Origin of the sequence: Citrobacter sp. Marseille-Q5395 (assembly GCF_947057495.1) — a bacterium.
GTDB classification, from domain to species: Bacteria; Pseudomonadota; Gammaproteobacteria; order Enterobacterales; family Enterobacteriaceae; genus Citrobacter; species Citrobacter murliniae.
The window spans coordinates 57672-115342 of sequence record NZ_CAMSEL010000018.1; the positions used below are offsets into that span (position 1 = coordinate 57672).

58 protein-coding genes (2 of these 58 cut by a window edge) are annotated in these 57671 nt (G+C 52.2%); 29 read left to right on the forward strand and 29 right to left on the reverse strand.

The genetic code is table 11. The annotated features are described in order from the left end of the window. The 4 genes from OH663_RS19185 to fpr form a co-directional block, all read left to right on the forward strand. Window positions 1-219: the 3' portion of an MIP/aquaporin family protein gene (locus OH663_RS19185; protein ID WP_045449313.1), read on the forward strand. The gene continues 627 nt to the left of window position 1, outside the view; only the last 219 of its 846 coding nucleotides appear in the window; its start codon lies beyond the left edge, outside the window; the stop codon is at window positions 217-219. A gap of 22 nt (window positions 220-241) precedes the next feature. Beyond that, window positions 242-1750, forward strand: a complete 1509-nt coding sequence (gene glpK / locus OH663_RS19190) for a glycerol kinase GlpK (protein WP_045449312.1) — start codon at window positions 242-244, stop codon at window positions 1748-1750. 133 nt (window positions 1751-1883) lie between these two features. Next, entirely contained in the window at window positions 1884-2894 is a 1011-nt protein-coding gene (gene glpX, locus OH663_RS19195; protein WP_045449305.1) for a class II fructose-bisphosphatase, read from the forward strand. A gap of 95 nt (window positions 2895-2989) precedes the next feature. After that, window positions 2990-3736, forward strand: a complete 747-nt coding sequence (gene fpr / locus OH663_RS19200; protein WP_048223389.1) for a ferredoxin--NADP(+) reductase — start codon at window positions 2990-2992, stop codon at window positions 3734-3736. A gap of 96 nt (window positions 3737-3832) precedes the next feature. Here the strand turns inward: fpr and OH663_RS19205 are convergent, their stop codons facing one another. Next, a complete protein-coding gene (locus tag OH663_RS19205) occupies window positions 3833-4255 on the reverse strand; it encodes a DUF805 domain-containing protein (RefSeq protein WP_045449302.1) in 423 nt (140 codons plus the stop codon). A gap of 100 nt (window positions 4256-4355) precedes the next feature. Here OH663_RS19205 and OH663_RS19210 point away from each other — a divergent pair, with 100 nt between their 5' ends. Both OH663_RS19210 and tpiA read left to right on the forward strand, forming a co-directional pair. Then, complete coding sequence (locus OH663_RS19210; protein WP_045449300.1) at window positions 4356-4955, forward strand: YiiQ family protein; 600 nt, start codon at window positions 4356-4358, stop codon at window positions 4953-4955. Window positions 4956-5064: 109 nt separating this feature from the next. Next, on the forward strand, window positions 5065-5832 hold the full coding sequence (tpiA, locus tag OH663_RS19215; RefSeq protein ID WP_003028783.1) for a triose-phosphate isomerase: 768 nt from the start codon (window positions 5065-5067) through the stop codon (window positions 5830-5832). Window positions 5833-5882: 50 nt separating this feature from the next. Here the strand turns inward: tpiA and OH663_RS19220 are convergent, their stop codons facing one another. From OH663_RS19220 to cpxP, 7 genes are all read right to left on the reverse strand, one after another. Continuing rightward, a complete protein-coding gene (locus OH663_RS19220) occupies window positions 5883-7355 on the reverse strand; it encodes a DASS family sodium-coupled anion symporter (RefSeq protein ID WP_048223382.1) in 1473 nt (490 codons plus the stop codon). Window positions 7356-7468: 113 nt separating this feature from the next. Continuing rightward, a complete protein-coding gene (locus OH663_RS19225; protein WP_045449292.1) occupies window positions 7469-8773 on the reverse strand; it encodes an SLC13 family permease in 1305 nt (434 codons plus the stop codon). A gap of 73 nt (window positions 8774-8846) precedes the next feature. Continuing rightward, window positions 8847-9596, reverse strand: a complete 750-nt coding sequence (locus tag OH663_RS19230) for a CDP-diacylglycerol diphosphatase (protein WP_045449291.1) — start codon at window positions 9594-9596, stop codon at window positions 8847-8849. A gap of 105 nt (window positions 9597-9701) precedes the next feature. Continuing rightward, on the reverse strand, window positions 9702-10691 hold the full coding sequence (gene sbp / locus OH663_RS19235) for a sulfate/thiosulfate ABC transporter substrate-binding protein Sbp (protein WP_045449289.1): 990 nt from the start codon (window positions 10689-10691) through the stop codon (window positions 9702-9704). A 206-nt stretch (window positions 10692-10897) separates the two neighbouring features. Beyond that, window positions 10898-11860 (reverse strand): 6-phosphofructokinase, encoded by a 963-nt coding sequence (pfkA, locus tag OH663_RS19240; RefSeq protein WP_045449287.1) that lies wholly within the window; start codon window positions 11858-11860, stop codon window positions 10898-10900. Window positions 11861-12033: 173 nt separating this feature from the next. Continuing rightward, window positions 12034-12936: a CDF family cation-efflux transporter FieF gene (gene fieF, locus OH663_RS19245; protein WP_045449286.1), complete on the reverse strand. Its 903-nt coding sequence runs from the start codon at window positions 12934-12936 to the stop codon at window positions 12034-12036. Between the two features lie 147 nt (window positions 12937-13083). Then, window positions 13084-13584 carry a cell-envelope stress modulator CpxP gene (gene cpxP, locus OH663_RS19250; RefSeq protein ID WP_045449284.1) on the reverse strand — a complete coding sequence of 167 codons (501 nt, stop codon included), beginning with the start codon at window positions 13582-13584 and terminating at the stop codon, window positions 13084-13086. 150 nt (window positions 13585-13734) lie between these two features. Between cpxP and cpxR the strand changes: the two genes are divergently transcribed. Then, window positions 13735-14433 (forward strand): envelope stress response regulator transcription factor CpxR, encoded by a 699-nt coding sequence (gene cpxR / locus OH663_RS19255; RefSeq protein ID WP_005121756.1) that lies wholly within the window; start codon window positions 13735-13737, stop codon window positions 14431-14433. Beyond that, a complete protein-coding gene (gene cpxA, locus OH663_RS19260) occupies window positions 14430-15803 on the forward strand; it encodes an envelope stress sensor histidine kinase CpxA (RefSeq protein ID WP_045449282.1) in 1374 nt (457 codons plus the stop codon). Before cpxR ends, cpxA begins: the two co-directional genes overlap by 4 nt. Window positions 15804-15865: 62 nt before the next feature. Here cpxA and yiiM read toward each other — a convergent pair whose 3' ends face one another. After that, window positions 15866-16540, reverse strand: coding sequence for a 6-hydroxyaminopurine reductase (gene yiiM, locus OH663_RS19265; protein WP_200012969.1), 675 nt, complete (start codon window positions 16538-16540; stop codon window positions 15866-15868). Window positions 16541-16692: 152 nt separating this feature from the next. Between yiiM and OH663_RS19270 the strand changes: the two genes are divergently transcribed. Continuing rightward, entirely contained in the window at window positions 16693-17583 is an 891-nt protein-coding gene (locus OH663_RS19270; RefSeq protein WP_045449278.1) for a dihydrodipicolinate synthase family protein, read from the forward strand. 83 nt (window positions 17584-17666) lie between these two features. Here the strand turns inward: OH663_RS19270 and kdgT are convergent, their stop codons facing one another. Further along, window positions 17667-18650: a 2-keto-3-deoxygluconate transporter gene (kdgT, locus tag OH663_RS19275; RefSeq protein ID WP_045449276.1), complete on the reverse strand. Its 984-nt coding sequence runs from the start codon at window positions 18648-18650 to the stop codon at window positions 17667-17669. A 282-nt stretch (window positions 18651-18932) separates the two neighbouring features. Then, complete coding sequence (gene sodA / locus OH663_RS19280) at window positions 18933-19553, reverse strand: superoxide dismutase [Mn] (RefSeq protein WP_045449275.1); 621 nt, start codon at window positions 19551-19553, stop codon at window positions 18933-18935. Window positions 19554-19808: 255 nt separating this feature from the next. On the opposite strand from sodA, the gene OH663_RS19285 reads away from it, so the two are divergent. Further along, the gene (locus tag OH663_RS19285; RefSeq protein ID WP_200012967.1) at window positions 19809-21230 is read left to right on the forward strand and encodes an L-fucose/L-arabinose isomerase family protein; all 1422 of its coding nucleotides are present in this window, start codon (window positions 19809-19811) and stop codon (window positions 21228-21230) included. Window positions 21231-21433: 203 nt separating this feature from the next. Beyond that, complete coding sequence (gene rhaT / locus OH663_RS19290; protein WP_045449272.1) at window positions 21434-22468, forward strand: L-rhamnose/proton symporter RhaT; 1035 nt, start codon at window positions 21434-21436, stop codon at window positions 22466-22468. Here the strand turns inward: rhaT and rhaR are convergent. Both rhaR and rhaS read right to left on the reverse strand, forming a co-directional pair. Next, window positions 22465-23313 (reverse strand): HTH-type transcriptional activator RhaR, encoded by an 849-nt coding sequence (gene rhaR, locus OH663_RS19295; protein WP_045449271.1) that lies wholly within the window; start codon window positions 23311-23313, stop codon window positions 22465-22467. The genes rhaT and rhaR overlap by 4 nt on opposite strands. 151 nt (window positions 23314-23464) lie before the next feature. After that, entirely contained in the window at window positions 23465-24313 is an 849-nt protein-coding gene (rhaS, locus tag OH663_RS19300; protein ID WP_045449270.1) for an HTH-type transcriptional activator RhaS, read from the reverse strand. Between the two features lie 303 nt (window positions 24314-24616). Here rhaS and rhaB point away from each other — a divergent pair, with 303 nt between their 5' ends. From rhaB to rhaM, 5 genes are all read left to right on the forward strand, one after another. After that, window positions 24617-26086 (forward strand): rhamnulokinase, encoded by a 1470-nt coding sequence (rhaB, locus tag OH663_RS19305; protein ID WP_045449269.1) that lies wholly within the window; start codon window positions 24617-24619, stop codon window positions 26084-26086. Next, entirely contained in the window at window positions 26083-27342 is a 1260-nt protein-coding gene (rhaA, locus tag OH663_RS19310; protein ID WP_200012965.1) for an L-rhamnose isomerase, read from the forward strand. The genes rhaB and rhaA overlap by 4 nt, the downstream gene beginning before the upstream one ends. A 112-nt stretch (window positions 27343-27454) precedes the next feature. Then, complete coding sequence (gene rhaD / locus OH663_RS19315) at window positions 27455-28282, forward strand: rhamnulose-1-phosphate aldolase (RefSeq protein WP_045449266.1); 828 nt, start codon at window positions 27455-27457, stop codon at window positions 28280-28282. Between the two features lie 117 nt (window positions 28283-28399). Next, the gene (gene fucO / locus OH663_RS19320; protein ID WP_200012961.1) at window positions 28400-29548 is read left to right on the forward strand and encodes a lactaldehyde reductase; all 1149 of its coding nucleotides are present in this window, start codon (window positions 28400-28402) and stop codon (window positions 29546-29548) included. Next, window positions 29545-29859 carry an L-rhamnose mutarotase gene (rhaM, locus tag OH663_RS19325; RefSeq protein WP_045449257.1) on the forward strand — a complete coding sequence of 105 codons (315 nt, stop codon included), beginning with the start codon at window positions 29545-29547 and terminating at the stop codon, window positions 29857-29859. Before fucO ends, rhaM begins: the two co-directional genes overlap by 4 nt. A gap of 105 nt (window positions 29860-29964) precedes the next feature. On the opposite strand, the gene OH663_RS19330 is transcribed toward rhaM, so the two are convergent. Then, window positions 29965-30513 carry a helix-turn-helix domain-containing protein gene (locus OH663_RS19330; protein WP_045449256.1) on the reverse strand — a complete coding sequence of 183 codons (549 nt, stop codon included), beginning with the start codon at window positions 30511-30513 and terminating at the stop codon, window positions 29965-29967. A 101-nt stretch (window positions 30514-30614) separates the two neighbouring features. On the opposite strand from OH663_RS19330, the gene OH663_RS19335 reads away from it, so the two are divergent. The 6 genes from OH663_RS19335 to OH663_RS19360 all read left to right on the forward strand — a co-directional run bounded on the left by OH663_RS19335 (window position 30615) and on the right by OH663_RS19360 (window position 36621). Beyond that, window positions 30615-31274, forward strand: coding sequence for an AzlC family ABC transporter permease (locus tag OH663_RS19335; RefSeq protein ID WP_045449254.1), 660 nt, complete (start codon window positions 30615-30617; stop codon window positions 31272-31274). Next, window positions 31274-31597, forward strand: coding sequence for an AzlD domain-containing protein (locus OH663_RS19340; protein ID WP_045449252.1), 324 nt, complete (start codon window positions 31274-31276; stop codon window positions 31595-31597). The genes OH663_RS19335 and OH663_RS19340 overlap by 1 nt, the downstream gene beginning before the upstream one ends. A 185-nt stretch (window positions 31598-31782) precedes the next feature. Beyond that, complete coding sequence (locus tag OH663_RS19345) at window positions 31783-32229, forward strand: PTS fructose transporter subunit IIA (protein ID WP_045449250.1); 447 nt, start codon at window positions 31783-31785, stop codon at window positions 32227-32229. A 10-nt stretch (window positions 32230-32239) separates the two neighbouring features. Beyond that, window positions 32240-33691: a PTS fructose-like transporter subunit IIBC gene (locus OH663_RS19350; protein WP_045449249.1), complete on the forward strand. Its 1452-nt coding sequence runs from the start codon at window positions 32240-32242 to the stop codon at window positions 33689-33691. Further along, a complete protein-coding gene (locus tag OH663_RS19355) occupies window positions 33681-34793 on the forward strand; it encodes an aminopeptidase (RefSeq protein ID WP_200012960.1) in 1113 nt (370 codons plus the stop codon). The genes OH663_RS19350 and OH663_RS19355 overlap by 11 nt, the downstream gene beginning before the upstream one ends. Before the next feature lie 82 nt (window positions 34794-34875). Further along, window positions 34876-36621 carry a putative frv operon regulatory protein gene (locus OH663_RS19360; protein WP_045449245.1) on the forward strand — a complete coding sequence of 582 codons (1746 nt, stop codon included), beginning with the start codon at window positions 34876-34878 and terminating at the stop codon, window positions 36619-36621. 54 nt (window positions 36622-36675) lie between these two features. Here the strand turns inward: OH663_RS19360 and OH663_RS19365 are convergent, their stop codons facing one another. Next, on the reverse strand, window positions 36676-36888 hold the full coding sequence (locus tag OH663_RS19365) for a YdgH/BhsA/McbA-like domain containing protein (RefSeq protein ID WP_045449244.1): 213 nt from the start codon (window positions 36886-36888) through the stop codon (window positions 36676-36678). A gap of 128 nt (window positions 36889-37016) precedes the next feature. Further along, window positions 37017-37853, reverse strand: coding sequence for a formate dehydrogenase accessory sulfurtransferase FdhD (gene fdhD / locus OH663_RS19370; RefSeq protein ID WP_200012959.1), 837 nt, complete (start codon window positions 37851-37853; stop codon window positions 37017-37019). A 193-nt stretch (window positions 37854-38046) separates the two neighbouring features. On the opposite strand from fdhD, the gene fdnG reads away from it, so the two are divergent. Genes fdnG through fdhE form a run of 4 tightly spaced genes read left to right on the forward strand, consistent with a single transcriptional unit; the run spans window position 38047 to window position 43570 of the window. After that, on the forward strand, window positions 38047-41097 hold the full coding sequence (gene fdnG, locus OH663_RS19375) for a formate dehydrogenase-N subunit alpha (RefSeq protein WP_144243092.1): 3051 nt from the start codon (window positions 38047-38049) through the stop codon (window positions 41095-41097). Window positions 41098-41109: 12 nt separating this feature from the next. Then, on the forward strand, window positions 41110-42012 hold the full coding sequence (gene fdoH, locus OH663_RS19380) for a formate dehydrogenase O subunit beta (RefSeq protein WP_045449238.1): 903 nt from the start codon (window positions 41110-41112) through the stop codon (window positions 42010-42012). Continuing rightward, window positions 42009-42644 (forward strand): formate dehydrogenase cytochrome b556 subunit, encoded by a 636-nt coding sequence (fdoI, locus tag OH663_RS19385; protein WP_045449236.1) that lies wholly within the window; start codon window positions 42009-42011, stop codon window positions 42642-42644. Before fdoH ends, fdoI begins: the two co-directional genes overlap by 4 nt. After that, the gene (gene fdhE / locus OH663_RS19390) at window positions 42641-43570 is read left to right on the forward strand and encodes a formate dehydrogenase accessory protein FdhE (RefSeq protein WP_200012958.1); all 930 of its coding nucleotides are present in this window, start codon (window positions 42641-42643) and stop codon (window positions 43568-43570) included. Before fdoI ends, fdhE begins: the two co-directional genes overlap by 4 nt. A gap of 36 nt (window positions 43571-43606) precedes the next feature. Here fdhE and OH663_RS19395 read toward each other — a convergent pair whose 3' ends face one another. Next, window positions 43607-43981: a type II toxin-antitoxin system VapC family toxin gene (locus OH663_RS19395; protein ID WP_045449233.1), complete on the reverse strand. Its 375-nt coding sequence runs from the start codon at window positions 43979-43981 to the stop codon at window positions 43607-43609. Then, window positions 43981-44229, reverse strand: a complete 249-nt coding sequence (locus tag OH663_RS19400) for a ribbon-helix-helix domain-containing protein (RefSeq protein ID WP_048223351.1) — start codon at window positions 44227-44229, stop codon at window positions 43981-43983. The genes OH663_RS19395 and OH663_RS19400 overlap by 1 nt, the downstream gene beginning before the upstream one ends. Before the next feature lie 199 nt (window positions 44230-44428). Here OH663_RS19400 and OH663_RS19405 point away from each other — a divergent pair, with 199 nt between their 5' ends. After that, on the forward strand, window positions 44429-45343 hold the full coding sequence (locus OH663_RS19405) for an alpha/beta hydrolase (protein WP_200012957.1): 915 nt from the start codon (window positions 44429-44431) through the stop codon (window positions 45341-45343). Window positions 45344-45467: 124 nt separating this feature from the next. On the opposite strand, the gene fabY is transcribed toward OH663_RS19405, so the two are convergent. The 10 genes from fabY to yihU all read right to left on the reverse strand — a co-directional run bounded on the left by fabY (window position 45468) and on the right by yihU (window position 55143). Beyond that, window positions 45468-46409 carry a fatty acid biosynthesis protein FabY gene (gene fabY, locus OH663_RS19410; RefSeq protein WP_045449228.1) on the reverse strand — a complete coding sequence of 314 codons (942 nt, stop codon included), beginning with the start codon at window positions 46407-46409 and terminating at the stop codon, window positions 45468-45470. 44 nt (window positions 46410-46453) lie between these two features. Next, window positions 46454-46891, reverse strand: a complete 438-nt coding sequence (gene dtd, locus OH663_RS19415) for a D-aminoacyl-tRNA deacylase (RefSeq protein WP_045449226.1) — start codon at window positions 46889-46891, stop codon at window positions 46454-46456. Then, window positions 46888-47760, reverse strand: a complete 873-nt coding sequence (locus OH663_RS19420) for a virulence factor BrkB family protein (protein ID WP_048223346.1) — start codon at window positions 47758-47760, stop codon at window positions 46888-46890. Before OH663_RS19420 ends, dtd begins: the two co-directional genes overlap by 4 nt. Further along, window positions 47754-48353 (reverse strand): glucose-1-phosphatase, encoded by a 600-nt coding sequence (yihX, locus tag OH663_RS19425; protein WP_048223344.1) that lies wholly within the window; start codon window positions 48351-48353, stop codon window positions 47754-47756. Before yihX ends, OH663_RS19420 begins: the two co-directional genes overlap by 7 nt. Before the next feature lie 91 nt (window positions 48354-48444). Further along, entirely contained in the window at window positions 48445-49335 is an 891-nt protein-coding gene (locus OH663_RS19430) for an aldose epimerase family protein (RefSeq protein WP_200012955.1), read from the reverse strand. A gap of 30 nt (window positions 49336-49365) precedes the next feature. Next, window positions 49366-50691, reverse strand: a complete 1326-nt coding sequence (locus OH663_RS19435; protein ID WP_048223340.1) for an MFS transporter — start codon at window positions 50689-50691, stop codon at window positions 49366-49368. Between the two features lie 102 nt (window positions 50692-50793). Next, window positions 50794-52227, reverse strand: coding sequence for an MFS transporter (locus OH663_RS19440; RefSeq protein WP_045449214.1), 1434 nt, complete (start codon window positions 52225-52227; stop codon window positions 50794-50796). A 69-nt stretch (window positions 52228-52296) separates the two neighbouring features. Then, on the reverse strand, window positions 52297-53307 hold the full coding sequence (locus tag OH663_RS19445; protein ID WP_045449212.1) for a zinc-dependent alcohol dehydrogenase: 1011 nt from the start codon (window positions 53305-53307) through the stop codon (window positions 52297-52299). A 32-nt stretch (window positions 53308-53339) separates the two neighbouring features. Next, complete coding sequence (locus OH663_RS19450) at window positions 53340-54227, reverse strand: aldolase (RefSeq protein WP_045449211.1); 888 nt, start codon at window positions 54225-54227, stop codon at window positions 53340-53342. 25 nt (window positions 54228-54252) lie between these two features. After that, window positions 54253-55143 (reverse strand): sulfolactaldehyde 3-reductase, encoded by an 891-nt coding sequence (yihU, locus tag OH663_RS19455; protein ID WP_048223338.1) that lies wholly within the window; start codon window positions 55141-55143, stop codon window positions 54253-54255. Window positions 55144-55315: 172 nt separating this feature from the next. On the opposite strand from yihU, the gene OH663_RS19460 reads away from it, so the two are divergent. Together OH663_RS19460 and OH663_RS19465 are read left to right on the forward strand one after the other, a co-directional pair. Continuing rightward, a complete protein-coding gene (locus OH663_RS19460) occupies window positions 55316-56212 on the forward strand; it encodes a sugar kinase (RefSeq protein WP_045449207.1) in 897 nt (298 codons plus the stop codon). Window positions 56213-56251: 39 nt separating this feature from the next. Next, window positions 56252-57040, forward strand: a complete 789-nt coding sequence (locus tag OH663_RS19465) for a DeoR/GlpR family DNA-binding transcription regulator (RefSeq protein WP_045449205.1) — start codon at window positions 56252-56254, stop codon at window positions 57038-57040. A gap of 64 nt (window positions 57041-57104) precedes the next feature. Here OH663_RS19465 and OH663_RS19470 read toward each other — a convergent pair whose 3' ends face one another. Continuing rightward, window positions 57105-57671, reverse strand: partial view of an MFS transporter gene (locus tag OH663_RS19470; protein WP_045449204.1) — the 3' end only. Its footprint extends 699 nt past the window's final position; the window shows 567 of its 1266 coding nt (coding positions 700-1266); the start codon falls outside the window, past its right edge; it ends in the stop codon at window positions 57105-57107.

A 57671-nucleotide genomic window follows, 5' to 3' on the forward strand; every position in this document is an offset into this window, starting at 1 on the left:
CCGAAACTATTCGCCGGGCTCGCAGGATGGGGAGAGATTGCCTTTACGGGTGGTCGCGATATTCCTTACTTCCTGGTACCGGTGTTTGGCCCGATTACCGGCGCGATTTTGGGCGCATGGGCATATCGCAAACTGATTGGTCGCCATTTACCGTGCGATGTCTGCGCGATTGAAGAGAAAGACATTGCGGCCAACACTCAACAAAAAGCTTCGCAGTAATGTGACTACGGGACAAAAAATTATGACTGAGAAAAAATATATCGTTGCGCTCGACCAGGGCACCACCAGCTCCCGCGCGGTCGTGATGGACCACGATGCAAATATCGTTAGCGTTTCACAACGCGAATTCGAGCAAATCTACCCGAAAGCAGGCTGGGTAGAACACGACCCAATGGAAATTTGGGCGACCCAAAGCTCCACGCTGGTAGAAGTGCTGGCGAAAGCCGATATCAGTTCCGATGAAATTGCAGCGATTGGTATTACTAACCAGCGTGAAACCACTATCGTCTGGGAGCGTGAGACCGGTAAACCTATCTATAACGCCATTGTGTGGCAGTGTCGTCGTACCGCTGATATTTGCGAGAAACTCAAGCGCGACGGGATGGAAGATTACATCCGTAACAACACCGGCCTGGTAATTGACCCGTATTTCTCCGGCACCAAAGTAAAGTGGATCCTTGACCACGTAGAAGGTTCTCGTGAGCGCGCTCGTCGCGGTGAACTGCTGTTCGGTACAGTGGATACCTGGCTTATCTGGAAAATGACTCAGGGACGTGTACACGTAACGGATTACACCAACGCCTCACGTACCATGCTGTTCAACATCCACTCCCTGGACTGGGACGACAAGATGCTGGATGCGTTGGACATCCCGCGCGCAATGCTGCCGGAAGTTCGTCGTTCCTCCGAAGTCTACGGTCAGACCAACATCGGTGGTAAAGGTGGCACACGTATTCCAATCTCCGGTATCGCAGGCGACCAGCAGGCTGCGCTGTTCGGCCAACTGTGCGTTAAGGAAGGGATGGCGAAAAACACCTACGGCACCGGCTGCTTCATGCTGATGAACACCGGTGAGAAAGCGGTTAAGTCCGAAAACGGACTGCTGACCACCATCGCCTGTGGCCCAACCGGAGAAGTGAACTACGCGCTGGAAGGTGCGGTGTTTATGGCTGGCGCATCCATCCAGTGGCTGCGTGATGAAATGAAACTCATCAGCGATGCTTTCGACTCCGAATATTTTGCCACCAAAGTGAAAGACACCAACGGCGTGTACGTTGTTCCGGCATTCACTGGCCTGGGTGCACCGTACTGGGACCCGTATGCCCGTGGCGCGATTTTCGGTCTGACCCGTGGCGTAAACTCTAACCACATCATCCGTGCAACGCTCGAGTCTATCGCTTACCAGACCCGTGATGTTCTGGAAGCGATGCAGGCCGATTCCGGTATTCGTCTGCACGCACTGCGTGTTGATGGCGGTGCGGTTGCCAACAACTTCCTGATGCAGTTCCAGTCAGACATTCTCGGCACTCGCGTTGAGCGCCCGGAAGTCCGCGAAGTTACCGCACTGGGTGCCGCATACCTGGCAGGCCTGGCCGTAGGTTTCTGGCAGAATCTGGATGAGTTGCAGGAAAAAGCTGTTATTGAACGTGAATTCCGCCCTGGTATTGAAACCACAGAGCGTAACTTCCGTTACAGCGGCTGGAAAAAAGCGGTCAAACGCGCCCTTGCGTGGGAAGACCACGAAGAGTAATGCTGAAATGCCGGATGGGGCTAACGCCTTATCCGGCAAAACCTTCTCAACCCTGCACACGCACACACATCAATAATCCAGCCCCTTACCCTGTGCTACACTTCGCGCCATTCCTTTCTGCTACGAGTTTGCAATGAGACGAGAACTTGCCATTGAATTTTCACGCGTGACCGAAGCAGCCGCACTGGCTGGCTATAAATGGCTGGGTCGCGGCGATAAAAACATCGCTGACGGCGCGGCGGTGAACGCCATGCGTATTATGCTCAACCAGGTCAACATCGACGGCACTATTGTTATTGGTGAGGGCGAAATCGATGAAGCGCCAATGTTGTTTATCGGTGAGAAGGTTGGGACCGGTCTCGGCGATGCCGTGGACATAGCTGTCGATCCAATCGAAGGCACGCGCATGACAGCAATGGGCCAGGCGAATGCCCTGGCAGTACTGGCTGTCGGTGATAAAGGCTGCTTCCTGAACGCGCCGGATATGTATATGGAAAAGCTGATTGTCGGCCCTGGTGCGAAAGGATCAATCGACCTGAATCTGCCGCTGGAAGCTAACCTGCGTAACATTGCTGCCGCACTCGGTAAACCACTTGGTGAGCTGACCGTCACCATCCTTGCAAAGCCTCGTCATGATGAAGTTATCGCTGAGATGGCGAAGCTGGGCGTACGCGTGTTTGCCATTCCTGACGGCGATGTCGCCGCCTCAATTCTGACCTGCATGCCAGACAGCGAAGTCGACGTACTGTACGGTATCGGCGGTGCACCGGAAGGCGTAGTTTCCGCTGCCGTAATCCGCGCACTGGATGGCGACATGCAGGGCCGCCTGCTGGCACGTCACGACGTCAAGGGCGACAGCGAAGAGAATCGTCGCATTGGCGAACAGGAACTGGCTCGTTGCCAGGCAATGGGCATTGAAGCAGGCAAAGCGCTGCGTCTGGACGAAATGGCGCGCAGCGACAATGTGATTTTCTCAGCGACCGGGATCACCAAAGGCGACCTGCTGGAAGGGATTAGCCGTAAAGGCAATATCGCAACCACTGAAACACTGCTGATCCGCGGGAAATCGCGCACGATCCGCCGCATTCAATCCATTCACTACCTGGATCGCAAAGATCCTGATGTGCAGGCGCACATCCTGTAACAGATTTGTTTGATTGAGCTTTCCAGTCCTCCGGGACTGGAATTTTTTTGTTCAGCGAACGAAGATAAGGCAAGCAAATCAGACAGGAGAAAACCATGGCAGATTGGGTAACAGGTAAAGTCACGAAGGTACATAACTGGACCGATGCCCTGTTTAGTTTGACCGTGCGAGCTCCAGTTCATCCTTTCACTGCTGGTCAGTTTACTAAGCTTGGCCTTGAGATCGACGGTGAGCGCGTCCAGCGCGCCTATTCCTATGTGAACGCGCCTGATAATCCTGATTTAGAGTTTTATCTGGTGACCGTTCCCGACGGTAAACTCAGTCCACGTCTGGCTGCGCTGAAACCTGGCGATGAAGTGCAGGTCGTAAGCGAAGCCGCAGGATTTTTCGTGCTGGATGAAGTTCCCGATTGTGACACGCTGTGGATGCTGGCAACCGGCACGGCTATCGGCCCATATTTGTCGATTCTGCAGTTGGGTAAAGATCTTGATCGCTTTAAAAATCTGGTGCTGGTCCATGCTGCCCGATATGCCGCCGATTTAAGCTACCTGCCGCTGATGCAGAGGCTGGAAAAACGCTACGAAGGTAAATTACGTATCCAGACGGTCGTCAGCCGTGAAACGGCTACAGGCTCGCTTACTGGACGGGTTCCCGCGCTGATTGAAAACGGCGAGCTGGAAAAAGCAGTTGGGCTGGCAATGGATACCACCACCAGCCATGTGATGCTTTGTGGAAATCCACAGATGGTACGCGATACCCAGCAGTTACTGAAAGAGACCCGGCAGATGACCAAACACCTTCGCCGCCGACCGGGCCATATGACTGCTGAGCACTACTGGTAAGACATTACCGTGGGTTTATTGATTTTGTAGGTCCGATAAGCGTAGCGCTAGCGGGCGATCTGCCGGATGGCGGCAACGCCTCATCCGGCCTACGCTTTACCCTTTATACTTCACATCCAGCGTATCTACGCCAAATTTGTTTTCACCCTGAGTGCCAACAAACGCGCCCAGATCGATAATCATACCGACCAGAATCAGCGTAGGAATAAAGCGACCTACCACCCACTGCCAGATGCCTGGCAATATCGCCCAGTTTCCGGCCAGCAGCATCCACGCCAGAATCATCAATAGCGCCCACAATCCAGAGCGCCCCCGGTCATGCAGGCGTTTTACCGTCACTGCCGCCGTCGGCCAAAGCAGACAGACCAGGCAAAACGCAGCCGTCTGGATATCGAGTAATTTTTTACTCGCCAGTGAGAACAGAACCAGCATACCGACAATCCAGAGGCCGACCCAAATCCAAAAATCACGGCGTCCGATACGCCCTTTAAATGAGAATAACCACTGCTGTATGGTCATGTAGGTTCCTTTAAAATTGGCCTTCAGAACAGTTTACCCTTTTGACAAGCCCGACAGTTATCGTTTTAATCGTGGACAGTCATAACGAAAGGTACGATTGATGAAGCAAGGATTTACTCTGTTTTTATTATTGTTTTCAGCCCTGTCCGTAAACACTACGGCACTGGCGGAAGAGCACTCGACAGCAACCACAGCCCCCTACCTGCTGGCGGGTGCGCCGACGTTTGATCTGTCGATCAGCCAATTTCGTGAAAACTTTAATACGCAGAATCCAAAACTTGCATTGAATGAGTTCCGTGCCATCGACAGCAGCCGTGATAAGGCAAATCTCACCCGCGCCGCCAGTAAGATCAATGAAAACCTGTATGCGTCATCTGCTCTTGAGCGCGGTACGCTGAAAATCAAAAGCATGCAGGTAACCTGGCTGCCGATTCAGGGGCCGGAACAAAAGGCCGCCAAAGCGAAAGCGCTGGAATACATGAGCGCCATCATCCGCACCGTAGCCCCTTTACTGACCAAAGAACAAAGCCAGAAAAAGCTGCAAAAATTGCTCACCGCAGGCAAAGGTAAGCATTACTACGCAGAAACTGAGGGTGCAATTCGCTATGTTGTTGCAGATAACGGCGAAAAGGGGCTGACCTTCGCTGTTGAACCGATTAAGCTGGCATTATCTGAGAGTCTGGAGGAGTCGAATAAATGACAAAAAGCAAAGCCTTTCCAGGGATGAATCTCTATACTGTTTCACAGACCATGCTGCCCTGACGGGCGGCCATATTCCTTAATTCGCTGATAAAGCGTGGAGAAATGAAATGCGACATCCTTTAGTGATGGGTAACTGGAAACTGAACGGCAGCCGCCATATGGTAAACGAACTGGTTGCTAACCTGCGTAAAGAACTGGCTGGCGTAGCTGGCTGTGCAGTAGCAATCGCTCCACCGGAAATGTATATCGACCTGGCAAAACACGCTGCTGCCGGTAGCCACATCATCCTGGGCGCGCAGAACGTTGACCTGAACCTGTCTGGCGCATTCACTGGTGAAACTTCAGCTGAAATGCTGAAAGACATCGGCGCGCAGTACATCATTATCGGCCACTCCGAGCGTCGTACTTATCACAAAGAGTCTGACGAGCTGATCGCTAAAAAATTCGCTGTGCTGAAAGAACAGGGTCTGACCCCGGTTCTGTGCATTGGTGAAACCGAAGCAGAAAACGAAGCAGGCAAAACTGAAGAAGTTTGCGCACGTCAGATCGACGCCGTTCTGAAAACTCAGGGGGCTGCGGCATTCGAAGGCGTGGTTATCGCTTACGAACCTGTATGGGCTATCGGTACTGGCAAATCTGCAACTCCGGCACAAGCTCAGGCTGTTCACAAATTCATCCGTGACCACATTGCTAAAGCTGACGCGAAAATCGCTGAACAAGTTATCATCCAGTACGGCGGTTCCGTAAACGCAGCTAACGCAGCAGAACTGTTTGCCCAGCCGGACATCGACGGTGCGCTGGTTGGCGGTGCTTCGCTGAAAGCTGACGCCTTCGCGGTGATCGTTAAAGCAGCTGAAGCCGCTAAACAGGCTTAAGTCGTTGCGACGGGAGGCATGCTCCTCCCGTCACATCCGGCGATTCCGTTTTACCAGTATCCCAGCCAGTGCCACCAAAAGGCTCCGGTCACTCCCCAGATAGTCAGGTTGACCACGCTCATCACTAGCCCCGTTTTCCACCACTCCGCCAACGTGACATAGCCCGAGCCAAAGATGATGGGTGCAGTACCCGTACCATAATGCGTGAGCGACATCATCAGTGAGGAAGAGAAACCCAGCATCAGTCCAAGCAGTGCCGGGGGAGCGCCGAGACCTAATCCCGCAGCGAAGAACGCCGCGAACATGGCCGTAATATGCGCGGTGGTACTGGCGAAAAAGTAGTGTGAATAGACGTAAAGCAGGATCAGCAGCAGTGTCGCGATACTCCAGTGGACACCGAGATGATCAATTGCACTGCCCACGCTCGTCGCCAGCCAACCCACCAGACCCAGTTTGCTCAGGAAGTCCGCCATCATCACCAGAGCGGCAAACCAGACTATCGTATCCCATGCACCGCGGCATTTAAGAATATCGTCCCAGTTTAATACCCCCGTCACGAGCAGAATGGATAGGCCAATTAACGCCGCACTGGTGGGGTTAACAGCCCAGCCGTTGCCCATCAGCATCGCAGGAACACCCGCCCACAGGCAAAGCAACAAAACGAAAACTGCGAGGGTGATTTTTTCTGCCAGCGATAGCGGGCCAAGCGCGCCCAGCTTTTCCCGGGCAAACTGCGGCGCATTCGGCGTACGCGTAATGGCCGGTGGATAGAGCCACCAGATAACGATGGGCATCACGATCAATGAGACGACAGCAGGAAGGAGCGCCGCGATAGCCCACATCCCCCAGGTCATATTCAGCACCCCATCTGACCCTTTAGTCAAAAAGCTAACAATTAAGGGGTTAGGTGCAGTCGCTGTGATAAACATTGCTGAACTGATCGGGTTAATGTTGTAGTTCACCAGTGCAAGATATCGCCCCGTTGAACCATTTTCCTTGTCGCCGGGTTGAGACCCGAGACTTTCTGCAATCGCCCGCATCACCGGATGGATAATGCCGCCGCCGCGCGCGGTATTGCTCGGCGTTACGGGCGCGATCATCGTTTCCGCCAGCGTTAATGCCCAGGCGATACCCAGTGTTCTTTTGCCGAACAAGGCAATAAACCCATAGCCGATACGCGCACCCAGCCCCGTTTTCAACAGACTTTGCGACAGCATGATGGATAACCCAATCAGCCAGATCAGTTGGTTCGAGAAACCGCTTAGCGCGTCGTTCAACGCCGCTGAGGGTTTACCAGGGTTGGTAACGCCTGTCATAGCCACCAGCATAATCGCCACAATTGCGATAGCGCCGATGGGCATGGCCTTGCCAATAATCGCCGCGATCGTGCCGATAAACAGCGCCAACAGATGCCACGCCTCAGGAGTTACGTCAGGGGGGCAAGGAATAATAAACCAGATTGTCAGCGTAATAACGATCGAGATGATGGCAGGCCAACAGCGGATGGGGGTCAATCTGTCCATGAATCAATCCTTGAGTTTCCAGTGCGCAAGTACGCGCTCCGGTATTAACCGGTATCAGCACAAATAAAACAATTCATCATCTCACAAAACAAAAAATTAACACCACGATGAAACTATAATTTCCCTAATACGCTAAACCACACGTAATCCAGCGGCAACAGTACCAGATACGTCGCCACCGCCAGCGTAATACACAGCAACATCCCTGCTCTTGCGGGCACTTTCCCTAACGCCATCGCCACCACAATCGGTGATGCCTGATACGGCAACAACGGGGTGGAATAACCCAGAACCTGAATCATAATCACCGACAACAGCGGGAACCCGGTCGCATCGGAAAAGCTCTGGGCCAACGTGGTATACAGTGCCGGAACGCCATTAGCCGTCATAATAAAATTGAGCGCGGTGGTGATACCGGTCAACGCCAGGAAGCTGGTAAACGGTTTATTCGCATCCAACGGCATCACCTGTAACAGTGCTTCGCCCACCGCACTACCAATACCGGTCTGCGTCACAGTGATCGCCAGCCCCAGGATACCTGCCACATATATACAGGTGCGGATATTTACGCCACTGGAAAACTCCTCCCCATTAATAAAACCAACACGGGGCAACAGCGTAATGACCGCTGCCGTCAGGCCGGTCCAGGCTGGACCAATGCCGTGCCAGCTTTCACTCACCCACATAATCAGCACGACCGTCAACATCCAGGCCAGACGTTTCTCATCACCACTCATCGGTTCAGGTGGCGTCAGATCACGCGGTGCATGAGGCTTGCCGGGGAACAGCCAGCAAATAAGCACAATAAGTACCGCGCCTTTCAGCCAACCCAGCACAGGCGTATGTAACAGCAAATAGGGAAGGTAATTCAGATGGATACCGTAAGAGCCTTCCGCTGCACCACTCATTACCAGGTTAGGTACGTTCGCGGGTAGAATTGTGGCGGAAAGCTGGAAGGTGCCAAAACCAACGGCTAACGCCAGGCCGTACCAGGCGCGGGTACCATCGGCAATTCCGGCACGTTTCGCCATCGCCGCAACAATCGGCATCAACAACGCAATGCGCCCCATATTGGATGGCATTACAAACGCCAGCGCATAGCTAAGCAGCACTACGCTCGCAACCATTAACGGCCAGGAGTCGGTCAGCCGGGACGACAACGCACGCGCAGCCCGATCCGCCAGTCCCGTTTTACGAATCGCGATACCCAGTACGAAACCGCTAAAGACCAGCCAGAACGCTGACGATGCAAAGCCACCAAAGATCACATCCGGTGGAGCAATTTTGGCCACCATCGCCACAGAAAAGAACAGCAGAGCGGTTATAAACTCCGGTAACAACGACGTTGCCCAGAGCAGAATGGTGATGCCAACCACCAGAGAAGGAATAAACAGAGGGTGCGTAAGCCAGATCGACATGCCTGTCTCCTGTTGTTTTTTTCAACAAGAATACGGGGACAGGCAAAGAGAGTAAACGCCAGATTAGGTGGGGTTACTTCAGAATATCACATTGATGATCCTGAATTTCCTCGGCGGAGGCGAGATTCAATGACAGCAGATCGCGCTGCGTCGCCAACAGGACAAAGGAGTCATCGCTCTGGCGTGCCATCGCCAGCGCATAGCTGCCCATGTGCTCACGCGCATCAGGAACTTCTTCCGCCAGCATCATAAACGGGCTACGTTGTACCAGCTCGCTTTCCGTCACGCGGCGCGCCAGATACTGGTGTCCGCGTAGCCCACCGGGTAAAGGCAGCCAGCGAGTACCGATCTTCGCCAGATTGTCATCCAGTTGCGTTCTGACATCAGGACGCAGACAAGAGATATGAATATGAAAGTGGTTTTGCGTGCGACCAGTGACTGAGTTGATCGCCAGTGATACTGCCTTGTCGGGAATTTCCTGACCATATTTCTGACTCATAAAGCTACGCGCCTGCCAGGCGAGCCAGAAAAAGTTTGGCGTGCCCGATTTCAGCAACAGCGGGCTTTCCATCCCGTTAATACGGTAGCCAGGCATCAACAGATATTGCAGAGGGCCGTTACGGTCCTTGAACACCACGTATCCGGCATCCGGCTTAACTTCAGCGCACGGTGCAGGATTTTGGTGTTGTAACTGGTTCGGCAGACATTGCTCAAGCACAATCTGGCGTAACGCGTCCGGATTAGCGGTAAACTTCCAGTAGCCAATACCCGCCGTCGCAGCGATAACGATCACCACCAGTAAAAAATAGCCTGCTTTTTTCATTGCGCGTTCCCTGTATCTTATTGAAGTGGAAGAGTAACGCAAAATGATGACAAATAAAAAAGCCCGGTCGCATTATGCCACCGGGCCTGAAAACGACATCCGCACTTACCGTTTACTAATCTGATCGAACGTGCCGCCGTTAGAGAAGTGTTCTTTCTGCGCCTTTGTCCAGCCGCCAAACTCCTCGTCGATGGTGAACAGCTTCAGCTTCGGAAACGCATTTTCGTATTTCTTCGCAATTTCAGGATCGCGTGGACGATAGTAGTTTTTCGCTGCAATTTCCTGACCCTGCGGGGAATAGAGATACTTCAGATAAGCTTCTGCCACTGCTTTGGTATCTTTCTTTTCGACCACTTTGTCGACAACAGAAACGGTCGGTTCCGCCAGGATAGATTCGCTCGGAGTGACAATTTCGAACTTATCTTTACCCAGTTCATTCGTCGCCAGCAGCGCCTCATTTTCCCAGGCAATCAGCACATCACCGATCCCGCGCTCGACAAAAGTATTGGTTGAACCACGTGCGCCGGAATCCAGTACTTCAACGTTTTTAAACAGAGCCTTGACGAAGTCCTGTGCTTTGGCCTGATCGTTGTTGTTGTGGTGCAGCGCGTAGCCCCACGCGGCCAGATAGTTCCAGCGGGCGCCGCCTGAACTTTTCGGGTTTGGCGTAATGACCGACACGCCCGGTTTAACCAGATCGTTCCAGTCATGAATTTGCTTTGGATTTCCTTTGCGGACCAGGAAGACGATGGTGGAGGTGTAAGGCGCAGAGTTATCCGGCAAACGCTTAATCCAGTTTTTATCGATACGACCACGTTCAGCGATGGCATCAACATCATAGGCCAGCGCCAGGGTTACCACATCGGCTTCAATACCGTTAATAACGGAGGTTGCCTGTTTGCCGGAGCCACCGTGTGACTGGCGGATCACGACATTATCACCCGTTTCTTGTTTCCAGTGCGCGCTGAATGCTTTGTTGTACTGTTCGTACAGTTCACGCGTTGGATCGTACGATACGTTAAGTAACTGAATATCCTTTGCCAGAACGCTGGTCGATGCCAGCAATAATGTTAACCCCACGCTCCATTTGTTCATCGCCCAGCTCTCTTATGTTGTGTTGTGATGAGCAAAGCGTGCCAGAAAGCGATCCAAACATTAAAGAATAAAAAAAGATTTGCTATAACTTGGGGGAATAAAAGCGAGGGGATGTGCCGGATGGCGACTAACGCCCTATCCGGCCTACAAGTCTCTGCAACCTGTAGACCTGATAAGCGTAGCGCCATCAGGCGCGGAAAAAACAATCAGTACAGTTTTTTCGCGCAGTCGAGCCAGTCACCTTTGAACGGACGCTTCATGTTTTCAATTGCGTCAATGATGTCGTGGTGAACCAGTTGTTCGTTCTGAATGCCGACGCAACGACCGCCATGACCTTCCAGCAGCAGTTCAATGGCATACGCGCCCATACGGGAAGCCAGGATACGGTCGTAAGGCACCGGAGAACCACCACGCTGGATGTGGCCCAGTACGGTTGAACGCGTTTCACGGCCTGTTTCTTTCTCGATGTAATGCGCCAGTTCGTCAACGTCACACATGTGCTCAGTGATGGCGACGATGGCGTGTTTTTTACCTTTCGCGATCCCAGCTTTGATTTCAGCGACCAGATCGTCACGGCTGAATTCCACTTCCGGTACCACAACAAACTCACAGCCACCCGCGATTGCTGCCGCCAGGGTCAGATCGCCACAGTAACGGCCCATCACTTCAACGATGGAAATACGCTGGTGAGAAGAAGAGGTATCACGCAGGCGGTCAATCGCTTCTACCACGGTACCCAGTGCAGTGAAGTAGCCGATAGTGTAGTCAGTGCCTTTAATATCGTTGTCGATCGTGCCCGGCAGACCGATGCACGGGAAACCCATTTCAGTCAGGCGTTTTGCACCCAGGTAAGAACCGTCACCACCAATAACAACCAGTGCATCAATGCCACGTTTCTTCAGGTTTTCGATAGCCACTGCACGCACATTTTCGTCGCGGAATTCAGGGAAGCGAGCAGAACCGAGGAAAGTACCGCCACGGTTAATCATGTCGGATACGCTGTAGCGGTCAAGCTGGACCATACGGTCTTCATACAAACCCAGGTAGCCATCATGGATCCCCATGACTTCCAGTCCTTCCGACAACGCTGCACGTACAACACCACGGATTGCTGCGTTCATGCCCGGCGCATCACCGCCGCTTGTCAACACACCGATTTTCTTAATCATGACTACCTCTGAACTTTGGAATGCAAAATGAAATCTGCTGCCGGAAGTCGATTCCGCATATCGAAACGATCCAACGAATATGCAGATAGTATAACAATCACTTCCTGCTGAATTGATTCAGGTCAGGCCAAATGGTGGTAATTTATACACAAAATGCTGGCCTGGCACACTTTTTACAACGAATTAAACATCTTGCCTTCCCTGGGTACGACGGAACAGGGATCCTGGTGAATAATCACATCCGATCCCGGGAAACGCCGCAAAATTGCCTGCTCAACCTGTTCAGCCACTAAATGCGCCTGAACGAGCGGCAGATTATCTTCCATTTCCAAATGAATCTGAATAAAGCGGGTCGGCCCTGACTGCCGCGTGCGAAGATCGTGAGCGCCGCTGACTCCCGGCCATGACGTCACAATATCAATAATTTCCTGACGTTCCCCATCGGGTAAAGCGCGATCCAGTAAGGATTGCACCGCCTCATACCCCATACGTAATGCGCTATATAAAATATAGATGCCAATTCCGAGGGCAAACAAGGCATCCGCACGATGCCAGCCATACCAGGCAAGGCCAAGCGCAACGAGGATCGCTCCGTTCATCATAACATCAGACTGATAATGAAGCATATCTGCCCGGACAGCCTGACTTTGCGTACGTTTCACAACCCAGCGCTGAAACGTGACCAGTATGATAGTACAAATTAACGCAATGACGGTGACGATCACCCCTACGCCCGGATCTTTCATCGGCGTCGGCTGGACCAGATGCTGAATACCGGTCAAAAACAAAAACAGCGCCGAGCCTGAAATAAACATACTTTGTGCCAGCGCCGCCAGCGATTCTGCCTTCCCATGTCCGAAAGTGTGCTCATCATCAGCCGGTTGCAATGAATAACGCACCACCAAAAGATTGGTCAACGACGCGGCGATATCTACCAGAGAATCCACCAGAGCAGCCAGAATACTCACCGATCCGGTGTACCACCACGCAAAAATTTTGATCAAAAGTAACAGCGATGCCATCACTGTCGCGGCGATTGCCGCCCGGCTCACCAGCCGCCCATAGGTTTGATTCATAAACACTCCTGCCAGGATATGCCGCTAGTATAACGGATGAAGTAAAACAGTCAGGCAATAACAGAGTGTCAAATTTTGGGCAAAAAAAACCCCCACATCATGTGGGGGAAGACAGGGATGGTGTCTATGGCAAGGAAAACAGGGTTACTACTGGGAACGTGAGTTGCTACTACTCAATAAATTCAACGATGAGCTTTTTTGCCATTGCGCCATGTCGCGCAGTTGCTCCATTCGTTGTTCATGTTTCTCATTTAAAACCGCTTGCTGCTCGGGCGTTAACAGGCGATACATCTGGTTGCGAACCTTGGCTATTTCAACCTGGCGGGCAACCTGCTCTTGTGCCATTTTTTCTGCCTGAGCGCGCACAGCGCTTTCATCAAATTTCTCTGCGGTGACAAGGCGATGCATTGTCTCCATTTCGCTAACATTAACAGGAGGCTGCTCATGTCTTGCCTGCTGCATTAAATCTCGCATCTGTTGGCGTTGATGTTCGGTTAAACTGATACCGTCGAACATGTGGCTCTGCGCATTACGTTGCGAGCCGCTTTCTCCCAGGTGCCAGTGATCGCCTGTGACGACTTCAGCTGCATGGCTTAAAGTGCTGAGTGCCAGCGTTGAGGCCATGACGGCAGCGGTAACTTTGCCCATCACTTGCTCCCAAAATCTTTTCTGTCGCGATTCAACGAGAGACAGTTTACGATTCGGGCTGCAAACATGCGTCAGGGGGTGTAAAACAACGTAAAGTCATAGATTAGCGCCGCCTGATGACGTAATTTCTGCCTCGGAGGTACGTAAACAATGAATAAAATCCTGTTAGTTGATGATGACCGAGAGCTGACATCCCTGTTAAAGGAGTTGCTCGAAATGGAAGGTTTCGATGTGCTGGTTGCCCATGACGGGGAGCAGGCACTTGAGCTTCTGGATGACAGCATCGATTTACTTTTGCTCGATGTCATGATGCCGAAGAAAAACGGCATTGATACGTTGAAAGCGCTTCGCCAGACACACCAGACACCTGTAATCATGCTGACCGCACGCGGCAGCGAATTGGATCGCGTACTCGGCCTTGAGCTGGGCGCGGACGACTATTTACCGAAACCGTTTAACGACCGTGAACTGGTCGCGCGCATCCGCGCTATTCTGCGCCGCTCACACTGGAGCGAACAGCAGCAGAACAGCGACAACGGTTCGCCGACGCTGGAAGTGGATGCGTTAAGCCTCAACCCAGGCCGCCAGGAAGCCAGCTTCGATGGACAAACCCTGGAGTTAACTGGCACCGAATTCACCCTGCTCTATTTGCTGGCACAGCATCTCGGTCAGGTGGTTTCTCGTGAACATTTAAGCCAGGAAGTGCTGGGCAAACGTCTGACACCGTTCGACCGTGCTATCGATATGCATATCTCTAACCTGCGTCGTAAGCTGCCAGAGCGTAAAGACGGACACCCGTGGTTTAAAACCCTGCGCGGTCGCGGCTACCTGATGGTCTCCGCTTCATGATAGGGAGCTTAACCGCACGCATCTTTGCCATCTTCTGGTTGACGCTGGCACTGGTGTTGATGTTGGTACTGATGTTACCCAAGCTCGACTCACGCCAGATGACCGAGCTACTGGACAGCGAACAGCGCCAGGGGTTGATGATCGAGCAACACGTTGAAGCTGAACTCGCGAACGATCCACCCAATGATTTGATGTGGTGGCGTCGCCTGTTCCGTGCAATAGACAAGTGGGCACCGCCGGGACAACGTTTATTGCTTGTTACGACGGAAGGACGCGTGATCGGTGCAGAACGCAACGAAATGCAGATCATTCGTAACTTTATTGGTCAGGCGGATAACGCCGACCACCCACAAAAGAAAAAGTACGGTCGCGTTGAGATGGTCGGGCCTTTCTCTGTCAGAGATGGCGAAGATAACTACCAACTGTATCTCATTCGACCTGCCAGCAGTTCACAATCAGACTTTATCAACCTGCTGTTTGACCGACCGCTGTTACTGCTGATCGTCACCATGCTGGTCAGTTCCCCGCTGTTGCTCTGGCTTGCCTGGAGCCTGGCGAAACCGGCACGTAAGCTGAAAAATGCGGCGGATGAAGTGGCACAGGGTAACCTGCGTCAGCATCCGGAACTGGAAGCAGGTCCGCAGGAATTTCTTGCAGCAGGCGCCAGTTTTAACCAGATGGTGACCGCTCTGGAACGGATGATGACCAGCCAACAACGGCTGTTGTCGGACATCTCCCACGAGTTGAGAACGCCGCTGACGCGCCTGCAACTGGGTACCGCTCTGCTACGCCGTCGTAGCGGTGAGAGCAAAGAGCTGGAACGTATTGAAACGGAAGCACACCGACTGGACAGCATGATCAACGATTTACTGGTCATGTCGCGTAATCAACAGAAAAACGCACTGGTCAGTGAAACCGTGAAAGCAAACCAGTTGTGGGGCGAAGTGCTGGATAACGCCGCCTTTGAAGCTGAGCAGATGGGTAAATCGTTAACGGTAAACTTCCCGCCAGGGCCGTGGCCGCTGTACGGTAACCCGAATGCGCTGGAAAGTGCGCTGGAGAACATTGTTCGCAACGCCCTGCGTTACTCGCACACCAAGATTGAAGTGGGCTTCGCGGTGGATAAAGACGGGATTACCATCACCGTAGACGATGATGGCCCGGGGGTGAGTCCCGAAGACAGAGAACAGATTTTCCGTCCGTTCTATCGTACCGATGAAGCGCGTGACCGCGAATCCGGCGGTACCGGTCTGGGTCTGGCGATTGTCGAAACCGCTATTCAGCAGCACCGTGGTTGGGTGAAGGCCGAAGACAGCCCGTTGGGTGGTCTGCGTCTGGTTCTCTGGCTGCCGCTGTATAAACGCTCGTAATTAAACCTGTTGTGCCGGGCGGCGACTTCGCCTTACCCGGTCTACGCTTCCTGCTGGGGGAATTATTTCCCCCACAATCTCCGCGAATTGTCTTCGATTTTGCCGCTTAAACGACGTTTCTGCATCGTTCTGGTCCAGCTTTTTGATAATCCCGCAGCCGACAGCAAACGGTGGTACTGTTCATCATCGAACGGCATATGCCAGGCAATAGCAATTGCCTCCTGTACGCTGACGTCACTGACACGTGAAGTCAGAATCAAGGGGGCATCCGCCGACACCATCCCTGGCGCGATAACGCTGTACAGCCAGCCGGTTTTGCCTGCGTTTTGCATCTGGCTGGCCATATCACTGATGCCAAAATGGTAGTTAAGCTTAAAACACGGCGAGCGCGGCTGCGTGACCTGAATCAGTGCCTCTCCCCAATGGAAGATATCACCGATATAAACATTCTCTTCCGTCATTCCTTCAGTTGAGAGGTTCTCACCAAAGGCGGGGGCAATAAATAACTCTGCCTGTTCGGGGAATTCTTGTCTCCAGTGCAGATAGTGTTCACGCGGATAGTGGCACAGCGCGCGGTCCGGTCCACCGTGAATTTTCGTTTCCGCCTGCTCATCGCCTGCCAGACCCAGTTCAGTCAATATCAGCTCGCCATCGACCTGAACTTTCGCAATCGCGCTGGGACGGCTTCCTATGTAGTCCCGAATCTTGCCTGTAAAAACATCAACCGGATATCGCATCTGTTCCCTCTCCCGATAAATTTCCCCCATTACACCATATTTATTTTACCCCAGTCGCTCAAAATGAGAGCACGGTTCACATGAAAATTAGGTACACATGCTATCAATGTAAACTGGTTTTGAAACATCATTTCAATTAAGGAGTCAACAACGTGACTGGTCAATCGCAATTTGCTGGCGTCTGGTGTCCGTCCATTACGCCGATGGACAATGATGGCAAGATCGATCTCAACGGTCTGAGTCAGCATCTCAAACGCCTTACCGAGGCAAAGATCGACGTTATTTTACTGATGGGCAGCATTGGGGAATTTGCCTCCTTTACGCTGGAAGAGAGACTGTTACTGATCCGTGAGGCCCGGGCCATGAGCTCGCTGAAGATGGTCGCAAATGTCTCATCCACATGCCAAAATGATGTTCTGCTGATGGCGCAAGAAGCGTTTCACTCGGGATATGATGCCGTCATGATCCTGCCACCTTACTACTACGGACAAACATCGAAACAGTTGCTGAGCTACTTCCGCCAGCTAGGACAGAAGCTCAGTGGAAAATGGTTTGCCTATAACTTCCCGGCACGTACCGGCTGTGATTTAACGCCTGAACTGGTTGCCACACTCGCCGCTGAGTTCCCGAACTTCGCCGGTATTAAAGACACCGTGGACTGCCAGTCGCATACCCGCAGCATGATTCAGACAACCCGCGCCGTGCGGGAAGATTTTGCTGTGCTCTCCGGCTACGACGAATACTACATTCCTAACCTGCTGGCAGGTGGCGCAGGGATTATCTCAGGGTTGAACAACGTCATGCCGGAACTGTTTGTCAGCGCGCGCGAGGCATTTAAGCAGGGCGACCTGGCGGCGCTACGCGACATTCAGGATAAGATTGGCACGTATATGTCCATCTACGCGATTGGCGAGGATTTTGTCACCACCATTAAAACTGTAGTGTCACGTAAGTATGGTTATTGCTCAGGGGTTTCACGTAATGCAGGTGGGGAACTGAACGAGAGTGAGTGTCGGACAATTGACGAGGTCTTTGTCCTTTAGTTTTGCACCTGATGCCCGGTAGCGCGAACGCTTACCGGGCCTACATTGGCTGGATAAGCGCAGCGCTATCCGGTAAAAAATATTTACTTCACCGTGCCGCGAATATCAATTTCCGCCGCTCTGGCTTTAGCTCTTTTCGACCAGATAGAAGTGATAATCGGCACAAGAATTGATGTCACAATCACCGAGGTTGCCACCAGAGAAGTCGCTGCCGGAGCCATTGGTTTAAACGCTGGAACCATTTCGGCAATCAGCACCGGCGTGGCAACTGCCGCACCTGCAGAGCTGGAAGCCGCAATCCCCGCCGTACCATCCCCGCCGCCAATCAGTTTATCGGCGATAATCAATGGGATACCGGTGACGATAATCACCGCTACGCCCAGCAGTATACCCAGCACGCCGGTCTGAGCAATCACGCTCAAATCAATGGTGTTACCCAATGCGAAGGCAAAGAAAGGTATCAGCGTTTGCACCGCTTTACTGAAGAACTCGCGAAGCTCAGGGTCCAGATTTCCCAGTGCAAAACCAATCAGGAACGGCAACACCGCACCGACAAACACATGCGGTTCAAACGAAGCAATCCCCGCAGTTCCCAGAATGACCATGGTCATGAGCGGGCCGGACTCCAGTGACATCAGGACAAACGCCCCAGCCTCTTCCTTGGTGCCGTATTGCTGCATGATCGAGGCATACAGCCCGCCGTTGGTCATATCCATTGCAGCCACCAGCGCCAGCGTGGACAACCCGGCAAAGAACCCCACCTCCACTCCATGTTCTGGAAGAATGCGCGAAGCGATCGCCGCCACTACCCATGCCACCAGAATCTTGGTTATTACTAACGTGCCAGATTTACGCAGTACGGTTCCGGTGGCGCTTAGCTTAATCGACGCCCCCATGCAAAAGAACCAGACAGCCAGAATCGGCACTGTGCCAGTGATCATACCGTTGGTGAATGAGCCGAAGTATTTTCCGGCGCCGGGTGAAAAGGTGTGACATAACGCGCCCAGAAATAGCGGCACCAGCATCATACCGCCTGGGATTTTCTCTATCGTACGTTTGATATGCATTTCCATCACCTGTAGACATAAAAATGGGGCATTTTTATGGGCGATTGCATCTTGCTTATGAGATGCGCCCGTCTTGATGGAAAGAAGATAGACACTCAGAGGACAGATAAAAGTGATCCTAATCGCACAATAAAACATTGTTTCAATTTAAATGGATCAATGTTCCCATGTTGATTTTGATCACAAAAAAGCCCCCACAAGCATGACTTGTAAGGGCTGTATCAGGTCATCAGATCCTGGCCTGATAATCGTAACGCTATCAGGTTTCAGGCATCATCAAACTTATTTTTTCGCCGCAAAACGCGCTGCTGCTTCGTCCCAGTTCACCACGTTCCAGAACTCTTTGATGTAGTCCGGGCGACGGTTCTGGAATTTCAGGTAGTAAGCGTGTTCCCATACGTCCAGACCCACGATCGGGAAGCCAGAAGCACCAGAGATAGCTTCGCCCATCAGTGGGGAATCCTGGTTAGCAGTGGAAACAACAGCCAGCTTGTCACCTTTCAGAACCAGCCACGCCCAGCCAGAACCGAAACGGGTTGCTGCCGCTTTTTCAAATTCAGCTTTAAAGTTATCAACAGAGCCAAAGTCGCGCTCAATAGCGGCTTTCAGATCGCCCTGCAGCGTGGTACCGGTTTTCAGGCCTTTCCAGAACAGGCTGTGGTTAGCGTGACCGCCAGCGTTGTTACGCAGTACGGTTTTCTTATCCGCAGGCAGTTGATCCAGTTTGGTGATCAGCTCTTCAGCAGACAGGTTGGCGAATTCAGGCAGGCTTTCCAGCGCAGCGTTAGCGTTGTTTACATAGGCCTGGTGGTGTTTGGTATGGTGAATTTCCATCGTCTGCTTATCAAAGTGCGGTTCAAGGGCATCATAAGCGTACGGCAGGGATGGCAGTGTATAACTCATAATCATCTCCAGTATTGTCGGGCGGCCAGTGTTAACGCCGCGTAAGCAGTTGAGTCATTATAGTTAATTAAATGATATTGAAAATGATTATCAATGCCGTACTTTTTACATGGCTATTATGAGATGAAAATGTGAGCATTAGCGGAATAATCAGGCGAATTTTGCCAACACGCAGAGAAAACAGGCAACGACATAAAGGACACGGGAGACAAAGCAAGAGATAGTCTCTGGATTATCTCACGAGGAAATATTGCTATGTCTGTCAACATCGCCCTTTTCGGTATCGGCCTCGACACATACTGGCCCCAGTTTACTGGCCTGGAGTCACGACTTCAGGACTATCTGCAAACAATTGACGAGCGTCTGACGGCGCAACAAGCCACCGTAATTAACGGCGGCCTGATCGATAACGTCGACAAAGCCGACGCCCTTATCAGGCGGTTGCAGCAGCAGCCTGTCGATGCTGTCTGCCTGTACATCAGCACCTATGCCCTTAGCGCAACGGTACTGCCTTTGGTGCAAAGCATCAACAAGCCGGTCATTATTCTGGCCTTACAGCCAGAGCCTGGCCTGCCCTATTCGACAATCCGTCAAATCCCGGATCGGGGCGGGCGTACCGGAGAATGGCTGGCGCACTGCCAGGCCTGCAGCGCGCCCGAACTGGCAAACGTGTTTAACCGCGCGAATATCCGCTTTCAACTGATTGTGGGTGCATTACAGGGCGATGAGTACGTCTGGCAACAAACTGCGCAGTGGCTACAGGCCCTGAACGTACGCCAGATGCTGTCAAACTGTCAGGTCGGCGTACTCGGACACTATTATGACGGTATGGTGGACGTTTACAGCAATATGACGAATTTATCCGCCAGATTGGGCGTACGTTTTAAGCCGCTGGAAATGTGTGAGCTGGCGGAATATCGCGAGCAGGTCAGCGAGACGGACCTCTGCGCTAAACGGCAAGAGACGAACCGCGTGCTACAGGTGGAAGCAGCCTGTGAACCCGCTGAACTTGACCGCGCGCTCACCACGGCCTGCGCCATGGATAAACTTATTGCCCGGAATACCCTTGGCGCACTGGCCTATTACTACGAAGGTCGAAGCGGTAATGCTTACGAAAATATCATCACCTCAATCATCCTCGGTAACACGCTGCTCACCCACCGCGGTATTCCCGTGGCAGGAGAATATGAAATCAAAAACGTGCTGGCAATGAAGATCCAGCAGCTCCTGGGGGCCGGAGGTTCGTTCTCTGAACCCTATGGAATTGAATTTAATGACAATGTTGTACTGTGGGGGCATGACGGCCCGGCACATCCGCTGATGGCGGACGGCCCGGTTAACCTGGTACCGCTGCCGGTTTATCATGGTAAACCCGGTAAAGGTGTATCTATCCAGATGACCGTAAAACCCGGCCCGGTAACCTTTCTTTCGGTTGTTGAAGATGCCGAAAACGGCGTGCGTTTGCAGTATGCCGAAGGTGAAGCTGTGGCGGGTGAAGTACTGGATATCGGCAACACCAACAGCCGCTATCGTTTCCCTTTATCGGCTCGCGAATTCACAACGCAGTGGTGCCTGGGCGGTCCAGCCCACCATTGCAGCATTGGCCTTGGTCATCATGGCGACGTGCTGGATAAACTCGCCTGGCTGCTGGGCATTCAGGCAGTAAAAATCTGCTAACCCGCGACATTTCCGCCCTTCTCAAAAAAGAGGGGCGGAAGATCAATTTGTGATCAACATCCCTATCATCCCCTGAATTTTGCCAGCATTGCCAATCCTGCGGCAGCATGCTGAAGGTTAATTCATTGCTCACTCTTTAGACTTTCGATCATCAAAACGGGAGATTTTTATCCAGCCAGATCGATAATTTAAAAGGAAACAGAATGGGTAACGCAATTACGATGGGGATATTCTGGCATCTTATTGGTGCCGCAAGTGCCGCTTGTTTCTACGCCCCTTTTAAAAAGGTACAACACTGGACCTGGGAAACCATGTGGTCCATAGGCGGTTTTGTTTCATGGCTAATCCTTCCCTGGCTCGTCAGTTCGATCCTGCTACCGGACTTCTGGGCCTATTACCGTTCTTTCAGCGCTTCCACACTGCTGCCGATATTTTTATTTGGCGCGATGTGGGGGATCGGTAACATTAACTATGGTCTGACCATGCGCTACCTCGGCATGTCGATGGGAATCGGGATCGCCATCGGTATTACGCTGATTGTCGGCACCTTAATGACGCCTATCATTGCCGGTAAATTTGATGTGCTCGTCGGCACACCCGGTGGCCGTATGACCCTGTTCGGTGTGCTGGTCGCCCTGATCGGCGTAGCAATTGTCACCCGCGCCGGGCAGCTAAAAGAGCGCAAGATGGGCATCAAAGCGGAAGAGTTCAACCTGAAAAAAGGTCTGATACTGGCGGTGATGTGCGGCTTTTTCTCCGCCGGGATGTCCTTTGCAATGGATGCGGCAAAACCGATGCACGAAGCCGCTGCCGCACTCGGGATCGATCCGCTGTATGTTGCCCTGCCAAGCTACGTGGTGATCATGGGCGGCGGTGCGGTAATCAACCTCGGCTACTGCTTCATTCGTCTGGCAAAAATGAAAAACTTGTCGATAAAAGCCGACTTCTCGTTAGCAAAACCGCTGATTATCAGCAATATCCTGTTTTCGGCGCTCGCCGGGCTGATGTGGTATCTCCAGTTCTTCTTTTACGCCTGGGGCCATGCCAAAATTCCGGCGCAGTATGACTACATGAGCTGGATGCTGCACATGAGTTTCTACGTCCTGTGCGGCGGTATTGTAGGCCTGATTATGAAAGAGTGGAGCAATGCGGGCCGACATCCGGTCAGCGTGCTAAGCCTCGGCTGCGTGGTGATTATCGTCGCGGCCAATATTGTCGGTATGGGAATGGCAAGCTAATCGTTTTGATTACCGAGATGACGCCACTGGCTGGGCGTCATCCCGGTTTCCCGTGTGAACACCACCGAAAAATAGTTACTGTCCTCAAAGCCACAGCGCATAGAAATTTCACTGATCATCAACCGACTATGCTGAAGCAGATACTGAGCATGGCAAATTCGCACTTGCCGGAGGTACTGGTTGATAGTCATTCCTGTCTGGTTACGAAACTGCTGGCGCAAAACACGTTCGCTGCACTGCTCACGGTCGCAAAATTTGTCCAGTTCAAAGGCGTGTTCATGGCTCCCGGCCAGAGCGGTGATCAGTTTATCCAGCAGCGTTTCGCTTGATGTCGCCGGAAGCGTGTCCGTGGCATAACGATGCCGTTTCAGGATCATCACCAGTTGTCCAAATAACAGCTCTGCCAGGTCAAAAGCCTGCGGGTCGCGTTGATGGCTCTCATGCTCAAGCTGGCTAATGACCTGCCGGGCTTGAGTCATCCCGGCGCTGCCCAGTCGCCAGTGCGGCTGTCCCGCCGAGTCATTAAATCCTGGGATCGCGCTTTCCCAGCCCAGATTCAACGTCAGCCGTTCCGGGCAGTAGATAATATTCTGCAAAACGAGGTCGTTAACTGAGGTGTAGGAATGTTTATCTTCAGCACGAATATAAAACAGATCGCCACGGGTGATGCGGTACGGGCGATCGTTGAGAACATGCAGGCCATTGCCTCGCCAGACCATAACCAGTTCGCAAAACTCATGGGTGTGCTCAGCAAAGACGTTTTGCGGATAGCGATCGGCAACGGCGACCGCCTGCCGGGCATTGGCAAAAAAGTCTGACTTTAGAAGAATTAACCGCTCAGTCACCGTACCACCTCGATGCTTTGTTGCCTGATGGCGATACGCTTATCAGGCCGACACTGCGCCCTTGTAAGCCGGATAAGACGAAACTGTCATCCGGCGTTAAGGAACGTGATTATCTGAGAACTGGCGGCAAAAAACGTTGATAGCATTCGCGTTACTGGAGGCTGCTTCCCGCAGTGCGGTCACGTCCCTGGCGAATATCGCGTGGCGACCAGTCGAACTCCCGGCGAAACAGCGTCGAAAAGTGGTTACTGTCGCCAAAACCACAGCGATAAGCGATGTCCGTAACACTATCATCGCTGTGGCGTAATAAATGCCGGGCCTTAATGAGCCGCAGACGATTAAGATAGCGCTGTGGCGTCAATCCGGTTTGCTGTTTAAGCTGGCGGTGCATAGTGCGTAAAGAGAGCGAAAACTTTTCGGCTACCGCTTCCCAGCACACCTCATCGGCAAAGTGATCTTCCAGCCACGCCATCAGCTGATTAAGCCGCGCATCATTATCTGTAGCCACTTCCATCAGGCTACTTTTGCGTAACAACACCAGCAGTTGCATAAACAGGATCTCGCGATTTGCCGCCGACGGCGTGTCCATCTCATCACCGAGTTTTTCCATCTGCCCCACCAGCAAACGAACCTGTTGCAACACGCCCTGATTTACCCGCCAGTGGGACGGATACTGACCGTTCAGTTCCTGGGGCAAAAGCTGGTTCAGTCCGGCCAGAAACTGAAACGCATCCGGGGAACGATACAGAATATTTGTCAGACACAGGTTGTCAGTATGTTCATATAAGTGTCTGTCATGATCGCGGACAAAACAGACTGTTCCGCCGCTGATGGTGTAGGGCTGTCCGTTGAACACATGGATACCTGTCCCATGCTCAACCACCACAATTTCATGAAAATCATGGTGATGTTCAGGGAATGCTGACTGAGGAAGCCGCGGTTCAATCGTGAGGGTTGCTTTACCTGTCGGAAAAAAATCCACGCAATGCAGTACGGTCATGATGACATCCTTCCCGATCAAATGAACATGGCTGAATAGTAATTAAGGGTTACCAACCTCACCTTAAATTTTTGACGCCAAAGCGCGTAAACAGAGTTAATTCTTCAAGAAATAGTGGGAAAAAACGGGAATTGCGGAAGGGGTCACACCAGGCAAAATCACCTCCATTACCAGGAATTGTGAACACCATCACGTTCACCTTTGCCAGGCTGCCAGCCGCTTATTGAGGCTGTCACTAACAAGAAGGTACACCTTTCCGGGAGTTCTTAGACTGAGCGTAATAAAACTCAGAAGGACCTCGCTATGACTCTTCGCCATTGTGTCGCTGTCGATCTCGGCGCATCCAGTGGACGCGTAATGCTGGCGCGTTACGACAGTGAACACCGCACCCTGACGCTGCGTGAAATCCATCGCTTCGTTAACTGTCTGCAAAAAACAGACGGTTTCGACACCTGGGACATCGACAGCCTGGAAAACGACATTCGCCTTGGTCTGAAGAAAGTCTGCGATGAAGGCATTCGGATAGACAGCATCGGAATTGATACCTGGGGCGTGGATTACGTTCTGATCGGCAAAAACGGTCAGCGTGTCGGACTCCCCGTCTCTTATCGCGACAGCCGCACAACGGGCGTTATGGCACATGCCATGGCGCAGCTTGGCAAAAGCGAGATCTATCGCCGTAGCGGTATTCAGTTTCTCCCCTTCAACACCTTGTATCAGCTCCGAGCCCTGACAGAACAACAGCCAGAACGGGTCTCCCAGGTGGCCCATGCCTTGCTGATCCCCGATTACTTCAGCTATCGCCTGACCGGTGAACTGAACTGGGAATACACCAACGCCACAACCACCCAGTTAGTCAATATCAACACCGACGACTGGGATGACACTCTGCTGGCCTGGACCGGTGCAGCAAAATCCTGGTTCGGTCGTCCCACACATCCGGGGAACGTTATCGGCAACTGGATTTGCCCGCAGAAAAATCAAATCCCTGTGGTTGCCGTCGCCAGCCACGACACTGCCAGTGCGGTGATCGCGTCACCGCTGGCCGATCAAAACAGTGCGTATCTCTCTTCAGGCACCTGGTCACTGATGGGGTTTGAGAGCAGAACACCGTATACCAACGATACGGCGCTGGCAGCCAATATCACTAACGAAGGCGGCGCGGAAGGACGCTACCGCGTGCTGAAAAATATCATGGGGCTGTGGCTGCTCCAGCGCGTGTTAAAAGAACGGAACATCACCGACCTGACGGCGCTTATCGCCCAAACGCAAGCCTTACCGGCCTGCCGTTCCCTGATAAACCCTAACGACGACCGCTTTATCAATCCTGACGATATGTGCGCGGAAATTCAGGCGGCATGCCGCGAAGCAGGTCAGGCCGTTCCCACGCAAGACGCTGAACTGGCTCGCTGCATTTTCGACAGCCTGGCATTGCTGTACGCCGACGTCCTGCAGGAACTGGCGGACCTTCGGGGTGAGGCATTCAGCCAATTACATATTGTCGGTGGCGGCTGCCAGAACGCGTTACTCAACCAACTTTGCGCTGATGCTTGCGGTATCCGAGTCATGTCCGGGCCAATTGAAGCCTCTACCCTCGGCAATATTGGCGTTCAACTGATGACGCTGGACGAGCTGAACAACGTCGATGATTTCCGCCAGCTAGTGATAGCCAACTATGACCTGACGACCTTCATTCCAAATCCTGAAAGTGAAATTGCCCGCTACCAGGCGCAGTTTCAATCAATACGACAGACAAAGGAGCTTTGCGCATGACCACTCAACTTGAACAAGCCTGGGAACTGGCAAAACTACGTTTTGCAGCGGTAGGTATCGATGTCGAAGAGGCATTACGCCAGCTCGATCGCCTGCCAGTCTCTATGCACTGCTGGCAGGGCGATGATGTCGCTGGATTCGAAAACCCGGAAGGTTCGCTCACGGGCGGTATTCAGGCTACCGGCAACTATCCGGGCAAAGCGCGTAATGCCGTCGAACTACGTGCCGATCTGGAGCAGGCGCTGAGCCTGATCCCTGGTCCAAAACGTCTGAACCTGCATGCTATCTATCTGGAATCCGATACGCCAGTTGCCCGTGACCAAATCAAACCCGAACACTTTAAAAACTGGGTTGAATGGGCGAAAGCAAACCAGTTAGGCCTGGACTTCAACCCATCCTGTTTCTCTCACCCGCTGAGTGCCGACGGCTTCACGCTGGCACATGCTGACGACAGCATCCGTCAGTTCTGGATTGACCACTGCAAAGCCAGCCGCCGCATTTCGGCCTATTTCGGCGAGCAATTGGGAACACCATCGGTGATGAACATCTGGATCCCGGATGGCATGAAAGACATTACCGTCGACCGTTTGGCTCCGCGTCAGCGCCTGCTGGAAGCGCTGGATGATGTCATCAGCGAAAAACTCGATCCGGCGCATCACATCGATGCCGTGGAGAGCAAACTGTTTGGCATCGGCGCAGAAAGCTACACCGTCGGCTCCAACGAGTTCTACATGGGCTATGCCACCAGCCGCCAGACTGCGCTGTGCCTGGATGCGGGTCACTTCCACCCGACTGAAGTCATTTCCGACAAGATCTCCGCTGCCATGCTGTACGTACCTCGCCTGCTGCTGCACGTCAGCCGTCCGGTCCGTTGGGACAGCGACCACGTGGTGTTGCTGGATGATGAAACCCAGGCGATTGCCAGCGAGATCGTCCGCCACAACCTGTTCGACCGTGTACACATCGGTCTCGACTTCTTCGATGCCTCAATCAACCGCATCGCGGCCTGGGTTATTGGCACCCGCAATATGAAAAAAGCCCTGTTGCGTGCGCTGTTAGAGCCGACTGAACAGCTTCGTCAGCTCGAAGCCAGTGGTGACTACACCGCACGTCTGGCCCTGCTGGAAGAGCAGAAATCTCTGCCGTGGCAGGCGGTCTGGGAGATGTATTGCCAGCGTCATGACGCTCCGGCAGGCAGCCAGTGGCTGGACAGTGTCCGCGCCTATGAAAAAGAGATTCTGAGTAAACGTAAATAACCCTGATTGCCGGATGGCGCTGCGCTGATCCGGCCTACGGAAACGACATACATCGTAGGCCCGATAAGGCGTAATCCGCCATCGGGCAACAAAACAGACAGGAACACCAAACATGCAGAACATAACCACATCCTGGTTCGTTCAGGGAATGATCAAAGCCACTTCTGATGCCTGGCTGAAAGGCTGGGATGAGCGCAACGGAGGCAACCTGACGCTGCGCCTGGATGAAGCGGATATTGCGCCCTTTACCGCCGATTTCCACAAAGAACCACGTTATATCGCGCTGAGTCAGCCGATGCCGCTGCTGGCGAACACGCCTTTTATCGTCACCGGCTCCGGCAAATTCTTCCGCAACGTCCAGCTCGATCCGGCAGCAAATTTGGGCGTAGTGAAAATCGACAGCGACGGTGCGGGCTATCACATTCTTTGGGGGCTGACCCACGAAGCCGTTCCAACTTCCGAACTGCCAGCTCACTTTCTTTCCCACTGTGAGCGCATTAAAGCCACCCACGGTAAAGATCGGGTGATCATGCACTGCCACGCGACCAACCTGATTGCCCTGACCTACGTGCTGGAAAACACCACCGCGCTGATCACCCGCAAACTGTGGGAAGGCAGCACCGAGTGCCTGGTAGTGTTCCCGGATGGCGTCGGCATTCTGCCGTGGATGGTGCCTGGCACCGATGAAATCGGGCAGGCCACCGCGCAGGAAATGCAAAAGCACTCACTGGTACTGTGGCCGTTCCACGGCGTGTTCGGCAGCGGCCCTACACTCGACGAAGCGTTCGGTTTGATAGATACCGCAGAGAAATCTGCTGAAGTTTTAGTCAAAATTTATTCGATGGGCGGTATGAAGCAAACCATCACGCGTGAAGAGCTGATTGCTCTCGGCAAACGTTTCGGCGTCACCCCGCTTGCCAGCGCATTAGAGCTGTACTGATACCTCCCACCGTAGGCCTGATAAGGCGCGCCAGCGTCGTCATCAGGTAATAACACAATGCCGGATGGCAGTTCGCTTTATCCGGCCTACAGGACATTACTTTTAAGGAGAATATTCATGAGCTTTATGTTGGCACTTCCTAAAATCAGTCTTCACGGCGCAGGGGCAATTGACGACATGGTTAATCTGGTCGCTAACAAGCAATGGGGTAAAGCGCTGATCGTTACCGATGGTCAACTGGTCAAGCTGGGCCTGCTGGATAGCCTGTTTGCCGCGCTTGATACGCATAAAATGTCGTATCACTTATTCGACGAGGTGTTCCCTAACCCAACAGAAGAACTGGTGCAGAAAGGCTTTGCGGCGTATCAGGACGCACAGTGTGATTACATTATCGCTTTCGGCGGCGGCAGCCCAATCGATACCGCCAAAGCGGTGAAAATTCTGACCGCAAACCCTGGTCCGTCTACCGCGTATTCCGGGGTGGGCAAAGTGAAAAATGCGGGCGTACCGCTGGTCGCAATTAACACCACCGCAGGCACAGCGGCAGAAATGACCAGTAATGCGGTGATCATCGATTCCGCGCGCAAGGTCAAAGAGGTCATTATCGATCCGAACATTATTCCTGATATCGCCGTGGATGACGCCAGCGTCATGCTGGAAATTCCGGCCTCTGTCACCGCGGCCACCGGTATGGACGCCCTGACTCATGCGATTGAAGCCTATGTTTCCATCGGCGCGCATCCACTGACCGACGCCAACGCGCTGGAAGCCATTCGCCTGATCAACCTGTGGCTGCCAAAAGCGGTTGACGATGGTCATAACCTCGAAGCGCGTGAACAAATGGCGTTTGGCCAGTACCTGGCGGGCATGGCGTTCAACAGCGCCGGCCTCGGGCTGGTGCATGCGCTGGCACATCAGCCGGGCGCAACGCATAACCTGCCGCACGGCGTTTGCAACGCCATCCTGCTGCCCGTTATCGAAAACTTTAACCGCCCGAACGCCGTGGCTCGCTTTGCTCGCGTAGCGCAGGCAATGGGTGTCGATACCCGAGGGATGAGCGATGAGACCGCAAGCATGGAAGCCATCAACTCTATCCGCGCGTTAAGCAAACGTGTCGGTATTCCTGCTGGATTTAGTTCGCTTGGCGTCACCAAAGAGGATATCGAAGGCTGGCTGGACAAAGCACTGGCCGATCCGTGTGCACCATGTAATCCGCGCACCGCCAGCCGCGACGAAGTCCGCGAGCTGTATCTGGAGGCGTTATGATCCGCAAAGCCTTTGTGATGCAGGTGAATGCTGATGCACATGAAGAGTATCAGCGTCGTCATAATCCCATCTGGCCGGAACTGGAAGCCGTACTGAAAGCCCACGGCGCACATCACTATGCCATTTATCTCGACCAGGAACGCAATTTACTGTTCGCCACCGTTGAGATTGAGTCCGAAGAGCGCTGGAATGCGGTAGCCAGTACCGACGTTTGTCAGCGCTGGTGGAAGCATATGCGTGACGTAATGCCTGCCAATCCGGACAACAGCCCGGTAAGTGCAGAGCTAAAAGAAGTGTTTTACCTGGAGTGATGTGTACATCGGATGGTGCTTGCGCTTGACCGGCCTACGGCGAATACAGTCCACAGGCCGGATAAGGGTGCAAGCACCATCATCCGGCACAACGTCATTTTGAGATCAGTTCTGCTCTGCCACCAGAATTGCCTGCGTGTCAGGCTCCAGCGCTTTAAAGATATGTTCCTGATCAGCGGGGTAACAAATGTAGTCCCCTTCTGCCAACTCCTCGGGGGCTTCGGTCAGTCCCACCAGCGCCTTGCCCTGCGTCACAATAATGTGCTCGACCGATCCCGGCGGATGCGGGTGAGAAATACGATCTGCTCCCGGTTGTGTCAGCAGCAAATAGATATCCCTTCTTGCACCCGGTGGACAGGCTGCCAGTAAAATCGCCTGATAATGAGCCTGCTCAGCTACCACTTTTGTCCCTTCGCCGCGACGTATCACCTGGGTTTTTTGCTCCAAAGGCTCCAGCAGCCGTGCGAAGGGAATATCCAGCGCCACACACAGCGACCACAGCGTTTCCAGGCTAGGATTTCCATTGCCCGCTTCCAGTTGCGAAAGCGTGGATTTTGCAATCCCCGCGCGTCGTGCAATCTCAGCCAGTGACAGACCGGTACGCTGACGTTCGCGCACCAGGCTTTTCGCAATCATACTGATGGGTTGGGTCATACATGACTCCATGTTTTTTATATCGAACGAATCGTTCGACTTGTAAAGCAAATCTGTTACGTTCATTATAATGGAAATTCGTTCGATATAGCCAAAACAGTATGAAACATTATTTTTCCAGTCTTAAAGGCGACACGATAAAAGCGATACTTTTAGTGTGTCTGGCGGTCGGTGTGGTGGGGATGTCTTACGGCTCACTGGCAATGGCTTACGGATTTCCACTTTGGGTACCGTTTGTACTCTCCATTACTGTGCTGGCTGGCGCATCCGAATTTATGTTTATCGGCATTGTCGCCAGCGGGGGTAACCCGCTGGCCGCAGCGGCAGCCGGGCTGCTGGTTAACGCCCGTCACGTCCCGTTTGGCGTTACGGTGCGCGACCTGGTTGGAACACGTGCCGCCAGTTTCCTCGGCTGCCATATCATGAACGATGAAAGCGTGGTGTTTGGCCTGTCGCAAAAAACACCGGAGCAGCGTAAAGCGGCCTACTGGCTGTGCGGTTTGGGCGTCGCCATTATCTGGCCATTGGGCACGCTGCTTGGGGCGATGGTTGGCAAGCTATTGCCAGCACCAGAAACCATCGGTCTGGACGCCGTATTTCCCGCCATTCTGCTGGCCTTAGTTGTTCCGGCATTTAAAAACCGTACCACACTGGTCCGCGCCTGTAGCGGTGCTGCGCTGTCGCTCGCCGCCGTACCTTTTGCCCCGGTGGGACTGCCGGTGTTGCTCTCACTGTTTGGCCTACTGACGAGGAAAAAATAATGGGTAACATGACGCTGTTTATCGTCGGTATCGCTATCCTGTCTCTGGGAACGTATCTAATGCGTTTAGGGGGAGCAAAACTGGGTAGCCGCCTGGCGTTCTCCGAGCGTTCCCAGGCGCTGCTTTCAGATGCTGCAACGGTATTACTGTTCTCCGTCGCACTGGCAACCACCTTTTATGAAGGCGAACATTTTGCCGGTATGGCGCGCCTGCTGGGTGTTGGCTTCGCCGTATTTCTCGCCTGGCGTAAGATGCCACTAATTGTGGTGATTATTGCCGCGGCGGTCGTGACAGCACTGTTGAGAATGGCAGGAATAAATTGATTCCCCCTTTAACCTGATGACGACAAATTCATCAGGTTAATTTTCCATATGATTATGTGTAGCACCCCGCAAAAACAGTACCCGACTCAGCGGTGTATTGTCACATTTCCCCGACATATTGCCTCTCATCTCTTCACCGTCCCACCGTTAAAATCAAATCAAACAGGTTTTAATGGAGTCTTACCATGGCAGCCCTCACCGCAAACTGTCTTGATCTGAATATTCAGGGCAATAGCGTTTATTCCATTCTAAAGCAGTTCGCAAATATGGCATTTAAGAACGGCTATATCACCGATCGCCCCCTGTTCCTGCAAACGCTGCTGCTACGAGAAAAATTGCATTCCACCGGATTTGGATCGGGTATCGCTGTTCCCCACGGCAAAAGCACCTGCGTGAAGCAGCCCTTCGTTCTGTTTGCGCGTAAATCCGAAAGCGTGGACTGGAAAGCCAGCGACAGTGAGGACGTCAACTGCTGGATATGCCTCGGTGTACCGCAAACCGGCGAAGACTCTCAGGTCCAAATCATCGGCACCCTGTGCCGAAAAATTATCCATCAGGATTTCATCAACCAACTGAAACAGGGCAACGCTGAACAGGTTCTTGCCTTGCTAAATCAGACCTTAACTTCATAAGGAAGCGGCTATGGAGTCATCCTTACGTTTAGTGGCGATCACCAACTGTCCTGCGGGAATCGCCCACACCTACATGGTGGCAGAAGCGCTGGAACAGAAAGCGCAGTCACTTGGCCATACGATTAAAGTCGAAACTCAAGGTTCAAGCGGCGTCGAAAACCGCCTGACCAGCGAAGAAATAGCCGCTGCGGACTACGTGATTCTGGCAACGGGACGCGGATTAAGCGCCGAAGATCGGGTTCGGTTCTCCGGGAAGAAAGTGTATGAGATCGCTATTTCCCAGGCGCTGAAAAATATCGATCAGATATTCACGCAACTTCCTTCACATTCGCAGCTGTTTACAACAGATAGCGGCATGAAATTAGGTAAACAGGATGTTCAGCAAGGCAGTGTGATGAGTCATCTGATGGCGGGAGTTTCCGCCGCGCTGCCGTTTGTTATTGGCGGCGGTATTCTGGTTGCGCTCGCCAATATGCTGGTGCAGCTCGGTTTACCGTATACCGATATGTCGAAAGGTGCGCCGTCGTTTACCTGGGTAGTCGAGTCTATCGGCTATCTCGGCTTCACCTTTATGATCCCGATTATGGGCGCATACATCGCATGGTCGATTGCTGATAAACCCGCTTTCGCTCCGGCATTTCTGGTTTGCTATCTGGCGAACGATAAAGGATTGCTGGGCACCCAGTCTGGTGCGGGTTTTCTCGGCGCGGTGGTGCTGGGACTGGCGGTCGGCTATTTCGTGCTGTGGTTTCGCAAAGTACGCCTCGGCAAAGCGCTCCAGCCGCTGCTCGGCTCAATGTTGATCCCATTCGTGACTCTGCTGGTGTTTGGGGTATTGACCTGGTATGTCATTGGCCCGGTGATGTCCGACATCATGAGCGGATTACTGCACTTCCTGAACACTATTCCCCCATCAATGAAAATGGGTGCAGCCTTTCTTGTCGGAGCGATGCTGGCATTCGACATGGGCGGACCAATCAACAAAACTGCATGGTTCTTCTGCTTCTCACTCCTGGAAAAACAGATCTACGACTGGTACGCCATCGTCGGTGTAGTGGCACTGATGCCCCCCGTCGCAGCGGGTATCGCTACATATCTGGCGCCTAAACTGTTTACTCAACAGGAGAAGGCCGCCGCCAGTAGTGCGATTGTGGTAGGCGCAACGGTTGCGACTGAACCCGCAATCCCTTACGCGCTGGCCGCACCGTTACCGATGATCACTGCCAATACGCTCTCTGGCGGTATTACTGGCATGCTGGTAATCGCCTTCGGAATCAAACGGCTGGCGCCGGGATTAGGTATCTTTGATCCGCTGATCGGCCTGATGTCGCCGGTTGGGTCGTTTTATCTGGTGCTGGCAATCGGTCTGGCACTGAACATTGCGTTAATCATCATCCTTAAAGGACTGTGGCTCAAACGGAAAGCTAAGGCCGCGCAGCAGGAGCTTGCACATGAACAATGAATTACTTCAGCAGTTATGCGAGGCCAGTGCCGTCAGCGGCGATGAGCAGGAAGTGCGCACCATCCTCATCAATTCGCTAGAGTCCTGCGTGGATGAAATTACCTTTGACGGTCTGGGTAGTTTTGTCGCCCGCAAAGGACATCGGGGACCGAAAGTTGCAATCGTCGGCCATATGGATGAAGTCGGTTTTATGGTGACGCATATCGACGCTAGCGGTTTTCTGCGTTTTACCACTATTGGTGGCTGGTGGAACCAGTCGATGCTCAACCATCGGGTAACCATTCGCACCCGCGAAGGATGTAAAATTCCTGGCCTCATTGGCTCCGTAGCGCCCCATGCTTTAACGGAAAAGCAGAAACAACAACCACTGAACTTCGACGAAATGTTCATTGATATTGGTGCGAAAAGTCGTGAGCAGGTGGAAAAACAGGGCATCGCCGTCGGTGATTTCATCAGCCCGGAGGCGAATTTCGCTCGTTGGGGTGAAGATAAAATAGTGGGTAAAGCGCTGGATAATCGCGTCGGTTGCGCTCTGATGGCGGAGCTGTTGCAGACGGTGGATAACCCTGAAATTACCCTGTACGGCGTCGGCAGCGTGGAGGAAGAAGTTGGGCTGCGCGGAGCGCAAACCTCAGCCGAGCACATTAAACCTGACGTGGTGATCGTGCTCGATACCGCCGTCGCGGGCGACGTGCCGGGAATCGACAGCATCAAATACCCGCTGAAACTGGGTGATGGGCCAGGCCTGATGCTGTTTGATAAACGCTATTTTCCTAACCAGAAGTTGGTCGCCGCGTTAAAAGAGAGCGCGGAAAGCAGTGGTGCCCCGTTGCAATTTTGCACCATGAAAACCGGCGCAACGGACGGCGGTCGCTACAACGTGATGGGCGGCGGTCGCCCCGTCGCGGCATTGTGCCTGCCCACCCGCTATCTGCACGCCAACAGCGGCATGATTTCTGCAACAGACTATGACGCCCTGTTTACGCTGGTGCGAGAACTGTTGTGTTCACTGACTGCAGAGAAGGTCGAAGAGTTTACCCACTTTCGCCAGGATATCGATACACGAACTCGTTCGGGTTACATCAAAGCGGCAAATGAATGAATCCACAGGAGCGTACAGGTAGTACGTAACCGGGGTGAATGAATACGGCCAACGCAGAAGCAGCCTGAAAGAGGAAATGTATATGTTGAACGACCGCCAGTTAAAGATCGTGGACATTCTGGAACAGCAGGCCAGCCCGCTTAGCGAGCTGGCACGACAAACTGGCGTTTCGGGCAGAACCATCCTGCGTGATATTGATTACCTTAATTTTACTCTGAGCGGCAAAGCGCGTATCCAGCCAGGTGGCAGCGCGGGATATCAGTTGGATATTGTTGACAGACGTAGCTACTTCCAGCTTCTGCAACGACATGATAATGATGACCGGTTGCTGGCGTTTCTATTACTGAACACCTTCACGACCCGCCTGCAGCTGGCGTCTGCGTTAAACTTACCCGAGACCTGGGTGGCCGACAGATTACCGCGCCTGAAGCAACGCTATGAGCGCACATTTAGCATTTCCAGCCGTCCGGGCGTGGGGCACTTCATTGATGAGCCGGAAGAAAAACGTATTATTCTGCTGGCGAACTTGTTCAAAAAAGACATGTTCCTGATCCCGCTACCAGGCCTCACACATGACAATATTGAACGGCTCAACGTTGCATGTGAAGGCCTCGATGAACTCCCCCTGATATCAGGTGAATACCTCGCCAGCCTGGTACTGGCGGTCTATGCCTTGCGCAATCAGCTCACCGCCTGCTGGCCCGAATGTCGGCATACGTCGCTGAAAAATACCGTGGAACAGAGTGGGATCTACCTGGGAGATAACGCATTCAGAACGCTGAGTGGGTTGCTGGAAATGCAGCAACAGCAAGCCGCGGCGATAACCCCCGGTGCTATAATTTCAGTGCTACAAAAGTTACCGGGCACCACCTCACTCAACATTATCGATAGCCAGTTGGTTGATAACATCACCGGACACTTACTGAGATGTGTTGCAGCACCTGTCTGGATACCTGAACATCGCCAGAGCAGCATGAACAATCTAAAAGCAGTCTGGCCAGCCGCCTTCGATATGAGTTTGCGTTTTATTGCCCTGCTGCGTGAGCAGTTAAATACTCCACTTTTTGATAGTGATCTGACCGGGCTGTATTTTGCCTGCGCACTGGAACGGCATCAAAATGAGCGTCAGCCCATTATGTTGTTATCTGACCAAAATGCGATTGCCACGATTAACCAGCAAGCCATTGAACGGGATGTATTAAATTGCCGGGTAATCATTGCGCGTACGCCTGGCGAACTGAATGCAATTTTCCAGGAAGTGAAACCGTTACTGATCATCAATAACAGCCATTATTTACTTGATGATTCAGTAAAAAATGTCATCACCATTAAAAGCATCATTACCTCGGCAGGAACAGAGCAGATCAAAAACTTTCTTGCCACGGCCTTTATTCGCCAGCAGCCGGAGCGTTTTTTTTCAGCGGCGGGTAGCTTTCATTATCCGAATACACCGGACGAAAGCTGGCGGAGCATTATTGTGAAAATTTGCGCACAGCTCGTGACGCAAGAACATATGACTGATGATGAAGCGCGGCATATCTGCGCTCGCGAGAGCGAAGGTGAAAATCTGATTGTCAACCGGCTGGCGATCCCCCATTGCTGGAGTGAGCAGGAACGCCGCTTTCGCGGTTTTTTTATTACTCTCACCCATTCGGTGCAGGTTAACAACGAACCGGTCAGCCATGTCCTTATCGCATGTGCCGCCGCCGACGCACGGCATGAATTAAAAATCTTCAGTTATCTGGCCAGCGTGCTGTACCGCCATCCAGCCGAAGACATTATCGAATTAACTGGCTATGAAGCATTTATCTCGCTACTAAAAGAGTAACCACAGAAATGAAAAAAGCGCCCTGAGGCGCTCTTTCAACAATGGTCTGCAATATTATTTCAGCAGTTCAGCGGTCATATGCACGCGGTTACCGGTGTATGCCTGAGTAATTTTATAATCGCTGGCACCTGCACGTTCAGCCTGTGCAGCGATTTTAGCTTCAGCGCTGTCCAGTGTAGAACCGGTTGCAGTAACTGATTGAGCAGCGAAAGAACCGAATGAAGTAGCGAGAGCGATAACTGCGACAAAAGTTTTGATGCTTTTCATGATATAAACCCTTTAACTTAGTTGTTTGAATAAGGCACCGTGCCTTGATGTGATAAATAATAGCCTTCACATCACACAACTAAAAGCGGAAGGATTTGCCAGTCTTGTTCAATTTTTTTGAATTTATATTATTCAGCAATCAGACGCTGTGGGTGCGTATAAATTGTCGCCCTACCCGGTTTGCAAAAACCCACCAGCGTCAGGTTACAACGTTCGGCAACTTCAACGGCGAGCGTCGTAGCCGCAGAAACAGCGAACAGGATCTCAACACCACACATCGCTGACTTCTGCACCATCTCATAGCTGGCACGACTGGAAACTAATACCGCCCCCTGCTGCCAACTTTCCCCTTCGATTGCGCGCCGCCCCAGTAATTTATCCAGTGCAACATGGCGGCCAACATCTTCATGCCCGCCCGCCAGAATCCCCGACGGCTGTACCCAGGCCGCCGCATGCGTGCAGCCAGTACGTTGACCTACGGGCTGGAAATCATTCAGATGCGTTAATGCGCGATCGAGGTCCGCCAGATCAAATGTCTGCGTAAACGGCAGAGGCTGGACCGGCTTACCAATGTCATTGAGTTGTTCCACGCCGCAAACGCCGCAGCCAGTGCGACCTGCCAGTGCGCGACGACGCTCCTTCAACCCCATAAAACGGCGGCTGGAGAGTTCAACCTGCACCTCAAGTCCGTTACAGGAAGGAACCACGTCCATCCCGAAGATATCCTGCGGGCTCTCAATAATGCCTTCAGAAAGCGAAAAGCCCAGCGCGAAATGCTCAAGATCTTTCGGTGATGCCATCATCACCACGTGTGAAATCCCGTTGTAAACCAGCGCAACAGGCACTTCTTCAGCCACCTCATCCGGCTGAGGATGTTGCAAATCCTCACGTTTCCAGAGGGTCAACTGACGTGATCCCGTAACAGTCGTCACATTTTGGTTGTTTTCTTGAATAATCTTATTCACTTTCTTTTAACCATATTGGAACACACATACCAACATTGTGGTATTCTTTACAAACCCCTCCTGGACGGAGGGAAATTCACCCAATTCTGGACCTTTGCGGTCCCGTCCGCAAAGAAAAATAACAACCACTTCCCTCGCGTTCGCGTTACAAAAAACGAAGGGAACGTGACAATGTCGAAACAAGGAGCGAACCATGCAGGTCAGCAGAAGGCAGTTCTTTAAGATCTGCGCTGGCGGTATGGCAGGCACCACGGCAGCGGCACTGGGCTTTGCACCCGGCGTAGCGCTAGCGGAAACACGGCAATATAAATTGCTGCGCACCCGCGAAACCCGTAACACCTGCACTTACTGTTCCGTTGGCTGTGGACTGTTAATGTACAGTCTCGGTGACGGAGCAAAAAACGCCAAAGCATCCATCTTCCATATCGAGGGTGATCCGGACCATCCGGTCAACCGTGGTGCGCTTTGCCCTAAAGGGGCCGGTTTGGTGGATTTTATCCATTCCGAAAGCCGCCTCAAATTCCCGGAATACCGCGCGCCTGGCTCCGATAAATGGCAACAAATCAGTTGGGATGAGGCATTTGACCGCATCGCTAAACTGATGAAAGAAGACCGTGACGCAAACTACGTTGCGCAGAACGCCGAAGGCGTTACCGTTAACCGCTGGCTTTCAACCGGGATGCTGTGTGCTTCCGCTTCCAGTAATGAAACCGGCTACTTAACGCAAAAATTCTCTCGCGCGCTCGGTATGCTCGCGGTCGACAACCAGGCGCGTGTCTGACACGGACCAACGGTAGCAAGTCTTGCTCCAACATTTGGTCGCGGTGCGATGACCAACCACTGGGTCGACATCAAAAATGCCAACCTTATCGTGGTGATGGGCGGTAACGCCGCTGAAGCTCACCCGGTCGGATTCCGCTGGGCGATGGAAGCCAAAATTCACAACGGCGCGAAGCTGATTGTGATTGATCCGCGCTTTACGCGAACTGCTGCGGTGGCTGATTTTTATGCCCCAATTCGTTCTGGTACTGACATTGCATTCCTGTCAGGCGTTTTGCTGTACCTGCTGAATAACGAAAAATTTAACCGCGAATACACCGAGGCCTATACCAACGCCAGCCTGATCGTGCGTGAAGATTATGGCTTCGAAGATGGCCTGTTCACCGGCTATGACGCGGATAAACGCAAGTATGATAAAACCAGTTGGAACTACGAGCTGGATGAAAAAGGCTTCGCCAAACGCGATGTCACCCTGCAACATCCGCGCTGTGTCTGGAACCTGCTGAAAACGCACGTTTCCCGCTACACGCCGGACGTCGTAGAAAACATCTGCGGTACGCCGAAAGCCGACTTCCTGAAAGTCTGCGAATATATCGCTGAAACCAGCGTGAAAGATAAAACCGCCTCGTTCCTGTACGCGCTGGGCTGGACACAACACTCCGTTGGTGCGCAGAACATTCGTACCATGGCGATGATCCAGTTGCTGCTTGGCAATATGGGTATGGCTGGCGGCGGTGTTAACGCCCTGCGTGGTCACTCCAACATTCAGGGGCTGACTGACTTAGGTTTGCTGTCACAAAGCCTGCCAGGCTATATGACGCTGCCAAGCGAAAAACAAACCGACCTGCAAACCTACCTTGCTGCTAACACACCAAAACCGTTGCTGGAAGGTCAGGTAAACTACTGGGGCAACTACCCGAAATTCTTCGTTTCGATGATGAAGGCCTTCTTTGGCGATAAAGCGACAGCGGAAAATAGCTGGGGCTTCGATTGGCTGCCGAAGTGGGACAAAGGGTATGACGTTCTGCAGTACTTCGAGATGATGAACCAGGGCAAAGTGAATGGCTACATCTGCCAGGGCTTCAACCCGGTTGCCTCATTCCCTAACAAAAACAAGGTCGTGGCTTCACTGTCGAAACTGAAGTTCCTGGTAACTATCGATCCGCTCAACACCGAAACGTCCACCTTCTGGCAAAACCACGGTGAGTCGAACGATGTTGATCCCTCGAAAATCCAGACTGAAGTTTTCCGCCTGCCGTCCACCTGCTTCGCGGAAGAAAACGGTTCTATCGTTAACTCTGGTCGCTGGCTGCAATGGCACTGGAAAGGTGCGGATGCCCCAGGGATTGCCGCCACTGACGGTGAAATCCTCGCCGGTATCTTCCTGCGTCTGCGTAAAATGTACGCCGAACAGGGCGGCGCAAACCCGGAACAGGTGCTGAGTATGACCTGGAACTACTCCACACCACATGAACCGGCTTCGGAAGAAGTGGCGATGGAGAGTAACGGTAAAGCGTTGGCCGACATCACCGATCCGGCTACCGGCGCGGTTATCGTCAAGAAAGGCCAACAGCTTAGCTCGTTTGCCCAGTTGCGCGATGACGGTACGACCTCCAGCGGTTGCTGGATTTTCGCCGGAAGCTGGACGCCGGAAGGCAACCAGATGGCGCGTCGCGATAACGCCGACCCGTCGGGCCTTGGCAATACGCTGGGCTGGGCATGGGCATGGCCGCTCAACCGGCGCATTCTGTATAACCGTGCCTCCGCTGACCCACAGGGTAACCCGTGGGATCCGAAGCGCCAGATCCTGAAATGGGATGGGGCGAAATGGAGCGGGATGGATATTCCGGACTACAGCGCCGCCGCACCTGGCAGCAATGTCGGACCGTTTATCATGCAGCCCGAAGGTATGGGACGTCTGTTTGCTATCGATAAAATGGCAGAAGGCCCATTCCCGGAACACTACGAGCCGTTTGAAACCCCACTGGGGACTAACCCGCTGCACCCGAACGTTATCTCTAACCCTGCCGCCCGTATCTTTAAAGGCGACGAAGAAGCACTGGGGAAAGCAGATAAGTTCCCGTACGTCGGGACAACGTATCGCCTGACTGAGCACTTCCACTACTGGACCAAACATGCGCTGCTGAACGCCATCGCCCAGCCAGAACAGTTTGTAGAAATTGGTGAGAAGCTGGCGAATAAGCTCGGTATATCCCACGGCGATACTGTCAAAGTCTCCTCTAACCGCGGCTACATTAAAGCCAAAGCAGTGGTGACAAAACGCATTCGCACGCTGAAGGCAAACGGTCAGGATATCGACACTATCGGTATTCCTATTCACTGGGGCTACGAAGGCGTGGCGAAAAAAGGCTTTATCGCTAATACGTTAACGCCATTCGTCGGTGATGCGAACACGCAGACACCGGAATTTAAGTCCTTCCTCGTGAACGTGGAAAAGGTGTAACGGAGACGACCTATGGCTTATCAATCGCAAGACATCATTCGTCGTTCCGCCACTAACGGTTTCACGCCCGCGCCTCAGGCGCGGGACCATCAGGAAGAGGTGGCAAAGCTTATCGACGTCACCACCTGCATCGGCTGTAAAGCATGTCAGGTGGCGTGTTCGGAATGGAACGATATCCGTGATGAAGTGGGTAACAACGTTGGGGTATATGACAACCCGGCTGATTTAACCGCCAAATCCTGGACGGTGATGCGTTTCTCGGAAGTGGAACAAGACGACAAACTCGAATGGCTTATCCGTAAGGATGGCTGTATGCACTGCGCCGATCCGGGCTGCCTGAAGGCATGTCCGGCTGAAGGCGCAATCATTCAGTATGCCAACGGTATCGTCGACTTCCAGTCCGAGCAGTGTATTGGCTGCGGTTACTGCATCGCGGGCTGCCCGTTCGACGTGCCACGACTCAACCCGGACGATAACCGCGTCTATAAATGTACGCTGTGCGTTGACCGTGTCGTGGTCGGGCAAGAACCGGCCTGCGTGAAAACCTGCCCAACCGGCGCGATTCATTTCGGTACCAAAGAGTCGATGAAAACGCTGGCAGGCGAGCGCGTGGCGGAGCTGAAAACTCGTGGTTACGACAATGCGGGTCTGTACGATCCAGCGGGTGTTGGCGGTACGCACGTAATGTATGTATTGCACCACGCCGACAAGCCGAATCTGTATCACGGCCTGCCGGAGAACCCGGAAATCAGCGCCACCGTGAAGTTCTGGAAAGGCATCTGGAAACCCCTCGCAGCCGTCGGCTTTGCAGCGACATTTGCGGCCAGTATCTTCCATTACGTCGGTGTCGGTCCGAACCGTGCGGAAGAGGAAGAAGACAATCTGCATGAAGAAAAAGACGAGGTGCGCAAATGAAACGACGTGACACCATCGTGCGCTACACGGCGCCGGAACGCATCAACCACTGGATCACCGCCTTCTGTTTCATCCTGGCGGCAGTGAGCGGGATGGGCTTTCTCTTCCCGTCTTTTAACTGGCTGATGCAAATTATGGGCACTCCACAACTGGCGCGAATTCTGCACCCGTTTGTCGGTGTGATCATGTTTGCCTCGTTTATCATCATGTTTTTCCGTTACTGGCACCACAATCTAATCAATCGGGATGATATCTTTTGGGCGAAGAATATTCGTAAGATCGTCGTCAACGAGGAAGTAGGTGACACGGGACGTTATAACTTCGGCCAGAAATGCGTATTCTGGGCGGCGATTATCTTCCTGGTCCTGTTGCTGGTGAGTGGAGTGGTCATCTGGCGTCCATATTTTGCGCCTGCTTTCTCAATCCCGGTGATCCGATTCGCGTTAATGCTGCATTCATTTGCCGCAGTAGCGTTAATTGTGGTTATCATGGTGCACATTTACGCCGCCCTTTGGGTGAAAGGCACCATTACCGCGATGGTGGAAGGATGGGTCACCAGTTCATGGGCGAAGAAACATCACCCACGCTGGTACCGTGAAGTCCGCCAGAAACAGGAAAAGTCATCTGAATGAGTATTCGCATAATCCCGCAAGATGAGCTGGAGAAGAGCGATAAACGCACGGCGGATATGATTCCGCCGTTATTATTCCCCAGGCTCAAAAATTTGTATAACCGCCGTGCTGAACGTCTGCGCGAGCTGGCTGAAAACAACCCGCTGGGTGATTACCTACGCTTTGCCGCGCTGATCGCCCATGCACAGGAAGTGGTGCTGTACGACCATCCGCTGCAGATAGACCTGACCGCACGCATCAAAGAAGCAAACGATCAGAGCAAGCCGCCGCTGGATATCCACGTCCTTCCACGCGATAAGCACTGGCAAAAGCTGCTGCAATCGTTAATTGCTGAGCTGAAACCGGAAATGAGCGGTCCTGCTTTAGCGGTGATCGAGAATCTGGAAAAAGCCTCAGAGCAAGAGCTGGAACTGATGGCCAGTGCGCTGTTCGCTTCTGATTTTGCGTCTGTCAGCAGCGATAAAGCGCCGTTCATCTGGGCCGCTCTGTCACTCTACTGGGCGCAAATGGCAAGCCTGATCCCCGGAAAAGCGCGTGCAGAATACGGTGAACAACGCCAGTTCTGCCCAGTGTGCGGTTCGATGCCAGTTTCCAGTATGGTGCAAATTGGTACCACTCAGGGGCTGCGCTATCTGCACTGCAACTTGTGTGAAACCGAGTGGCACGTCGTGCGCGTGAAGTGCAGCAACTGCGAGCAAAGCCGTGATTTGAACTACTGGTCACTGGATAACGAGCAGTCAGCTATTAAAGCTGAAAGCTGTGGCGACTGCGGAACTTACCTGAAGATTTTATATCAGGAAAAAGACCCTAAAGTAGAAGCTGTTGCCGACGACCTCGCCTCACTGATGCTGGACGCGCACATGGAACAAGAGGGTTTTGCCCGCAGTTCCATCAACCCGTTCCTGTTTCCGGGAGAGGGAGAGTAAATTCTCTGTTGTACCGGGCGGCGTAAGTCGCCCAAGTTACCATTCGTATGGCGTCGTCACGCCCGGTATTCCGGCAAAGTCCCTGGTGTTACGCGTGACCAGTTCAAGGCGATGAACCTGCGCTGTCGCCAGAATAATGGCATCCGGAAGTTTCATCCCATACTCCTGGCGCAAAGCAACACTTCGCTCGGCAATTTCCTGCGATACACCGATAACATTAAATGCGCTCATCGCAACGCGCGTGCGGTGCTCCTGATTGTACTTTTTGGCACCAACCATCACTTCCATCCAGGTAATAAGGCTAATCGCATTCTGCGGCGGCCATGCATCTAACGCTTGTTTTGCTTCGCGCCGCCCGCTGAATAAGTCGATTAAAATATTGGTGTCAAAAAGTGCCGATCCATTAGCCATTACCACTCCTCACGCAGTTTGCGCTGGTATTCCACACCGTCTTCTTCACAGCCCTGCCATAAGCCAAGTGCGCTGGAAATCGTGGTTTCTGCCTGCTCCTGTCTTTCCAGATATTGCTCAACCGCCTCTCGCAACAGTTCCGCGCGGGGAAGATTGCGCTGCACTTTGAGATCGTCCAGTCGTTTAATCACTTCATCTGATAAATCGAGTAAAATTCGGCCCATACCAAGTCCAACCATCACGCTCATATATATCTCCAGTATATCACTCAAGATTAAAACACGAGCAATTTATAACCAGTAAATTCTAAAGAGAAGAGCTCTGCGAGTGGTTAATTTACTTTTGCGAGCCGCTTTCCAGAATCACTGTCCAGACAAAATTCTCCATTTTCTTTTGCTAATATCCAGGCTATAACACTGTATATTCACACAGGTTAAAGACAAAAAAATGGCACTGGAAAATGGAATTGCACAGTTGGTTGAAGAGTTTATTGCAGCGGGTCGCCCTTCTTCACGCACACAGAGTATTGATGACCGGAGAGCAGGGTACATCGCCAGTACCGTGCTCGCCGGGGAAACAGAAACCCACGTACAGGTTGAAGATATTGAACTCGATGCCATGACATTTCGCGTCGTTTCGCCGCCCGGCGTCTCGGGTTTACTGCCCTGCGTCATCTATTATCATGGTGGTTGCTTTGTCAGCGGTGGATTTACGACACATGATAACCAACTGAGGCAACTTGCCTGGTACAGCGGCTGCCGGGTGATTGCGGTGAAGTACCGCCTTGCGCCAGAACACCCTTTCCCGGCAGCACATGATGATGCCGAAAGAGGGGCTAATATCATCTGGAAGTATGCCGAGAAACTGGGTGTAGACCGCAATAACATCACGCTTACTGGCGATAGCGCGGGCGGGCATCTGGCGCTGGTCACCGCGCTACGCCTGAAAGCCAAAAATATCTGGCAACCCGCCAAGCTTATTCTGATTTACCCAATGCTGGATGCAACCGCCAGGTTTGAGAGTTACACCCGTAATGGGCAGGATTACATCATTACTCGCGACACGCTGCTGTCTGGCTATGAGATGTATTTGTCGCATACCGATCCTCTCCACCCTGAGGCCAGCCCATTGTGGCGGGATGATTTCAACGGTTTACCACCCACACACATTATTACCGCTGAATTTGACCCACTACGCGATGAAGGTGAAGCCTTGTATCAACGGTTCCTGGAGCAAGGTGTGGAATGCACCTGCCAGCGTTATTTCGGTGTCATCCACGGTTTTTTTCAGCTTGCAGGTATTAGCCATGCGGCACGCAATGCTATACGTGACGTGGCCTGGAGAGTGGGATACCTTCAATGATGTAGTAAAAACTATTTCTTTGTGAAGCCAAAGGTGCAGCGAAGCCGAGCATCACAAGGCGCTCGCAGCACCCCGTAATCTTCCGGCAGACGCGTTCATCGAATAAAAAGGAATCCCTTTCTGACTACTCTTCCTCGTTGCCGCCCTCTTCCAGCGGTCCGAAGGGTTTCGCAGGCAACACGATGTACGTGCCTTCAAATACCACGCCCGCCGTATCATCGCCAAACAGCTCTACCTGCATCTGAACTCGCGCCTTGCGGCCTCTCGCCAGACGGTCGAGGTCTCCACTCAGTGAGCCCAGATCAGCGATGGCAGTGGGTTTCCCGGTGATAGGCCTGCTGTATCGGATATGTGCGTCGGCGAGGATAATTGTCCCGCCCAGATGGCGCTCGCGTAACATCAACCAGATGAGTCCCCAACCGGTTAATGTCGCCAGTGAAAACAGGCTTCCCGCGAACAAGGTATGGTGAGGATTCTGATTGCCGGTCTCGGGCATCGTCGTAATAAATTTTTGCCCGGTATACTGCTGAATACGCACACCCATCTTCTCACTCAACGGAATATGCTCGTACCAGGCTTGCTGTAACTGCCCACACCAGTCACCACGATGGAGAATATCATCCAGCGTAGCGATGGGTTTAATCATCAAAAAGTGGCGCACTGGCGTGGTCTGCGGCGTGGTAATTTCTCCCTGACTCACAAATCCCAGCTTGGCGAAAAATTCGACTGCGTCTTCACGGGCGCTGCAGGTTACGCGCTTAACGCCTTCCTGACGCGCCACAGACTCGAGGGTCATCGCCATTAGCGTTCCCAGTCCCTTCTCCTGTACTGACGGATCAACCGCCATAAAGCGTATAGAGGCTTCGTTATCCGCATTGATGTACAGACGGCCTACAGCAACTAGATTACCCTCTTCATCCACCACCATCTGGTGATGAGCCATGGCATCCCAGGCATCCCGTTCTGAGCCTTTTGGCTGGTGCAGCGGTTTACGCAGCATCTCCCAGCGGAACTGGTAGTAACGCTCCAGTTCTTCTTCTGTTTGCGGTACTCGAAGGTGATACATAATTGTATTCTCTCTTGTTACCCGCGACCACGCCGGAAGCTGGTTCATACCTGTAACCAGAACGTCACGGGGCCATCATTAACCAGTGAAACCTGCATATCAGCAGCGAATCGTCCGGTCTGCGTGTTCATTTCCTGCTGACGGCAGCGCTCAACGAAGTACTCGTACAGCGCCTCTGCCCGATCGGGTGCTGCACCCTTTGAAAATCCGGGGCGCATACCACGTTCGGTATCTGCTGCCAGCGTAAACTGTGATACCACCAGCACACTGCCACCGGCCTGCTGCACGTTCAGATTCATCTTACCTTCGGAATCACTAAAAATTCGATATCCGAGCACGCGTTCACACAGGCGGTTCGCTTTCTGTTCGTCATCATCCTTTTCGACACCTAATAAGACCAAAAGTCCTGGGCCGATTTCACCCGTCACCTCGCCCTCCACGGTGACGCTGGCACGGGTTACGCGCTGAATTAATGCAATCATGGTTGCTCTGCTTCTTCTTGTTCTGCGGCTTGTTTAAGTTTGCGGTATTCCCCGAGAGTGACAGTTATTTCCGCGCCTAGCAAGACGATACACCACGTCCAGTACACCCAGACAAATAAAATGGGGATCACCGCCAGGACACCGTAAATAAGCTGATAAGACGGGAACATAGTGATGTAGAGCGCAAATCCTTTTTTCCCGGCTTCGAACAAAACGGCGGCGACAAATGCCCCGATCACCGCATCGCGATTGGGTACGCGCGTCGTGGGTACGATGCTGTAAAGCAGCCAGAATGAGAGCCAGGAGAGCACCAACGGAAAAATGCGCAGTACATCATCAATGACTGAGTTGAGATCGCTGGCCCAGCGAAGTGACAACAGATACGAGCTGATTGCCAGGCTGGCCCCTGCCAACAGCGGACCCAACGTTAAAATCATCCAGTAGACAGCAAAAGAATACACTTTAGGCCGTGTACGCTTGCTACGCCAGATGGTATTCAACGCGCTGTCTATGGCATACATCAGCAATAGCGACGTCACAATCAGCCCACACGCGCCAACAGCCGTCATTTTGTTTGAGTTTGCGACAAACTGTTCGATATAACGCTGAATGACATCACCTGTCGCCGGGATAAAATTAGCAAAAATAAAATGCCGTAGCTGAATGCTGACGTCAGAAAACATCGGAAATGCGGCGAAAAGAGCAAAAACAACGGCGATAAGCGGCACTAATGAGAGCAATGAAACGTAGGCAAGATTTCCTGCCAGCGTCGTCATATTGTCCTCATCAATGCGATGCCATAATAGCTTAAGCCAGGCCCATACAGGACGCGTATGATGCCGGGCTTTTTGGTGTACATTTTTTAGCATAACAACTTCGCGAAATAGTCAGGAATGGTCGTTTTATCGACGACCTGGATACTGGTGATCCCTAGCCGGTTAGCCCCTTCAATATTATCGGCGTTGTCATCAAAAAAGACCGCATCCGCAGCGGAAAAACCTTCAGACTGCAGGACATGCTGGTAAATCCGCGCTTCCGGTTTACGCATGCCGAGTTCCTGGGAAAGATAAATATGGTCAGCAGCCTGACGAACTTCAGGATACTCATCCGGCCAAAACGTCGTGTGCAAGCGGTTGGTATTCGAGAGCACGACCACGCGATGCCCTTGCTCACGCAGTTTATGCATAATGTCGATCACTTCAGGTCGTAATGCGACGAAAACAGCCTGCCAGCCATGAGAGAACTGCTCATAACTCAACGGAAGCGCCATGTCATGGCACAGAGCCTCGGCAAAGGCCTCATCCGTTATTTCACCCCGTTCATGCTGGTGAAAAGCATCTCCCATGGTAAAACTTTGCTTCAGCGAAGCCAGCGGTACACGACTCAGATCGCTCCATGTACCTAACACGCGATTGAAGTCGATATCGACAATCACATTACCCAAATCAAAGATATAGAGCATGCCCTTCTCCTTACTCGCCGTGGATGAATAACTGTAGCGGGAAAGGAGAAGTTTGACTATGAGTCCCTGTCGGGATTATTCGGTAATTACCTTAGTCTTCATGACTAAATTGCCAGCGAGACTCAATCACCAGAGGAAGATCGACGCTGACAAATTGTGGCGTCACATTTATTGCATTCGGTGCCTGAGTGAGCGGGTTGACACAGGTTGCATCGGGCTGTTTATCAAAGACAACCAGACTTTGTGCAGCCGACGTCATCACCATGCTCAGCTTTCCTGGCCATTGTAATCTGACATGAAGATCGGCATTAAAACCAAAGCAGTCATCCCATGGACCAAGCTGCGGAGAGACCTTGTTGCCTGTCGGTAGTTCATTACTTCCAGCTTCTTCCTGCCAGTCGGCATTAAAGCTCACCCGCAATTCCTCATCTTCATGCTGCGCATCCAGGTGTTTAACAAACCAGGGGTGCCAACCTGCTGATGCCGGAAAGGTTTCTGACATAGAACGAATTTCTAATCGCAGAATTAGCGCGTTGTCTTCTAGGGCTAGCGTTTGCAAGACCTCACCCTGCCAAGGCCAAGGCGCACCCAACGGCATACGCAGCGTCAATTTATCTTTCTTATGTTCAATAATTTCCCATGATGAATAACAAGCCATACCGTGCAAAGCATGGGGGGGCTTATTAGCCGGTAAATCATACTGCTTCTCACCCACTTTCAGCGTTGCATACCCGAGGCGCCCCGCCCAAGGGACCATGGGAAAGCAGCCATATTGAAACGCCCTGCGCTGCGGTTCCCATTGCCTCAAGACTTCAAAGCCAAATGCCTGTAGCGAGGTAATTCTGGCACCATCACGCGGAAAGACCTGAAGACGGAGATGGCCTTTTTCCAGCAAAACCGGTTGGCCGATAGGCCCTGGCCAGGGGGCATCAAACGCACGCTGTAATGCTTGTTGATGTTCGGTACTCAGTTCAGTATTCATTTAATTTTTCTCTGATATTTAGGTAAGAAGTTAATTATTGTTAGCGTCATTTTTGTTGTCCGAATGTGGCTCAATAAGCCAGACGCAAATAAATGAAAGTATTGAGATAACAAACAGAAACAGTGCTACATACCACGGCTTACCGCCACCCAGAGCCAGCAAACTGGAGGCAATCAACGGGCTTAACCCGCCCAGAATGGCAGAAAACTGATAGGCAAATGACAGCCCCGTATAACGAACCCGGGTACCGAACATGCGGGTAAACAGCGTGGGCTGTACCGCAAACATCATCGTAGGCCCCAGGTTATAACCAAGGATCATGCAGCCCCAGATGATAAGAGTGTTCTTTGTGTCCAGCAGCAAGAAGAAGGGGAACGCAAACAGAATACAAAAGCCCGCCCCGAGCAGGTACATTTTCCGTTGCCCGACACGATCAGAGATCCAGCCAATTAACGGACAACTCACAATACCAATCGCTGAAGCGATCAGCATACCGTTGAGTGGGATATCCCTTGATAACGCCAGTTGACTGGAAATATAGACAATCCCAAACGCGTTGATGATGTTCGATGAAACACTCTCTGCCAACCTGGCACCAAGCGCCAGCAGAATATTGCGCGGGTGTTTACGGAAGAGTTCAATCAGCGGAGGGGTCGATTTGGTCTGCGTTACAGCATTTTTTTGCTGTTTAAAATCCAGAGTCTCTTCGGTATGAAGTCGTATGAACATCCCCACAATTAACATGATGGAGGATAACCAAAATGGGATACGCCATCCCCAGGAAAGAAATTCCTCCTGGGTCAGGAAATGGTTACACAGTGCGAATACGCCCGTTGCCAGCATAATTCCGACTGAGGCCGCCGTTTGCGGGAGCGAACCTAAAAATCCACGCTTCGCCTCGGGAGCAGATTCAATGGTCATCAACGCCGCTCCACCATACTCTCCTCCCAAACCAAACCCCTGAACCAGACGCAAAATCATCAATATAATCGGCGCCCAGATACCAATATCCTGGTATGTTGGTATAAAACCGATTAAAAACGTTGAGGAGCCGACAATTGCTAATGTCCAAATCAGCGTTATTTTGCGGCCAACTTTATCGCCGAAATGACCAAAAACAATGCCGCCTAGTGGACGGGATAAAAAGCCCACGCCAAAGGTTGCGAAAGCGGCAATCAAACCAATAAAAGGATCACTATCAGGGAAAAACAAGGGAGCAAAGACCAGTCCTGCCGCCGTTCCGAAAATAAAAAAGTCGTACCATTCCATCAACGCTCCAGCAAAACTCCCCATGACAACACGCCTCATGGCTTTGCCGGATAGTTCTTTCCCTGGTGTATGTTCTTTTTCAGCCATAATTTTCCTCTCCGGGTCGGCGAGAAATCTGCTCAACAGAATCACTTAAAGACGGAGGATTTTTATGAGAAAGCGCGCCTACACATGCGACGCGCTTGCTTGTTATTTCTCCAGCTCAGCCAGCACCTCAGCATCTTCAGCATCAACATTTGCACCAAGTGGTTCCCACTTAATCAATACACATGTCAGAAAGCCGAGGAAAGGAACAATTGCCAGCCAATAGAATGCTTCTGTCTTTAATGCCCCCCACAACATAGGCCAGAAGATCAACCCAGCTATCGCCCCCGTACGCATAATGGCACGCGCGAATCCTACACCGGTCGGACGAATGGTTGGCGGATAAGAAAGCGTGGCGATGGTCATTCCCAGACCACCAGGGCCAGCAGAGTGGAAGAAAATAATTGCGCCCAGCAACCCTAAAGAAAGCCATGGATTTGTGGTTGCCAGCGTTCCTAATGCCAGCAACGCTACCGTCACGACAGCGAATCCATACATTGACTGAAGACGTGTCCCCAGCCGCTGGAGAATAAGTGAGCCGATCAATCCCCCGGTAATTCCACATAACGCATTCACAACTGCGGAACCGCTAAGCGCGCCGGTTAATCCTCCACTCAGTATTCCCGCCAGAGTCAACGGTAAATAAACACCCACAGCGTTATATTGCCAAGCCTGCATTGTCGCCACGACGCAACCGAGGATGGTACGTTTGCGGTAACGTGAATTAAATAAGATGCCATATCCACCGTGAAACTTACTTTCTGTTTTTTCGGAGGAAATATCATTGTTTTTTGACGTGGCAGCAACGCGAGCATGGACACCATAACGTTTTGCCAGAATACCGCAGGCTTCATCATAACGTCCGACTCGCGCAGCCCACATTGCAGACTCACCAATAAAGAAGTAACGCAGGATCATGATAATGACGGCAAAAATAGCGCCAATGAAAATCCCATAGCGCCACAATTGCTCTTCAGCAATACCCGACAGCAGCAGCGGGAGCAGCACAAGATAGACAACTGTAGTTGAGACATACCAGGCCATTTGCCAGAGGTTAACTGACGAACCAGTCTTCCTGGAGGTTGAACCTCGTAGTTCCGCAACTGCGTTTGTTGCCAGAGGGAAATCAATGCCCAGGCCAAATCCCATAATCACACGGCACACTAGCACCCACCATATATTGGGGGCTATCGCGACAGCTGCTGCACCAATCGTGCACAACCCCATCCCGATGATAAATGCACGCTTTTGACCAAAGCGGTTAATCACACGGTTCGCCAACAACCCACCAATCAGGGCTGCAACTAAAACAGATGCGTTGACCGTTGCCGCAAGGCCCGGTGAAATACCAAATTGCAGTGCGATATATTTGTTACCAAACCCCACCATCGCCGCCTGATAAGCATCAATAAGAATACCGCCCAGAGCGATAAAAATGATGCCGACACTGGTGTTTACTGCTGAATGTTTATTAACAATATCAATCACGTCCTGGGGACGACCGATCGAATAAGGTGCAGGACTGGTGATGTGACTCATCGCAGTATCCTTTTTCATTGTTGTAGGGTGGCGCTACCATTAAGTAGCGCCAGACAGAGGGTTATGCCATCAAGCCTCAGCAAATTGCAGCATGACTTTTATCGAGTCATTTTGCTGCGCACGTTCAAACGCCTTCGCCGCATCTTCAATCGGGAATAGATCGGTCACCAGTTCGCTGGTATCAAACCGCCCATCCGCAAGCCACTCGATTACCGCATCAAAGTCTTCCGGGATATACATGCCAGAATTCAGTAGATCACGTTCGAAACGCTGCATCATCGGGAGAGGGATTTCGCGTGGACCGCTTGGTACGCCCATACACACCACGGTTCCCCCGGCATAGACATGGGTAAAGGCATCATTCAGCGTGGCTTGCGCAGCAACAACATCGATTGCACCCGTAAAACGAGCCTGCGGATCCAGTTCCCCCGGAGCGCAAACTTCTGCCGCCCCCAGCTTTAACGACAGCGCTCGTTTGTTAGGATCAGGTTCGATGACGGTGATTTTTCCTGCCCCCATGATGCGCAGCGCCTGCACAATGGATAAACCAATGGTTCCGGCACCAATCACTAATACACTTTCCAGAGAAGCTGTCGGCATACGGCTCACACAGTGACGCGCGCAGGCTGCCGGTTCAGCAAAAGCAAGCGTCTTAAGTGGCAGGGAAGCAGGGGCAACATGACAGTTTCGCGACGGAACAATATGTTGCGATCGGGCGAAGCCCGGCGCGCGGAAACCAGCTACCTGCGGAGGTTCACACAAATTAAAGCGGCCGGCTTTACAGGCTCGACACTCCATACAGGCCATAATCGGGTCGACAACAACATGGTCGCCCGGTTTAACATTCGTCACCTCACAGCCAACCTCTGTTACACGTGCCGCTATTTCATGTCCTGGCACAACCGGGGGTTTGGCAAAGGGATGCCCCCCTTTCAGTACATGCAGATCAGAGCCGCAAATTCCGTAGAAAACAGGGGCAATGCGGACTTCCATCGGTTTAAGTTCCTGGTGTGGCAGCTCAACATATTGAGTCGTCACTGTCCCAATATCAGAAAATAGAACTTGGGTAATCTTATCCATGGTTCTGCTCCAGATTCGTTAAAAATCGGTGATTAACGCTGAGAAATACCTTCATCCACAATTTCTGCCAGACGTTGTAAACGTGGAACGGACACATCACGCAGCATAGTTTGCGGATCCTGAGCGCCAACAACCGACGCCCATACAGCACGCCCTGCCAGGAATCCCGAAGCTCCACCCTTCATGGCGATGCGAACTGCGCGGCCAAAGATATCCGCATCAACGCCAGAGGAGAGAATGACCCATGGCATTTTCATTTGATCATGTAACTTTTGACATGCAGCAAGCAGGGTCTGTTCATCACCTTTGCCGCCTAATGGCATTTCCGCTTTATAGAGGTCGGCATCAGTGCAGCCAAGCTCCGCCGCAGCAGCAACAATGGCACTCTCCTTGTCAAATACCCAACCGCGACGTGGGGGACGCACGACCGGTTCAATGATGCTAACCAGCCCGGCGCTACGGCATCGTTGAACAAACTCCTCCACCATAGCCAGACGTGCTTCCGCTGGTTCATCTTCGCGCCATAGCACCAACAGCTTCATCGCTTTTGCCCCCATCTCACGGGCTTTATGAGGGTCAATTGCCCTGTCGATTTCTACACTATCTACCGGGATACCATTGCCCGGGACAAAATGGTCAGCCGCCACAATCAGGCCGCATGAATCCGCTACTGCGCCCTGTGAGACAATCTGCTCGAGGCAAAATTGTTTATCGGCCAGAACCGCAGAGGCATAAGGAGACAGAATTTGGGTCGCAGCGACTTTAAAATCAGTTAATACGCTGTCAGCAACTGGTTTAGGATGCCCTGAAGCAGCAAACATCAGGCGCATAGCTTCACGCTGATCGACAGCCAGCATGGCAAATCCTCCACCAGGGCGAGAAATATCTTTCAGCGTGTATGAGGTATTGTGGGAAGACATAGTAACTCCTGTGAATGTTTAAAATTTAAAGTGAATCTGGTCGACCAGCCTGCTGACGAACCTGAGATAACAGAGCGCTCCAGTCCTGACGGCCTCTACCATTCTCACTGGCGCTGGTGTAATACGTTTCAGCAGCAATCCCCATATTGAGTGGTGCACCGGTCTGGCTGGCGACATCGACAGCAATACGTAGATCTTTCAACGCCAGGTCCACCATAAATGCCGGGGAAAGATCCCCTTTCAGCACTTTGCCAGGCCAGGTTGTCGTAAAGTGCCCCTTACCTGCGGCCGTACCGCTCATGACCTTGATTGCTACATCCAGACTCAGACCCAATGATTCGCAAAGCACTGCTGCTTCCGCTGACAAGGCATTTAGCGCGATGCTCATGTAATTGTTGATAAGCTTTACGCGGATCCCCATACCAGGCCCCCCGGCTTCTACCAACTCATTTCCCATGCACATCAAAACTGGACGCGCGCGTTCAACCTGTTCAGGTGTACCACCCGCGAGGATCAGCAGCGTACCGTCGATAGCGTTAACGGACGTTCTGCCTACCGGAGCATCCATCATGCTGATGCCTTTCTCTTGCATTTCATTAATCAACGCATCAGTCTGCAATGGATGAATGGTGGACATATCAATAACCAGCGCATCATGAGACAGACCTTCACTCACCCCATCTTTGCCCAGTAGCACTTGCCGAACGATGTCGCCATTTGGCAGCATAGTGATAATGAATTCGGCACCTTTAGCAGCTTCGGCGGGAGTTTGGGCAGCAATTGCACCTTTTTGTACTAACTCATTAACGGCCTGTTGGTTTACGTCGAACACGCGTAAGGCATGTCCCTTTTGCAACAGATTGTTAGCCATTGGGCTGCCCATCTGACCCAATCCCAAAAATGCAACGGTAATCATGAACGGTCTCCTGTCTTAGGTTGACAAAATAATTACAAACAAAAACTCATTTCCGTCTGTTTTTGAGCATATTTGTAATTTATGACGAAAAACAAGACATACGTCACTAATTTGATCATTTATGTCATTAAAATGAACAAAAGAAGACAGGATCACACAGGACTAAACAAATATGACCAGAATCGCATGTGTTGGAATTACCGTTCAGGACCGTATTTACTCGTTAAACACGCTGCCTGACGGCGGTGGGAAATATCAGTCAAATCAATATCTGGAGACAGGTGGCGGCCCGGCAGCAACAGCGGCCGTCGCTATTGCCCGGCTCGGCGTTGACGTCGATTTTATCGGTCGGGTGGGTGATGACAGTTGTGGGAATACCTTGCTTAACGAACTTCAGGGCTGGGGGGTTAATACACAATTCTGTCGTCAGTACCCAAATTCCCGTTCATCTCAATCCGCAATATTGGTTGATCAACACGGCGAACGCATCATCGTGAACTATCCAAGCCCGGATCTCGATACAGATGCAAAGTGGCTAGAATCGATTGATTTTACTCGCTATGACATCGTTCTTGCAGATGTGCGTTGGCATGAAGGGACATTAAAATCCTTCGCACTGGCACGTGCAGCTGGTGTACAGACGCTACTGGATGCAGATATGACACCGCAAGATATAACCCCATTGGTGGCACTTGCCGACCACGCGGTTTTTTCGGCTCCAGGACTTAAGCGAATGACTGGGCAGGATAATACACAACATGCTCTAAAACTGGCTGCCGGGCGAACTGATGGTAAAGTGTACGTTACGCTTGGTGGCGAGGGGTCGCAATGGATTGAAAATGAACATATGTATCAACAGGCTGCATTTTCAGTCAATGTGGTAGATACAACCGGAGCAGGCGATGTTTTCCACGGTGCAATGGCGGTTGCTCTTGCAGAGAAAATGCCCACCGAACAAGCGATCAGCTTCGCAAGTGCGGTGGCCGCGATGAAATGTACTCAGGCTGGCGGACGAGCCGGAATTCCTAATCGTGCGCAAACCGAATCATTTTTGTCACTTTATGCGTAAAATAACCAGCAATTACGGGGAAGAAGTCCAGGAGTATTCATGAGCATCATTGAAGTCACCGGTAATCCGCGACACGATCAGCTTGTTCATTACATTACAGAACGCGGCTATATGAATATCGAAGAGCTGGCGCAGTTGCTGGATGTTTCCACGCAAACTGTGCGCCGGGATATTCGTAAGTTGAGCGAACAGGGCCTGATCACCCGACATCATGGTGGAGCCGGACGAGTATCCAGCGTCATGAATACCGCCTTTGAACAGCGGGAGTTGTCTCTTACTCAGGAAAAAGAAGCGATCGCGGAGGCGGTTGCTGACTATCTTCCTGAGCGTTGTACGGTTTTTATTACCATCGGAACAACGGTAGAGGCCGTCGCGCGGGCTTTGTTAAATCGCCGGGACTTACGCATCATTACTAATAGCCTTCGTGTTGCGCAGATCCTGTATAAGAATCAAGATCTTGAGGTAATGGTACCTGGCGGAACATTACGTGCTCATAATGGCGGTATTGTTGGCCCTGGCGCAGTGAACTTCATTGAAGGATTCAGAGCCGATTATTTGATTACCAGCATTGGTGCCATTGAAGAAGACGGCACGCTACTGGAATTTGATGTTAACGAAGCGCTTGTAGCTAAAACTATGATCAAACATGCACGTAATACGCTGTTGGTTGCCGATCATACTAAGTTTACCGCCTCGGCTGCTGTTTCTATTGGTAATATGCGTAAAATTCGGGCATTTTTTACCGATGCTCCACCGCCAAACTCCTTCAGGCAATTGCTTGATATAGAGAATATTGAACTGGTTGTTGCTGATCAGGTGACCTCCTGATCCGTTTGATAAAAAAGCCGCTGATTATCAGCGGCTTTTTCGTATTCTTCGATATCGAAGCCTGTTACGCCTCTGCAGTTTCCAGCATTTTCTTGCGTTGGCTAATCCGTTTAACCAGCATCACGGAGACAATCGCACCGCAGAAGGCAAAGCACGCCATAATGCCAAACACGATTTTGTAGCCGATAAGACCCGGGTTTAAATCCAAAATATATCCGTACAGACTGAAGCAGAACATCGCCGGGGCGTAACCGATAAAGCTGCCCAGCGCCATTGCAGCGCCCGTCTGGTTCTCGGCAATTTTGGCTTCACCAATCGGGGCAAAGAAAACAGCGCGCTGCGTAAAGACGATCGCACCGAAGCCCAGTGTACACACCATGCCTAAATAAACCGGCATACTTTCATGCGGCAGAATCATCAGCAACACCAGAGCTACCGTGCTGATCATGAACGTATAGCATAAGTATTTACTGGGTGATTTCAGGATCTTATCCGAGATCATCCCGCCAATCGGGCCACCGACCATTTTCAGACAGTACTGGTTAATAATCCCATAAGCCCCCACCAGCGCGACCGGCAGCATATAGATGTTTTTCAGGAACGGGATGAAGAATGTTAATCCACAATAGAC

What these genes read in the sequence shown, in the direction of transcription:
- glpK (WP_045449312.1), top strand. Translation starts at nt 242, where the DNA reads ATGACTGAGAAAAAATATATCGTTGCGCTCGACCAGGGCACCACCAGC.
- glpX (WP_045449305.1), top strand. Translation starts at nt 1,884, where the DNA reads ATGAGACGAGAACTTGCCATTGAATTTTCACGCGTGACCGAAGCAGCC.
- fpr (WP_048223389.1), top strand. Translation starts at nt 2,990, where the DNA reads ATGGCAGATTGGGTAACAGGTAAAGTCACGAAGGTACATAACTGGACC.
- OH663_RS19205 (WP_045449302.1), bottom strand. Translation starts at nt 4,255, where the DNA reads ATGACCATACAGCAGTGGTTATTCTCATTTAAAGGGCGTATCGGACGC.
- OH663_RS19210 (WP_045449300.1), top strand. Translation starts at nt 4,356, where the DNA reads ATGAAGCAAGGATTTACTCTGTTTTTATTATTGTTTTCAGCCCTGTCC.
- tpiA (WP_003028783.1), top strand. Translation starts at nt 5,065, where the DNA reads ATGCGACATCCTTTAGTGATGGGTAACTGGAAACTGAACGGCAGCCGC.
- OH663_RS19220 (WP_048223382.1), bottom strand. Translation starts at nt 7,355, where the DNA reads ATGGACAGATTGACCCCCATCCGCTGTTGGCCTGCCATCATCTCGATC.
- OH663_RS19225 (WP_045449292.1), bottom strand. Translation starts at nt 8,773, where the DNA reads ATGTCGATCTGGCTTACGCACCCTCTGTTTATTCCTTCTCTGGTGGTT.
- OH663_RS19230 (WP_045449291.1), bottom strand. Translation starts at nt 9,596, where the DNA reads ATGAAAAAAGCAGGCTATTTTTTACTGGTGGTGATCGTTATCGCTGCG.
- sbp (WP_045449289.1), bottom strand. Translation starts at nt 10,691, where the DNA reads ATGAACAAATGGAGCGTGGGGTTAACATTATTGCTGGCATCGACCAGC.
- pfkA (WP_045449287.1), bottom strand. Translation starts at nt 11,860, where the DNA reads ATGATTAAGAAAATCGGTGTGTTGACAAGCGGCGGTGATGCGCCGGGC.
- fieF (WP_045449286.1), bottom strand. Translation starts at nt 12,936, where the DNA reads ATGAATCAAACCTATGGGCGGCTGGTGAGCCGGGCGGCAATCGCCGCG.
- cpxP (WP_045449284.1), bottom strand. Translation starts at nt 13,584, where the DNA reads ATGGGCAAAGTTACCGCTGCCGTCATGGCCTCAACGCTGGCACTCAGC.
- cpxR (WP_005121756.1), top strand. Translation starts at nt 13,735, where the DNA reads ATGAATAAAATCCTGTTAGTTGATGATGACCGAGAGCTGACATCCCTG.
- cpxA (WP_045449282.1), top strand. Translation starts at nt 14,430, where the DNA reads ATGATAGGGAGCTTAACCGCACGCATCTTTGCCATCTTCTGGTTGACG.
- yiiM (WP_200012969.1), bottom strand. Translation starts at nt 16,540, where the DNA reads ATGCGATATCCGGTTGATGTTTTTACAGGCAAGATTCGGGACTACATA.
- kdgT (WP_045449276.1), bottom strand. Translation starts at nt 18,650, where the DNA reads ATGCATATCAAACGTACGATAGAGAAAATCCCAGGCGGTATGATGCTG.
- sodA (WP_045449275.1), bottom strand. Translation starts at nt 19,553, where the DNA reads ATGAGTTATACACTGCCATCCCTGCCGTACGCTTATGATGCCCTTGAA.
- OH663_RS19285 (WP_200012967.1), top strand. Translation starts at nt 19,809, where the DNA reads ATGTCTGTCAACATCGCCCTTTTCGGTATCGGCCTCGACACATACTGG.
- rhaT (WP_045449272.1), top strand. Translation starts at nt 21,434, where the DNA reads ATGGGTAACGCAATTACGATGGGGATATTCTGGCATCTTATTGGTGCC.
- rhaS (WP_045449270.1), bottom strand. Translation starts at nt 24,313, where the DNA reads ATGACCGTACTGCATTGCGTGGATTTTTTTCCGACAGGTAAAGCAACC.
- rhaB (WP_045449269.1), top strand. Translation starts at nt 24,617, where the DNA reads ATGACTCTTCGCCATTGTGTCGCTGTCGATCTCGGCGCATCCAGTGGA.
- rhaA (WP_200012965.1), top strand. Translation starts at nt 26,083, where the DNA reads ATGACCACTCAACTTGAACAAGCCTGGGAACTGGCAAAACTACGTTTT.
- rhaD (WP_045449266.1), top strand. Translation starts at nt 27,455, where the DNA reads ATGCAGAACATAACCACATCCTGGTTCGTTCAGGGAATGATCAAAGCC.
- fucO (WP_200012961.1), top strand. Translation starts at nt 28,400, where the DNA reads ATGAGCTTTATGTTGGCACTTCCTAAAATCAGTCTTCACGGCGCAGGG.
- rhaM (WP_045449257.1), top strand. Translation starts at nt 29,545, where the DNA reads ATGATCCGCAAAGCCTTTGTGATGCAGGTGAATGCTGATGCACATGAA.
- OH663_RS19330 (WP_045449256.1), bottom strand. Translation starts at nt 30,513, where the DNA reads ATGACCCAACCCATCAGTATGATTGCGAAAAGCCTGGTGCGCGAACGT.
- OH663_RS19335 (WP_045449254.1), top strand. Translation starts at nt 30,615, where the DNA reads ATGAAACATTATTTTTCCAGTCTTAAAGGCGACACGATAAAAGCGATA.
- OH663_RS19340 (WP_045449252.1), top strand. Translation starts at nt 31,274, where the DNA reads ATGGGTAACATGACGCTGTTTATCGTCGGTATCGCTATCCTGTCTCTG.
- OH663_RS19345 (WP_045449250.1), top strand. Translation starts at nt 31,783, where the DNA reads ATGGCAGCCCTCACCGCAAACTGTCTTGATCTGAATATTCAGGGCAAT.
- OH663_RS19350 (WP_045449249.1), top strand. Translation starts at nt 32,240, where the DNA reads ATGGAGTCATCCTTACGTTTAGTGGCGATCACCAACTGTCCTGCGGGA.
- OH663_RS19355 (WP_200012960.1), top strand. Translation starts at nt 33,681, where the DNA reads ATGAACAATGAATTACTTCAGCAGTTATGCGAGGCCAGTGCCGTCAGC.
- OH663_RS19360 (WP_045449245.1), top strand. Translation starts at nt 34,876, where the DNA reads ATGTTGAACGACCGCCAGTTAAAGATCGTGGACATTCTGGAACAGCAG.
- OH663_RS19365 (WP_045449244.1), bottom strand. Translation starts at nt 36,888, where the DNA reads ATGAAAAGCATCAAAACTTTTGTCGCAGTTATCGCTCTCGCTACTTCA.
- fdoH (WP_045449238.1), top strand. Translation starts at nt 41,110, where the DNA reads ATGGCTTATCAATCGCAAGACATCATTCGTCGTTCCGCCACTAACGGT.
- fdoI (WP_045449236.1), top strand. Translation starts at nt 42,009, where the DNA reads ATGAAACGACGTGACACCATCGTGCGCTACACGGCGCCGGAACGCATC.
- fdhE (WP_200012958.1), top strand. Translation starts at nt 42,641, where the DNA reads ATGAGTATTCGCATAATCCCGCAAGATGAGCTGGAGAAGAGCGATAAA.
- OH663_RS19395 (WP_045449233.1), bottom strand. Translation starts at nt 43,981, where the DNA reads ATGGCTAATGGATCGGCACTTTTTGACACCAATATTTTAATCGACTTA.
- OH663_RS19400 (WP_048223351.1), bottom strand. Translation starts at nt 44,229, where the DNA reads ATGAGCGTGATGGTTGGACTTGGTATGGGCCGAATTTTACTCGATTTA.
- OH663_RS19405 (WP_200012957.1), top strand. Translation starts at nt 44,429, where the DNA reads ATGGCACTGGAAAATGGAATTGCACAGTTGGTTGAAGAGTTTATTGCA.
- fabY (WP_045449228.1), bottom strand. Translation starts at nt 46,409, where the DNA reads ATGTATCACCTTCGAGTACCGCAAACAGAAGAAGAACTGGAGCGTTAC.
- dtd (WP_045449226.1), bottom strand. Translation starts at nt 46,891, where the DNA reads ATGATTGCATTAATTCAGCGCGTAACCCGTGCCAGCGTCACCGTGGAG.
- OH663_RS19420 (WP_048223346.1), bottom strand. Translation starts at nt 47,760, where the DNA reads ATGCTAAAAAATGTACACCAAAAAGCCCGGCATCATACGCGTCCTGTA.
- yihX (WP_048223344.1), bottom strand. Translation starts at nt 48,353, where the DNA reads ATGCTCTATATCTTTGATTTGGGTAATGTGATTGTCGATATCGACTTC.
- OH663_RS19430 (WP_200012955.1), bottom strand. Translation starts at nt 49,335, where the DNA reads ATGAATACTGAACTGAGTACCGAACATCAACAAGCATTACAGCGTGCG.
- OH663_RS19435 (WP_048223340.1), bottom strand. Translation starts at nt 50,691, where the DNA reads ATGGCTGAAAAAGAACATACACCAGGGAAAGAACTATCCGGCAAAGCC.
- OH663_RS19440 (WP_045449214.1), bottom strand. Translation starts at nt 52,227, where the DNA reads ATGAGTCACATCACCAGTCCTGCACCTTATTCGATCGGTCGTCCCCAG.
- OH663_RS19445 (WP_045449212.1), bottom strand. Translation starts at nt 53,307, where the DNA reads ATGGATAAGATTACCCAAGTTCTATTTTCTGATATTGGGACAGTGACG.
- OH663_RS19450 (WP_045449211.1), bottom strand. Translation starts at nt 54,227, where the DNA reads ATGTCTTCCCACAATACCTCATACACGCTGAAAGATATTTCTCGCCCT.
- yihU (WP_048223338.1), bottom strand. Translation starts at nt 55,143, where the DNA reads ATGATTACCGTTGCATTTTTGGGATTGGGTCAGATGGGCAGCCCAATG.
- OH663_RS19460 (WP_045449207.1), top strand. Translation starts at nt 55,316, where the DNA reads ATGACCAGAATCGCATGTGTTGGAATTACCGTTCAGGACCGTATTTAC.
- OH663_RS19465 (WP_045449205.1), top strand. Translation starts at nt 56,252, where the DNA reads ATGAGCATCATTGAAGTCACCGGTAATCCGCGACACGATCAGCTTGTT.